Annotated in this window: 60 protein-coding genes, 1 tRNA gene and 1 other annotated feature; of the genes, 13 read left to right on the top strand and 48 right to left on the bottom strand. The window is 39.8% G+C overall.

Annotation, left to right across the window (positions count from 1 at the left end; all coding sequences use genetic code 11):
• Positions 1–98: 98 nt before the first annotated feature.
• The 6 genes from rpsU to QM450_RS08405 form a co-directional block, all read right to left on the bottom strand.
• Entirely contained in the window at positions 99–275 is a 177-nt protein-coding gene (rpsU, locus tag QM450_RS08430; protein WP_000048054.1) for a 30S ribosomal protein S21, read from the bottom strand.
• A gap of 129 nt (positions 276–404) precedes the next feature.
• Complete coding sequence (locus tag QM450_RS08425; protein ID WP_414320280.1) at positions 405–749, bottom strand: hypothetical protein; 345 nt, start codon at positions 747–749, stop codon at positions 405–407.
• A gap of 30 nt (positions 750–779) precedes the next feature.
• Complete coding sequence (locus QM450_RS08420) at positions 780–1,487, bottom strand: glucosamine-6-phosphate deaminase (RefSeq protein WP_414320279.1); 708 nt, start codon at positions 1,485–1,487, stop codon at positions 780–782.
• A gap of 511 nt (positions 1,488–1,998) precedes the next feature.
• Complete coding sequence (locus tag QM450_RS08415) at positions 1,999–2,634, bottom strand: SGNH/GDSL hydrolase family protein (protein ID WP_414320278.1); 636 nt, start codon at positions 2,632–2,634, stop codon at positions 1,999–2,001.
• A gap of 1 nt (position 2,635) precedes the next feature.
• The gene (locus tag QM450_RS08410) at positions 2,636–3,463 is read right to left on the bottom strand and encodes an HAD family hydrolase (RefSeq protein WP_414320277.1); all 828 of its coding nucleotides are present in this window, start codon (positions 3,461–3,463) and stop codon (positions 2,636–2,638) included.
• 21 nt (positions 3,464–3,484) lie between these two features.
• Positions 3,485–4,804 (bottom strand): CapA family protein, encoded by a 1,320-nt coding sequence (locus tag QM450_RS08405; RefSeq protein WP_414320276.1) that lies wholly within the window; start codon positions 4,802–4,804, stop codon positions 3,485–3,487.
• A gap of 160 nt (positions 4,805–4,964) precedes the next feature.
• Here QM450_RS08405 and def point away from each other — a divergent pair, with 160 nt between their 5' ends.
• Together def and rlmB are read left to right on the top strand one after the other, a co-directional pair.
• Positions 4,965–5,576, top strand: a complete 612-nt coding sequence (gene def / locus QM450_RS08400; RefSeq protein WP_414320275.1) for a peptide deformylase — start codon at positions 4,965–4,967, stop codon at positions 5,574–5,576.
• A gap of 44 nt (positions 5,577–5,620) precedes the next feature.
• Complete coding sequence (rlmB, locus tag QM450_RS08395) at positions 5,621–6,349, top strand: 23S rRNA (guanosine(2251)-2'-O)-methyltransferase RlmB (RefSeq protein ID WP_414320274.1); 729 nt, start codon at positions 5,621–5,623, stop codon at positions 6,347–6,349.
• Positions 6,350–6,381: 32 nt separating this feature from the next.
• Here the strand turns inward: rlmB and trxB are convergent, their stop codons facing one another.
• The 7 genes from trxB to QM450_RS08360 all read right to left on the bottom strand — a co-directional run bounded on the left by trxB (position 6,382) and on the right by QM450_RS08360 (position 10,735).
• Entirely contained in the window at positions 6,382–7,293 is a 912-nt protein-coding gene (gene trxB, locus QM450_RS08390; RefSeq protein WP_414318265.1) for a thioredoxin-disulfide reductase, read from the bottom strand.
• A gap of 65 nt (positions 7,294–7,358) precedes the next feature.
• Complete coding sequence (locus QM450_RS08385; protein WP_000960970.1) at positions 7,359–7,583, bottom strand: DUF4059 family protein; 225 nt, start codon at positions 7,581–7,583, stop codon at positions 7,359–7,361.
• Between the two features lie 79 nt (positions 7,584–7,662).
• Positions 7,663–8,406 carry an amino acid ABC transporter ATP-binding protein gene (locus tag QM450_RS08380; protein ID WP_414318264.1) on the bottom strand — a complete coding sequence of 248 codons (744 nt, stop codon included), beginning with the start codon at positions 8,404–8,406 and terminating at the stop codon, positions 7,663–7,665.
• On the bottom strand, positions 8,406–9,206 hold the full coding sequence (locus QM450_RS08375; protein ID WP_414320273.1) for an amino acid ABC transporter permease: 801 nt from the start codon (positions 9,204–9,206) through the stop codon (positions 8,406–8,408). The genes QM450_RS08380 and QM450_RS08375 overlap by 1 nt, the downstream gene beginning before the upstream one ends.
• 156 nt (positions 9,207–9,362) lie before the next feature.
• The gene (locus tag QM450_RS08370) at positions 9,363–9,719 is read right to left on the bottom strand and encodes a Spx/MgsR family RNA polymerase-binding regulatory protein (protein ID WP_414320272.1); all 357 of its coding nucleotides are present in this window, start codon (positions 9,717–9,719) and stop codon (positions 9,363–9,365) included.
• A 10-nt stretch (positions 9,720–9,729) separates the two neighbouring features.
• The gene (locus QM450_RS08365) at positions 9,730–10,242 is read right to left on the bottom strand and encodes a methylated-DNA--[protein]-cysteine S-methyltransferase (RefSeq protein ID WP_414320271.1); all 513 of its coding nucleotides are present in this window, start codon (positions 10,240–10,242) and stop codon (positions 9,730–9,732) included.
• A complete protein-coding gene (locus tag QM450_RS08360) occupies positions 10,235–10,735 on the bottom strand; it encodes an N-acetyltransferase family protein (protein WP_414320270.1) in 501 nt (166 codons plus the stop codon). The genes QM450_RS08365 and QM450_RS08360 overlap by 8 nt, the downstream gene beginning before the upstream one ends.
• 134 nt (positions 10,736–10,869) lie before the next feature.
• Here QM450_RS08360 and QM450_RS08355 point away from each other — a divergent pair, with 134 nt between their 5' ends.
• Complete coding sequence (locus QM450_RS08355) at positions 10,870–11,325, top strand: DUF1836 domain-containing protein (protein WP_414320269.1); 456 nt, start codon at positions 10,870–10,872, stop codon at positions 11,323–11,325.
• Entirely contained in the window at positions 11,315–11,962 is a 648-nt protein-coding gene (trhA, locus tag QM450_RS08350) for a PAQR family membrane homeostasis protein TrhA (protein WP_075231793.1), read from the top strand. Before QM450_RS08355 ends, trhA begins: the two co-directional genes overlap by 11 nt.
• 29 nt (positions 11,963–11,991) lie before the next feature.
• Here trhA and pdxT read toward each other — a convergent pair whose 3' ends face one another.
• From pdxT to QM450_RS08320, 6 genes are all read right to left on the bottom strand, one after another.
• A complete protein-coding gene (gene pdxT / locus QM450_RS08345) occupies positions 11,992–12,564 on the bottom strand; it encodes a pyridoxal 5'-phosphate synthase glutaminase subunit PdxT (RefSeq protein ID WP_414320268.1) in 573 nt (190 codons plus the stop codon).
• Positions 12,565–13,440: a pyridoxal 5'-phosphate synthase lyase subunit PdxS gene (gene pdxS, locus QM450_RS08340; RefSeq protein WP_414320267.1), complete on the bottom strand. Its 876-nt coding sequence runs from the start codon at positions 13,438–13,440 to the stop codon at positions 12,565–12,567.
• A gap of 135 nt (positions 13,441–13,575) precedes the next feature.
• Positions 13,576–14,208, bottom strand: coding sequence for a Pr6Pr family membrane protein (locus QM450_RS08335; RefSeq protein ID WP_414320266.1), 633 nt, complete (start codon positions 14,206–14,208; stop codon positions 13,576–13,578).
• Positions 14,209–14,211: 3 nt separating this feature from the next.
• Positions 14,212–14,550 carry a zinc ribbon domain-containing protein YjdM gene (locus QM450_RS08330; RefSeq protein ID WP_375554867.1) on the bottom strand — a complete coding sequence of 113 codons (339 nt, stop codon included), beginning with the start codon at positions 14,548–14,550 and terminating at the stop codon, positions 14,212–14,214.
• Positions 14,551–14,688: 138 nt separating this feature from the next.
• The gene (gene cmk / locus QM450_RS08325) at positions 14,689–15,360 is read right to left on the bottom strand and encodes a (d)CMP kinase (RefSeq protein WP_045762908.1); all 672 of its coding nucleotides are present in this window, start codon (positions 15,358–15,360) and stop codon (positions 14,689–14,691) included.
• Positions 15,361–15,368: 8 nt separating this feature from the next.
• Positions 15,369–15,857 carry an SAG1386/EF1546 family surface-associated protein gene (locus QM450_RS08320; RefSeq protein WP_414320265.1) on the bottom strand — a complete coding sequence of 163 codons (489 nt, stop codon included), beginning with the start codon at positions 15,855–15,857 and terminating at the stop codon, positions 15,369–15,371.
• Positions 15,858–15,902: 45 nt separating this feature from the next.
• On the opposite strand from QM450_RS08320, the gene QM450_RS08315 reads away from it, so the two are divergent.
• Positions 15,903–16,100, top strand: a complete 198-nt coding sequence (locus QM450_RS08315; protein WP_414318256.1) for a ferredoxin — start codon at positions 15,903–15,905, stop codon at positions 16,098–16,100.
• 102 nt (positions 16,101–16,202) lie between these two features.
• Here QM450_RS08315 and QM450_RS08310 read toward each other — a convergent pair whose 3' ends face one another.
• The 6 genes from QM450_RS08310 to QM450_RS08285 all read right to left on the bottom strand — a co-directional run bounded on the left by QM450_RS08310 (position 16,203) and on the right by QM450_RS08285 (position 23,273).
• Complete coding sequence (locus QM450_RS08310) at positions 16,203–17,135, bottom strand: glycosyltransferase family 2 protein (RefSeq protein ID WP_414320264.1); 933 nt, start codon at positions 17,133–17,135, stop codon at positions 16,203–16,205.
• Between the two features lies 1 nt (position 17,136).
• Positions 17,137–18,156 (bottom strand): UDP-glucose 4-epimerase GalE, encoded by a 1,020-nt coding sequence (galE, locus tag QM450_RS08305; RefSeq protein ID WP_414320263.1) that lies wholly within the window; start codon positions 18,154–18,156, stop codon positions 17,137–17,139.
• Positions 18,157–18,259: 103 nt separating this feature from the next.
• A complete protein-coding gene (locus tag QM450_RS08300; RefSeq protein WP_414320262.1) occupies positions 18,260–19,357 on the bottom strand; it encodes an NAD(P)/FAD-dependent oxidoreductase in 1,098 nt (365 codons plus the stop codon).
• A 16-nt stretch (positions 19,358–19,373) separates the two neighbouring features.
• On the bottom strand, positions 19,374–20,171 hold the full coding sequence (locus QM450_RS08295; protein ID WP_414320261.1) for a Nif3-like dinuclear metal center hexameric protein: 798 nt from the start codon (positions 20,169–20,171) through the stop codon (positions 19,374–19,376).
• Entirely contained in the window at positions 20,158–20,835 is a 678-nt protein-coding gene (locus tag QM450_RS08290; protein ID WP_414320260.1) for a tRNA (adenine(22)-N(1))-methyltransferase, read from the bottom strand. The genes QM450_RS08295 and QM450_RS08290 overlap by 14 nt, the downstream gene beginning before the upstream one ends.
• Positions 20,836–20,936: 101 nt before the next feature.
• Positions 20,937–23,273 (bottom strand): cation-translocating P-type ATPase, encoded by a 2,337-nt coding sequence (locus QM450_RS08285; RefSeq protein ID WP_414320259.1) that lies wholly within the window; start codon positions 23,271–23,273, stop codon positions 20,937–20,939.
• A gap of 132 nt (positions 23,274–23,405) precedes the next feature.
• Between QM450_RS08285 and QM450_RS08280 the strand changes: the two genes are divergently transcribed.
• Both QM450_RS08280 and QM450_RS08275 read left to right on the top strand, forming a co-directional pair.
• Positions 23,406–24,155 (top strand): lysophospholipid acyltransferase family protein, encoded by a 750-nt coding sequence (locus tag QM450_RS08280; protein ID WP_281334606.1) that lies wholly within the window; start codon positions 23,406–23,408, stop codon positions 24,153–24,155.
• 119 nt (positions 24,156–24,274) lie between these two features.
• Positions 24,275–24,347 (top strand) — tRNA-Thr (locus QM450_RS08275).
• 535 nt (positions 24,348–24,882) lie between these two features.
• Here QM450_RS08275 and pyk read toward each other — a convergent pair.
• The 16 genes from pyk to QM450_RS08195 form a co-directional block, all read right to left on the bottom strand.
• Complete coding sequence (gene pyk / locus QM450_RS08270; protein WP_414320258.1) at positions 24,883–26,388, bottom strand: pyruvate kinase; 1,506 nt, start codon at positions 26,386–26,388, stop codon at positions 24,883–24,885.
• Between the two features lie 65 nt (positions 26,389–26,453).
• Entirely contained in the window at positions 26,454–27,461 is a 1,008-nt protein-coding gene (gene pfkA, locus QM450_RS08265; RefSeq protein WP_414320257.1) for a 6-phosphofructokinase, read from the bottom strand.
• Positions 27,462–27,542: 81 nt separating this feature from the next.
• Positions 27,543–30,644: a DNA polymerase III subunit alpha gene (locus QM450_RS08260; RefSeq protein WP_414320256.1), complete on the bottom strand. Its 3,102-nt coding sequence runs from the start codon at positions 30,642–30,644 to the stop codon at positions 27,543–27,545.
• 116 nt (positions 30,645–30,760) lie between these two features.
• The gene (locus QM450_RS08255) at positions 30,761–31,471 is read right to left on the bottom strand and encodes a B3/4 domain-containing protein (protein WP_414320255.1); all 711 of its coding nucleotides are present in this window, start codon (positions 31,469–31,471) and stop codon (positions 30,761–30,763) included.
• 77 nt (positions 31,472–31,548) lie between these two features.
• Positions 31,549–31,935 carry a VOC family protein gene (locus QM450_RS08250; protein WP_414320254.1) on the bottom strand — a complete coding sequence of 129 codons (387 nt, stop codon included), beginning with the start codon at positions 31,933–31,935 and terminating at the stop codon, positions 31,549–31,551.
• A gap of 58 nt (positions 31,936–31,993) precedes the next feature.
• The gene (gene rplT / locus QM450_RS08245) at positions 31,994–32,353 is read right to left on the bottom strand and encodes a 50S ribosomal protein L20 (protein WP_373761011.1); all 360 of its coding nucleotides are present in this window, start codon (positions 32,351–32,353) and stop codon (positions 31,994–31,996) included.
• 50 nt (positions 32,354–32,403) lie between these two features.
• Positions 32,404–32,604 carry a 50S ribosomal protein L35 gene (rpmI, locus tag QM450_RS08240; protein WP_001125942.1) on the bottom strand — a complete coding sequence of 67 codons (201 nt, stop codon included), beginning with the start codon at positions 32,602–32,604 and terminating at the stop codon, positions 32,404–32,406.
• Between the two features lie 32 nt (positions 32,605–32,636).
• A complete protein-coding gene (infC, locus tag QM450_RS08235; RefSeq protein WP_000848177.1) occupies positions 32,637–33,167 on the bottom strand; it encodes a translation initiation factor IF-3 in 531 nt (176 codons plus the stop codon).
• A 15-nt stretch (positions 33,168–33,182) separates the two neighbouring features.
• Positions 33,183–33,313: a sequence feature (ribosomal protein L20 leader region), on the bottom strand.
• A gap of 85 nt (positions 33,314–33,398) precedes the next feature.
• Positions 33,399–34,790, bottom strand: a complete 1,392-nt coding sequence (gene pgdA / locus QM450_RS08230; protein WP_414320253.1) for a peptidoglycan-N-acetylglucosamine deacetylase PgdA — start codon at positions 34,788–34,790, stop codon at positions 33,399–33,401.
• A 145-nt stretch (positions 34,791–34,935) separates the two neighbouring features.
• Positions 34,936–35,505: a hypothetical protein gene (locus QM450_RS08225; RefSeq protein ID WP_414320252.1), complete on the bottom strand. Its 570-nt coding sequence runs from the start codon at positions 35,503–35,505 to the stop codon at positions 34,936–34,938.
• Between the two features lie 503 nt (positions 35,506–36,008).
• On the bottom strand, positions 36,009–37,736 hold the full coding sequence (gene ezrA / locus QM450_RS08220; protein WP_414320251.1) for a septation ring formation regulator EzrA: 1,728 nt from the start codon (positions 37,734–37,736) through the stop codon (positions 36,009–36,011).
• An 81-nt stretch (positions 37,737–37,817) separates the two neighbouring features.
• Complete coding sequence (gyrB, locus tag QM450_RS08215) at positions 37,818–39,764, bottom strand: DNA topoisomerase (ATP-hydrolyzing) subunit B (RefSeq protein ID WP_414320250.1); 1,947 nt, start codon at positions 39,762–39,764, stop codon at positions 37,818–37,820.
• 29 nt (positions 39,765–39,793) lie between these two features.
• A complete protein-coding gene (locus QM450_RS08210) occupies positions 39,794–40,357 on the bottom strand; it encodes an HAD family hydrolase (protein WP_414312897.1) in 564 nt (187 codons plus the stop codon).
• A 105-nt stretch (positions 40,358–40,462) separates the two neighbouring features.
• Complete coding sequence (locus QM450_RS08205; RefSeq protein WP_414320249.1) at positions 40,463–41,014, bottom strand: DJ-1 family glyoxalase III; 552 nt, start codon at positions 41,012–41,014, stop codon at positions 40,463–40,465.
• 10 nt (positions 41,015–41,024) lie between these two features.
• Positions 41,025–42,248, bottom strand: coding sequence for an FtsW/RodA/SpoVE family cell cycle protein (locus QM450_RS08200; RefSeq protein WP_414320248.1), 1,224 nt, complete (start codon positions 42,246–42,248; stop codon positions 41,025–41,027).
• A gap of 32 nt (positions 42,249–42,280) precedes the next feature.
• The gene (locus QM450_RS08195; protein WP_414320247.1) at positions 42,281–44,734 is read right to left on the bottom strand and encodes a bifunctional DnaQ family exonuclease/ATP-dependent helicase; all 2,454 of its coding nucleotides are present in this window, start codon (positions 44,732–44,734) and stop codon (positions 42,281–42,283) included.
• Between the two features lie 118 nt (positions 44,735–44,852).
• Between QM450_RS08195 and QM450_RS08190 the strand changes: the two genes are divergently transcribed.
• Complete coding sequence (locus QM450_RS08190; RefSeq protein WP_414320246.1) at positions 44,853–45,038, top strand: hypothetical protein; 186 nt, start codon at positions 44,853–44,855, stop codon at positions 45,036–45,038.
• A 23-nt stretch (positions 45,039–45,061) separates the two neighbouring features.
• Here the strand turns inward: QM450_RS08190 and QM450_RS08185 are convergent, their stop codons facing one another.
• From QM450_RS08185 to QM450_RS08165, 5 genes are all read right to left on the bottom strand, one after another.
• Positions 45,062–45,910 carry an NAD(P)H-hydrate dehydratase gene (locus QM450_RS08185; RefSeq protein WP_414320245.1) on the bottom strand — a complete coding sequence of 283 codons (849 nt, stop codon included), beginning with the start codon at positions 45,908–45,910 and terminating at the stop codon, positions 45,062–45,064.
• Positions 45,911–45,913: 3 nt separating this feature from the next.
• On the bottom strand, positions 45,914–46,738 hold the full coding sequence (locus tag QM450_RS08180; protein WP_414320244.1) for a phosphate ABC transporter ATPase: 825 nt from the start codon (positions 46,736–46,738) through the stop codon (positions 45,914–45,916).
• A 154-nt stretch (positions 46,739–46,892) separates the two neighbouring features.
• Positions 46,893–47,750, bottom strand: coding sequence for a bifunctional methylenetetrahydrofolate dehydrogenase/methenyltetrahydrofolate cyclohydrolase (locus tag QM450_RS08175; RefSeq protein ID WP_414320243.1), 858 nt, complete (start codon positions 47,748–47,750; stop codon positions 46,893–46,895).
• Positions 47,751–47,881: 131 nt separating this feature from the next.
• Positions 47,882–48,616 carry an amino acid ABC transporter ATP-binding protein gene (locus QM450_RS08170; protein ID WP_414320242.1) on the bottom strand — a complete coding sequence of 245 codons (735 nt, stop codon included), beginning with the start codon at positions 48,614–48,616 and terminating at the stop codon, positions 47,882–47,884.
• Complete coding sequence (locus QM450_RS08165; RefSeq protein ID WP_414320241.1) at positions 48,616–49,299, bottom strand: amino acid ABC transporter permease; 684 nt, start codon at positions 49,297–49,299, stop codon at positions 48,616–48,618. Before QM450_RS08165 ends, QM450_RS08170 begins: the two co-directional genes overlap by 1 nt.
• A gap of 196 nt (positions 49,300–49,495) precedes the next feature.
• Here QM450_RS08165 and QM450_RS08160 point away from each other — a divergent pair, with 196 nt between their 5' ends.
• From QM450_RS08160 to QM450_RS08145, 4 genes are all read left to right on the top strand, one after another.
• The gene (locus tag QM450_RS08160) at positions 49,496–49,726 is read left to right on the top strand and encodes a DUF1797 family protein (RefSeq protein WP_000443576.1); all 231 of its coding nucleotides are present in this window, start codon (positions 49,496–49,498) and stop codon (positions 49,724–49,726) included.
• 527 nt (positions 49,727–50,253) lie between these two features.
• Positions 50,254–52,506 (top strand): AAA family ATPase, encoded by a 2,253-nt coding sequence (locus QM450_RS08155; RefSeq protein WP_414320240.1) that lies wholly within the window; start codon positions 50,254–50,256, stop codon positions 52,504–52,506.
• An 88-nt stretch (positions 52,507–52,594) separates the two neighbouring features.
• Positions 52,595–53,044, top strand: coding sequence for an NUDIX hydrolase (locus tag QM450_RS08150; protein WP_414320239.1), 450 nt, complete (start codon positions 52,595–52,597; stop codon positions 53,042–53,044).
• Between the two features lie 63 nt (positions 53,045–53,107).
• Positions 53,108–53,407: a DUF1827 family protein gene (locus QM450_RS08145; protein ID WP_000767183.1), complete on the top strand. Its 300-nt coding sequence runs from the start codon at positions 53,108–53,110 to the stop codon at positions 53,405–53,407.
• A 64-nt stretch (positions 53,408–53,471) separates the two neighbouring features.
• On the opposite strand, the gene metK is transcribed toward QM450_RS08145, so the two are convergent.
• Entirely contained in the window at positions 53,472–54,662 is a 1,191-nt protein-coding gene (metK, locus tag QM450_RS08140) for a methionine adenosyltransferase (RefSeq protein ID WP_414320238.1), read from the bottom strand.
• Positions 54,663–54,900: 238 nt separating this feature from the next.
• Positions 54,901–55,599, bottom strand: a complete 699-nt coding sequence (locus QM450_RS08135) for a GntR family transcriptional regulator (protein ID WP_045762883.1) — start codon at positions 55,597–55,599, stop codon at positions 54,901–54,903.
• Between the two features lie 140 nt (positions 55,600–55,739).
• On the opposite strand from QM450_RS08135, the gene guaA reads away from it, so the two are divergent.
• On the top strand, positions 55,740–57,302 hold the full coding sequence (gene guaA / locus QM450_RS08130) for a glutamine-hydrolyzing GMP synthase (RefSeq protein WP_414320237.1): 1,563 nt from the start codon (positions 55,740–55,742) through the stop codon (positions 57,300–57,302).
• Positions 57,303–57,457 lie beyond the last annotated feature (155 nt).

The following is a 57,457-nucleotide window of genomic DNA, read 5'->3' as shown; positions in this document are numbered from 1 at the left end:
ATTATATCAAATTGTAGTAGGAAGTTTCAGAATTTTGCAGGATTTATAGGATTTATTTAAAGCAAAAAAGACTAGACAAGTCTAGCCTTTCTTATTAATTAGAATTTTTTACGTTTACGAGCTGCTTCTGACTTACGTTTACGTTTTACAGAAGGTTTTTCATAGAATTCACGTTTGCGTGTTTCTTGAAGAGTACCAGCTTTAGTAACTGCACGTTTGAAACGACGAAGAGCATCGTCAAGAGATTCATTCTTACGCACTACTGTTTTAGACATTTTTTTCACTCCCTTCAAGTTCAAGATCTATTCTATTTTACACGGAATGAAGAAAATTGTCAAGAAAAAAATGAAATTCTCCCAAATCATTCCATTTAAAATTTACAAGATTTTACCATTATGTCTAGCCTAGCTCTTCACTTCTAAAGTTTGTTCTAAACGAACACTTAATTTTTTAATTTCTAACCCCATGTGGTCTAGGTACTCCCAATAATCTGACGGTAGATCAAAAATGGTATATAAGTCCTTGCTGCCAACGTGATCAACAAGATGTTTCAGTATTTGCTCTCGAATAAAATATAAATCCTTTACTTGACCTAAACTAATAGTTTCTAACTTTGCTAAATACTGACATAAAGCAGAAAGTGATGAACAGTCAAATTTGTCTTCTTCATGTAAAAAATACAAAAAATTTTGATTTTCAACCCTTATCATATTTGAAATATATTCAGACCAAAAAACCACCCAATCCATAGGATCGAATGGTCTTTAATGATTAAAATCTTATTTTTTTAACAAGCTGAGTGCTGCTGCATCTGCGATAATGGTCACATCTGGATGGTTTTGCAGGCTACTTGCCGGTAGACTTTCTGTCACAGGGCCTTCAACAGTCCCAGCGATAGCTTCTGCTTTTGATTCACCATAAGCAAAGAGAAGGATAGACTTAGCATCCAAAATGTTCTTAATCCCCATTGAAATAGCTTGTGTTGGAACATCTTCAATCTTATCAAAGAAACGTGCGTTAGCTTCGATAGTAGACTGGTCAAGCTCTACAAGATGTGTTTGGCTATCAAATGGAGTCCCTGGCTCGTTAAATCCAATGTGTCCATTACGACCAATTCCCAAGATTTGTAGGTCAACTGGATGGTCAGCCAAAATTTGATTGTAGCGTTCTACTTCTTCTTCAGCATGGTCTTTATCGCCACGTGGCAAGAAGCTTTCTTTAAATGGTTTTTGATTGAAAAGATTTTCTTGCATGAAGTAACGGTATGATTGAGGATTGTCTCCATCAAGACCTACGTACTCATCCAAGTTCACACTTGTAAGATTTGAAAAATCAAGATCGCTCTCAACGATTCGTTGGTAAAACTCCAGAGGGCTACTTCCTGTTGCAAGTCCCAATGTTTGTGCACCGTTTTCCAATTTTTCTTTTAAGATATCAAAAGCAACTTTTCCACCTTCAATTGGATTTTCTACTTGAATAACTTTCATAATTTTGTCCTCCATATTCTTTATTTTATTATATGGTATAGACCAATTTTTGTCAAGTGAAAACGATTTATTTTTGTTGAAAATATGACAGTAGCCTCAAAATAACTACTGTCTTGTCTCATTTGATTCTTAAAACCTTGATAGACTTGACAAATAGTAGGAAAGAGCCAAAAAAAGCTCGATAATATTTGTAATAGGCAAAATCCTATAGATATTATGGAGCTTTTTATTGTATCGAATTGTCAAATGAAGAGCAGATAGTAGATTGCATACAGAATAGTGCACTGTGACTTCTAAAACATTGCTAGAAATTGATTTGACTTCCTTAATCAATTTATCCAGATTTTAATACTTTCAAGGTCTATTATTTAGTATATCTTCCGACAGGTGAATGGTATCATCAACTAACATGAGATCGCTAGTATTGAGAGAATTTTTTTAATAATATTAACAACATATTTATTTTACCAAAAATATTAATCATAAAAAATCTTGTTCATCTATACTAAACCTAGAAAATATATTTTTTTAAAGTATTTGATAAAGCTTGATAACCAGCGACACTGAGGTGAAGACCATCCGTTGTATAGTCTGCCTTGAGTTGCCCTTCCTGATCGAGTAAGTTCTCAAAAACAGGCACAAATTCAACCTGCATATAGGCAGAGGCAAGGTCTTGATAGGCTTGGTTCCAGGCATTGATTTTCTCATTGGTACGAATATAAACTGTCTGTTTGTATTCTTCCCCTTGATGAACTGGCAGAATAGAAACTAGCTTTATCTGTGACAGTGGATAGTCGCGAGAAATGGTTTGAATCACACTTTCAAGATTGTTTAGCGCTTCATTTATTGGAACATCTTTTCCAATGTCATTTGTCCCAATCAAAAGCACAATTTGATCCACTGCATCGCCATAGAGATGAGCATCAAGATTTTCTCGTAAAAGTCCCGTCTGGTAGCCTCGAATCCCTCGGTTCACAATGGTCTTTGTTGTCCCTAGCAATTCCTGCAAGGGATAATACTCAATAATAGAATCACCAATAAAAATGATATTAGGTTCAATTACAGAAATCCGATTGAGTTCACGATACTTGGTTTGGATTTTCTCTTGCTCTTTTAAGAGCCAGTTTTCTAATAGTTGTACTGCCAAGTTATTCTCCTTCTTCTAGCCAATTTTCTAAAACTTGGTAAACACCCGCCTGACTGTTGGCTGGGGCTACTTTTGTCGCAACTTCCTTAACAGACTCCTCAGCATTTTCCATGGCGTAAGAAATTCCTGCCAACTCTAACATTTCGATGTCATTTTCACTATCACCAAAGGCCATGATTTGGTCAGGTTTTAAGTTCCAACGTTTGAGCAATTCTTCTAGGCCCCACGCCTTATGAATGCCATCCTGTAAGATATCAATACAGCCATATCCACTAGAAACAGCTCGCACATGACCGTCAAACAAGTCATTGATTTCTTGTAAAACAGAATTTAATCGTTCTTCTCCAACAACCATACTCATCTTGAGAACACCACCAAAGAGACTGGAGTCAAATTCATCAACAAAGTGCATTCGTTGATAGAATTTCTCTATCATCTCCGGAGTCATAAATTTATCAAGTTCTGTAAAAACAGTGCCTTCCTTGACAAATCCACCATTCATACCTGTTACAACAAACTGATCCTGGCACTCTCTACCTTTAAAATGGCCCAAAGCCCTATCAACCATAGTATCATCCCAAGTCTGAGCTTGAATCAATTGATCATTTTCGAATATACGAGCACCATTAGCAACCACGAGAACTACTCTCTCTGCTAAATGCTCCAATAATTGTCGCATACGATGAACTTCATTTCCCGTTGCAATGACAAAACGAACGCCACGTTGATCTAGCTGATCTAGAATTTTCTCTAGACGAGGTAGGTCCAGTTGTCCTTGAGGATCCAACAAAGTACCATCCATATCTGTCGCTATTATCTTAATTTCCATCTTGCTCCTCTTTTAATGTCACTACCACTTCAAACCTACATGCTCGTTCATTTCTTTATAGGCTGTATCAATCCGTTCCTTGGTATCTTCATCTAACTGACTACGGTATTTCCCGCCCTCTATAAAATCTTCTAAAATGTAGGTCTGGTACAGATAGAGCGGATAGCCTTCAGGAGAATAAGTTCCTTTTGGTGTTCTATTAACCCAGCTAGGATGAGCTTGAGCTGTCTCAATCGTAGTCTTACCTGCTTTTTTCTTAATAGTCACATCCATTAGAACACCACGTTCTGTCCATTTTGCATTTTCCTCATCCTGCATGGTTTCAATACGCTGATTTGAGATAAAATTCCCCATAGAATAGATAATGAGTTTCTTATCCCCATCTTTCTCAACCGTTTCAGCAGGCTCAACTACGTGAGGATGGCCACCAAAGATAATATCTGCTCCCCAATCAATCATCTTGTGGTAGAGAATCTTTTGTTCTTCAGTTGGTTCCAATTGGTACTCAATTCCCATCTGAGGCATGATGACCGTAATATCCGCCTCCTTCTCTGCTCGTTCAATTTCAGCCTTCATCTTGTCTTCATTTAGGTCAGAAAGATGATTATCATAGTCTTCTTTTGAAATGTATTCTTCAATACCGTTAAATCCATAAGAATAGGCTAAAAGGGCAATTTTAATTCCATTGACTTCCTTGATAACTATCGGTGCTTTCTCTCGTGGTTCATGGGTATAAACACCAATTGGTGTCATTCCAGCTTTTTCGATAGCATCTGCAGTTGAAAAAACTCCCTCAATCTGAGAATCCAAGATATGATTATGAGCCAAGTCTAATACCTGATAACCAGCATCCTTTATAGCATCCATGACTTCACCAGGTGCATTAAACAAGGGGTAACCTGCGAGATAATGGTCTTTATTTACAGTTCCTTCAAAATCACCGATGACTAAGTCAGCTTGCTTGAGCCATGGTTTTACATAGTCAAAATTTTCATGAAAATCATAACTTCCGTCATCTTTTAAAGCTGTACGATAAATAGGAATATGATAGAGGAGATCCCCATTTGCCATAATGCGCGCACTTGTTTCCTGTTCCGACTCTGCATTCTTCTCCTGAGAATTTAACTTTTTCTGCACAGCACTTGGATCACTACTGCTTAAAGAAACCCCTCGAGTTCCTTCCACTAATAAAGTAAGCATCATCGAGACAGCTACCGAAGCTAACAAGACCACAATAAAAGTGCGATTATCCCACTGCTTATAGTTCCTGAAAAATCGAACAGAATGTCTAATAGCATGTAGAACAGGACCTTTTTTTCTTTTTCTACTACGTTGTTCCATATTTTTTCTCCTTGCTTTTTGATGCAAGTCTCCTTACCTTATTATACCACAGACAAATAGGTATTTCCTTTCATTATATTATTTTTTAGCAACTTCTGTGACTTTCTTTCTCATCTGTTTTGTGTTATCATGTAATTGTAATGGAAAGAAAGGAAAGAATATGTCTGCTATAGAACGAATTACCAAAGCTGCTCATTTAATCGATATGAAAGATATTATCCGCGAAGGGAACCCTACTCTTCGTGCCGTTGCTGAGGAGGTCTCTTTCCCTTTGAGTGATCAAGATATCATTCTCGGAGAAAAAATGATGCAATTTTTGAAACACTCGCAAGATCCTGTTATGGCTGAAAAATTAGGTCTACGTGGAGGTGTTGGGCTTGCTGCACCACAGCTGGATATCTCAAAACGCATCATCGCCGTACTGGTACCGAATATCACTGAGGAAGGGGAAACTCCACAAGAAGCCTATGACTTACAAGCTATAATGTACAATCCTAAAATCGTCTCACATTCAGTCCAAGATGCTGCCCTAGGCGAAGGGGAAGGTTGCTTGTCTGTTGACCGTGCTGTTCCAGGTTATGTTATCCGCCACGCTCGAGTAACTGTCGACTATTTTGATAAGGATGGAGAAAAGCACCGCATCAAACTTAAGGGCTATAACTCTATTGTAGTTCAACACGAAATTGACCACTTAAATGGCATTATGTTCTACGATCGCATCAATGAAAAAGACCCATTTGAAGTTAAAGATGGTTTGCTCATTCTTGAATAAAGAAAATCCCGTTGCAAGACGGGATTTTGTGTTATAATGAAGATATGAAAACAAACGATATTGTCTATGGCGTTCATGCCGTCACAGAAGCTCTTTTAGCAAATACTGGAAACAAACTCTACCTTCAGGAAGATTTACGAGGAAAGAATGTGGACAAAGTTAAGGAATTGGCTACTGAAAAGAAAGTATCCATTTCTTGGACTTCCAAAAAATCACTTTCTGAGATGACTGAAGGAGCTGTTCACCAAGGTTTTGTCTTGCGCGTTTCTGAATTTGCCTACACTGAACTTGAGCAGATTATTGCTAAAACACGCCAGGAAGAAAACCCACTACTACTAATCCTTGATGGTTTAACGGACCCACATAATCTCGGTTCTATCTTGAGAACAGCGGATGCAACCAATGTTTCAGGTGTCATCATTCCCAAGCACCGAGCTGTCGGTGTTACTCCTGTCGTAGCAAAAACAGCAACAGGTGCAATTGAGCACGTTCCTATAGCTCGCGTGACCAATCTCAGCCAAACCTTGGACAAACTCAAGGATGAAGGCTTCTGGACATTCGGTACTGATATGAATGGAACTCCTTGCAACAAATGGAATACCAAAGGAAAGATTGCTCTCATCATCGGAAATGAAGGCAAAGGTATTTCAAGCAACATCAAGAAACAAGTAGACGAGATGATCACCATTCCTATGAATGGTCACGTACAGAGCCTCAATGCCAGTGTTGCTGCTGCTATTCTCATGTACGAAGTCTTTCGAAATCGATTATAAAAAAGTTTCCAATCGTTTGATTGGAAACTTTTTTAATTATGTTCAATGATATATTTATAGGCTTCTTGACCTGCAATAGCACCATCTCCAACTGCAGTTGTAACCTGGCGAAGGTCTTTCTGACGAACATCCCCAACTGCAAAGACACCAGCAACACTTGTCTTCATGTGGTCATCAGTCACAATCCAACCCGCCTGGTCTCGAATCTGCAACTCTTGGACGAAGTCACTAACAGGGTCCAATCCAACATAGATGAAGACACCTCCAAAGGCTTGTTCTGTCACTTGTCCTGTTTTCACATTTTCAATGACAACCGACTCAACACGGTTTTCACCCTTGATTTCTTTGACAACAGAATCCCAAATGAAATTGATTTTTTCATTGGCAAAAGCTCTATCTTGCAAGACTTTTTGAGCACGAAGCTCATCACGACGGTGAATGATAGTTACAGATTTTGCAAACCGTGTTAAGAAGATTGCTTCTTCAACTGCTGAGTCACCTCCACCTACAACCAACAAATCTTGGTCGCGGAAAAAGGCTCCATCACAAACCGCACAGTAAGAAACACCACGGCTATTGAGTTCTTCTTCACCTGGAACTCCCAAGAGACGGTGTTTGGAACCAGTCGCTACGATAACTGTGCGAGTTTCATAAACTTGGTCGTCTGTTACGACTTTTTTGAATTCGCCATGATCCTCAACATTTTCAACGAAGCCATAGAGATGCTCAACACCCAGATTTTCAAGAGGTTCAAACATCTTTTCTGCTAATTCTGGGCCACTGATATTGGCATAGCCTGGATAGTTTTCAATGTCAGAAGTATTATTCATCTGACCTCCTGGAAGGCCTCCTTCAATCAAAGCCACTTTCAGATTACTGCGTGCTGCATACAAGGCTGCAGTCATCCCAGCAGGGCCTGCACCGATAATAATCGTATCGTACATTCTCTTTCCTTCTTTCTTGTTGTAACTGTTTTTATTCTAACGGATTAAATCCCATTTTACAACTATTAAGCCTTGAGAACCAACAAGATGCTCATGGTTGCAAAAGACAATACTGGAATGGTCAAAACTCCAATCATAATCATATCGTAGAGATGGGCTTGACGTGCTTTAGCAGTTTTATCAACCCCCGACAGAGCTCTAAGTCCAATCCAGAGTCCCAAAATAATCAAGACCAGTAGAATTGTCAACACTAAACTCTCTAAATACAAAGCAAATAGCTGAACTAGCATGCTCTCTCTCATTTCTATTAATTTTAAAGAGCAAACCCAGTTAGCCTAGCCAACTGAGTCTTTCTTATCTTCTATTATATCAAATATAGGTCCGTTTGTAACTAGCAAAGAATTCTTTTGTTCGTTCTTCTTTAGGATGATTGATAATCTCATCTGGTGTTCCAGACTCAATAATCTTTCCTTTATCCAAGAACAAAACCTTATCAGCTACTTGAGAAACAAAGGACATATCGTGACTGACCAAAATCATAGTTTGACCTGATTTGGCAGCATTAGCAATAGATCGTTCTACCTCACCAACCAATTCTGGATCAAGGGCTGAAGTAGGTTCATCCAAGAGCAAGATTGCTGGCTTCATGGCTAAAGCACGCGCCAAAGCTACCCGTTGTTTTTGTCCACCTGATAAGTGGCGAGGATAGTGCTGTTGACGATCTGAAAGACCAACCTTAGCCAGCTCTTCTTTGGCAATCTTAGTTGCTTCTTCGTCGGAAAGTTTTTTAACAACTACCAAACCTTCCTTGACATTGTCTAGGGCTGTTCTACGTTCAAATAAGTTGAACTGTTGGAATACCATAGACAACTTGCGACGAAGAGTCAAGATTTCATCTTGAGTAATTTGAGAAAAGTCGACTTTAAAGCCATCAATCTGAATGCTTCCACTATCAGGTGTTTCCAGATAATTTAGGCTACGAAGAAAGGTTGACTTCCCCGCTCCTGATGAACCAATCAAAGCCACTACTTCCCCTTTTTGAATATCTAAATTCAGATGATCCAAGACGGTTTGACCTGAAAAGGATTTGCTTAAATTTGAGATTTTAATCATTAGCGAAGGTCTCCTTTCACATCTGTTTTCGCATTATCTGGTGCTTTGATGGCCATTTTTCTCTCAATAAAGCGACCAAGATTTTCAATAGCGATATTTACCACCCAGTATACAAGAGCAACTGAGATGAAACGTTCGAAGTAACGGTAGTCGGCACCACCCAAAATCTGAGCTTGGGCAAAGACTTCTACAACACCAGCACTAAAGGCTAGGGAAGTACCCTTAGTCAAACCGATTAGGGAGTTAATCAAGGTTGGAGTCGCTACTACCGCTGCATTTGGAATAATCACACGACGGTAAACTTGTGCACGTGTCATTCCAAGACTACGAGCGGCTTCAATCTCTCCAGGATTGACAGAAAGAATAGCGGCACGGATAGTTTCACTAGCGTAAGCTGCTTCGTTAAAAGCAAAAGCTACAATTGCAAAAGCTGCAGCCGGAATCGCATTGATATTAAAAGCAGTTCCCCATTGTTGATTCAACGCTTTTAATGCCAGAGGAATTCCATAGTAAGTCAACATCAACTGCACTAGGATTGGTGTCCCTTTTAAGAAACTAACAAAGAATGCTTGTAATGGATAAAGAATTCTAACGCGATTAATTTTTACAATAGCAAAAACCAAGGCCAAGATGATACCAAAAAAAGCACCAAATACTGTCAACATCAATGTTGTTGGCAATTGTTGTACAATTCTTGGAATCCCATCAAAGACAGAACGAAAACTAAACAGTTTGCCGTCTGGAATATACTGCATCAAGCTTTGATACCAATCTGATGCTAAAAGTGTTGTAACATTCATAGAAACATCCTCTCCTGATAATGAATCATTCTATCATACTTCTGCCTAGATTTAAAATATTTGCTACGTGCAGAAGAGACTTTGTCTACCTACTAGTTTATCATACTTTAAAAGTGTGAGGTTATATATTTTACCTATCAAGGAGATAGAAAAAAACTATTTCAAATCTAAGTTGTCGTAGGTTTTACGATAGCCAATTTGTTTAACAACACCATTCTCCACTAATATTGGACGTTTTAATAACATACCATCACTGGCCAAGAGTTTGGCTGCTTCTTTATTGGATAAAGTCCCAACCTTATCTTTTAAGCCCAGTTCACGGTATTTAATTCCACTTGTATTGAAAAATTGCTTCAACTCAAATCCAGAAGTTTCAAGCCAGTTCAGAATGATCATTTCACTTGGAGTTTCTTCTACAATATGAACATCTTTATATTCTAGTCCAAGTTGTTCTAACTCTTTTTTGGCTTTTTTACAAGTTGTACATTTTGGGTATTCGATAAATTCTAACATTTTTTTCTTTCTATTCCTTATTCTCTTGAAATGCTGCACCTTCATGCTTTAAGAGCCAAGCCTTCTTGTCAATTCCTGAAGCATAGCCTGTTAGACGATTACCAGCACCTAGTACGCGATGACAAGGTACTAGGATTGACCAAGGATTACGTCCTACTGCTCCTCCGATTGCCTGAGCCGAAGCTATCTGCAAATCCTTAGCTATTTGTCCATAAGTAACAGTCTGACCAAAAGGAATTTCCCGTAGATAAGACCAAACTTTCTTTTCAAATTCACTTCCAATCGGAGCCAGAGGAAGCTCAGACAGGTCTTGGACTTGTCCTGAAAAATAACTATCCAGATAAGAAGCAATTGGGTTCAAAACTGGATGGCTTGGAACCTCAAAGATACACCCAGCTTCCATACCTCTCTCAAAATGTTTCTGACCTTGAAACCAAATGCCTAGCAAGTAGTGGTCATCAGCAACAAGCGAGAGCTCTCCTATGGGAGAGACATACAGCATCTTTGCATACTTCTTAGACATTTGATTTTAATTTTTGATAGGCCAAACGTTCCCCGTCTACTGGAACTTTACCGACCTGTTTAAAGCCAAGTTTTTCAAAGATATGCTGCATGGCCTTGTTTTTAGCATGTGTATCTGAACGAAAATCCAGGTAATCAAAGCCTTCAATCAAGCCTTCCAAGAAGGTCTGGGCAACACCTTGTCCTTGCACATCACTAGCGACAGCAATACGGTGAAAAACTAGATACTCTGACTCTCTTCCTTCCCAGCTTCCATCATAAATGGCTTCATAGGTTTTTTCTGGACTCTTGGTTACTGCTGCATAAGCTAAGAGCTCTCCTTCTTCCAGGGCTACATAAGCCTGACCTGAGATAATATCTTCGATAATCGTATCAGTATTTGGATAACCATTTTGCCACTGAGTGCTACCAGCTTCCGCCAAGCATTTTTTAGCTTCCTCAATCACTTGCATAATTGCATCTACTTCGTTTGGAAAGGCTAAACGAATTTCCATCTTATCTCCTCTTTTCTGACTAGTTTCTCTCATCATAGCATAATTTAAGGCTTTCTACAAGCAGTTAAAACTTGACTTTTTATTTCTATTATTTTATAATCTAGTTATCAAAACTAGATAAACAGGAGTTGGAAATGAAATCTACTTTTTCCTACCCAGAATGGGACGAAATTCCAAACATTGATCTCTATTTGGATCAGGTCCTTCTTTATGTGAATAAAGTTTGTTCCCCTATTTCTCTTGCTAAAGAGAAAGGTTTAACTGCATCAATGGTGAACAACTATGTCAAACACGGCTATATCAGCAAACCTGAAAAGAAAAAATACCAACGCAAACAAATCGCCCGATTGATTGCTATCACAACGCTCAAGTCTGTTTTTTCAATCCAGGAAATTGCTCAAACCCTTAATACCCTACAGACAGAGACTAACTCAGAAGAACTTTACAATGCTTTTGTAGACTACATGAACGAAGACCTAGACCCAGCTAATCCTATTATCCGAGCAAGCTGCCAAACGGTCAAGCTCTATCATCAAACACTTGCACTGGTCTATAAAGAAACCGAAGAGGAGGAAACAAATGAATACTAGTTTCAAACTTAGCAAACGCCTTAGTTTTGGAGAAGAAATAGCAAACAGTGTCACCCATGCTGTAGGGGCACTTATCATGCTGATTTTGCTCCCTATCTCATCGACTTATAGTTATGAAGCTCATGGATTTTTATCATCGATTGGGGTGTCGATTTTCGTTATTAGCCTCTTTCTCATGTTTCTTTCATCGACCATTTATCATTCTATGGCTTATGGTTCGACTCATAAGTATGTCTTACGCATCATCGACCATTCCATGATTTATGTTGCGATTGCAGGTTCTTATACTCCTGTCGTTTTGACCTTAATGAATAACTGGTTTGGTTATCTGATTATTGCCATCCAGTGGGGAACAACTATTTTTGGTATTCTTTATAAAATCTTTGCCAAAAAAGTCAATGAAAAATTTAGTCTGTTGCTCTACCTCATCATGGGTTGGTTAGTTGTGGCTATCCTACCAGCAATCATCAGTCAAACAAATCCAATCTTTTGGACTCTTATGGTATCAGGTGGTCTTTGCTATACAGTTGGTGCTGGATTTTACGCTAAGAAGAAACCATACTTCCACATGATCTGGCATCTCTTCATCCTAGCAGCTTCTGCTCTCCAATACATTGCCATTGTTTATTACATGTAAAAATAGGCCGGGAAAATCCCGACCTATTTTTATTTGCACATGTTGATAAAGTATTGATGCAAGCGAAGATCATTTGTCAATTCAGGATGAAAGGAAGTCACTAGCATATTATTTTCTTGAGCTGCAACGATTTGATAATTCACTACTGCCAGAACATCAACACCCTTACCAACTTCACTAATAATAGGTCCACGGATAAAGGTCATGGGAATTTTGCCAACACCCTTACATTCTGCTTCGGTATAAAAGCTTCCTAGCTGACGTCCATAGGCATTGCGCTCAACTATTATATCCATAGTCGCTAGATGACTTTCCTCTTGAGAAGTGATTTGTCTCGCTAGCAAGATCAAACCTGCACAAGTTCCAAAGACTGGTAAACCATTGAGAATAGCCTCTCTTAGAGGGAGTAGCATGTTCTGGTCACGTAGGAGTTTTCCCATAGCTGTCGACTCACCGCCAGGTAAAATCAATCCTGACAGATTACTCTGATGCTGCAGAAAATCTTCTAGGTTTCTCAGTTCAATACTTTCTACTCCTAGTTTGGCAAGGACTTTCTCGTGCTCTACAAAGGCGCCTTGCAAGGCCAATATTCCAATTTTCATCTATTTTCCTCGCTCAGCCATGAGAATTTGGATTTCATTCTCATTGATACCTACCATGGCTTCTCCTAAATCTTCTGAGATTTGAGCCAGAATTTGAGAATTCTGATAATTGGTAACAGCCTTGACAATTGCTGCCGCACGTTTGACAGGATCACCTGACTTGAAAATTCCTGAGCCAACAAAGACGCCTTCTGCACCTAGCTGCATCATAAGAGCAGCATCTGCTGGTGTTGCAACTCCTCCAGCTGCAAAGTTGACAACTGGTAATTTCCCATGTTCGTGGACGTATTGAACTAATTCTACTGGAACTTGGAGTTCTTTTGCTGCGACATAGAGTTCATCTTCACGGAGATTTTGAATGCGACGAATTTCTTGATTCATCATGCGCATATGGCGGACTGCCTGAACGATATCTCCTGTTCCAGGTTCCCCTTTTGTTCGAATCATTGAAGCTCCTTCAGCGATACGACGCAAGGCTTCTCCTAGGTCTTTTGCACCGCAAACAAAAGGAACTTGGAATTCTTTCTTATCCACATGGAAACGATCGTCAGCTGGAGATAGCACCTCACTCTCATCGATATAGTCAATCTCGATGGCTTCTAAAATCTGTGCTTCAACAAAATGCCCAATCCTGACCTTGGCCATCACTGGAATGCTGACTGCTTCTTGGATTTCCTTGATCATCTTTGGATCACTCATGCGGGAAACGCCACCAGCTGCACGAATATCAGCTGGAATCCGCTCCAAGGCCATAACCGCTGCTGCACCTGCAGCCTCAGCAATTCTTGCCTGTTCAGGGTTTTGAACATCCATGATGACGCCACCTTTAAGCATCTGTGCCAAATTCTTATTTAATTCATAACGATTTTCAGTCATTTTCTCTTCCTCAATAGTTGTATTGGTAGCTACAGTTTTATTGTAAGGTAGAAATGACTCAAGAACAAGATAAAAAAAATTGATTTGTCTGGGTACAATTATTCAAACATAAAAAAGTACCCACAGAGGGTACTTTTATTTCTTAGATTTTTTAATGTTTTTAACAAGATAAAACAGATATCCTGAAACCATGTAGGCAACAAAGATAATGGCTGCCCATCTAAAGACAAATCCCCAACCATATTTATTGGCATTCAAGAAGAAATAAGGGAAGGGACTATCCTTAGCGTTAGGAACGTCCATCTTTAGAACAAAGCCGTTTAAGATTGCAAATCCCATATAGAGCAGTGGTAAAACTGTCCATACAATAGGATCAAACCACTTATATTGACGACTCTTATCAAAAATGATGGTATCAACTAGAAACCAGAGGGGTACGATATAATGGCAAAGGAAGTTTTCCAAACGGTAAAAATCTTTTGTCAAGGGAGCCAACATGAAATGATAGATGACACAGGTAATCATGATACTCATGGTGATACCACCCTTGAGCCGCAAAAGACTTGAACTTTGCCAATGGTCACCCTCACGTCGCATCTTCCATAAAAGATAACCCGTAAAAATCATCACCAAGAGGTTGGAAAGCACTGTATAGTAGAGCAACATCCCGAAACCGCCGTGCTTGGTAATTTCCAGATAAACGCCTGTAAATGCGGCTAAAAACATGAAAGCCCGACTGAAAAAAATTATTTTATTCCAAGCAGTCATGATTTAGATCTTTTTAACAAATTCTGATTTTAATTTCATAGCACCAAATCCATCAATCTTACAATCGATGTTGTGGTCACCTTCAACAATACGGATATTTTTAACACGTGTCCCTTGCTTAAGGTCTTTTGGAGCACCTTTTACCTTAAGGTCTTTGATCAAGGTTACTGTATCACCGTCAGCCAATTTATTTCCATTAGCGTCGATAGCAACAATGCCTTCTTCAACCTCAGCTTGCTCAGCAGGATTCCATTCATAAGCACACTCTGGGCAGACTAGCAAGGCTCCGTCTTCATAGACATATTCTGAATTACATTTTGGGCAATTTGGTAGATTGTTCATCTTATCTCCTTCTATTTTCATGATGGTTTGAATGTCAAATTTTCGTTAACAAAGACTATTATACCTTAAAATTAAAAATTTGACAAATTGCTAAAAAACCGACTCACCACTATCGTGGTCAATCGGTTAAAATTTCGATTAAAAATGTTTAACTGCTTCAGATTTAATTTTTTCGACAACTTCTAAAATACTTAGCCCTGTTGTGTCCAAATAGATTGCATCATCAGCCTGTTTAAGAGGAGAAGTTTCACGATGACTATCCTTATAATCACGCGCAGCAATCTCTTCTTTCAAAGTTTCCAAATCTGTTTCGATTCCCTTTGAAAGATTTTCCTTATAACGTCTTTCCGCACGTTCATCCACTGAAGCAACAAGAAAAATCTTCAATTCAGCCTTAGGCAAGACCACTGTACCAATATCTCGACCATCCATAACGATGCCACCTTGTTGGGCAATTTCTTGTTGAAGGGCTACCAATTTTTCACGAATAGCTGGAATGGCTGCAAAAGCAGATACAGCATTGGTTACTTCATTTTCACGGATTGGATTTGTCACATCAACATCTCCAACAAAAACAAGCTGTTCTCCTGTTTCAGCACGACCAAAGCTAATTGGATATTGTTCCAATAATTCAAGAAGTCGAGAAGACTCTTCTGGGCTTACCTGATTGTTTAAAGCGATGTAAGTCGCAGCACGATACATGGCACCTGTATCCAAGTAGGTATATCCAAAATCCTTAGCGATAATCTTAGCTACTGTACTCTTACCACTTGAAGCTGGACCATCAATAGCGATCTGAATTGTTTTCATCGTCACTCCTATCTTGTCTTAAGGACATCACCAGGATTTGCAAACCAAGTTCCTGAAGACATATGACCAGGGTTCAAGGCTTCAAGCTGAGCAATAGAAATGCCTGCTCTAGCTGCAATAGCTGCCTCACCTTCACCTGCAAGGACAGTAATGGTTCCCTCAGAATTTGTATGTTCCTCTGAACTACTTGAAGAAGTTGATCCTGCTTCAGAACTTGATGCTTCAACTGAACTACTTGATGACGTTGAAGAAACTTCCTCTACCTTAGGCGCAGAAGAATCATGAAAATCTTTCAAGGCTGCTGTACGATCACTTCCACCAGATGACAGGTAGATTAAAACAGCAATCATACCGACAACGATAACAAAGAAAATACAAGCCAAAATGGTTAGAATACGGTTGGCTACCACTCCTGTTCCCTTATTTCCTCTGCTTCTGCGTTCCGAACGACTTTCCTCGATGTCGTAAATATCTTCTTGCCATGGTTCCTTTTCCATACCTTACTCCTTGTTTTTTTTCTAATTTCTTATTACAATATAAATATGAAAATCACACTTATACCTGAACGATGCATTGCCTGTGGGCTATGCCAAACCTATTCTGATTTATTTGATTACCATGATAATGGTATTGTGCGTTTCTATGATGATCCTAATCTACTAGAGAGAGACATCCCAGCTAGTGAAGAGCTACTGGAAGCTGTGAAACAGTGTCCTACTCGCGCGCTCATCAAATATTAATTTGTCATCAGTGGTGTTTTGATGTTCAAATCCCACTTCCTCTAGTTTAGCATATTTTTCCAGAAAATTATAGTCTTTTGAAGGACTTATTTTTAGCAAATCTTATCTTGACTCACTCTGTTCTTTTATCAGATAGAGGGGTCTTTTTTTCGTTTCCATATAAATTTTACTGATATATTTTCCGAGAATCCCAATCGTCAATAATTGGACACCACCAAGAAATAGAATGACAGCCATCAGAGAGGTCCAACCAGAAGTTGGATTGCCCAGTACGAGAGTACGGACAACTACAAACAATGTCATCACCAAAGCCAGAAAACACGACGAAATACCAGCAACAAAAGCTAATATCAAAGGAAAATCTGAAAAATTCACAATCCCTTCAATAGAGTAGAAAAAGAGTTGTCTAAAACTCCAACTTGTCTTACCTGCCTGCCTTTCAACATTAGGGTATTCTAGATAGTGAGTACGGAAACCAACCCAGGCAAAGAGTCCTTTGGAAAAGCGATTGTATTCTGTCAATTCTAACACTGCATCCACAACTGATCTTCTCATCATCCGAAAATCACGGACACCCGATGGAAGGGCTACTGGGCTAATTTTTTGCATAAAACAATAAAAAAGATCGGCGCAGAAACTACGTAAAAAGGGCTCACCCTCTCGACTAGTTCTCCGAGTTCCCACACAGTCCAAATCCGGATTCTGATCTAGTAGTTCTTTCATCTCAAGCAAGAGTCTTGGGGGATCCTGAAGGTCTGCATCCATAACCACCACCAAATCTCCTGTTGCTTGTTGTAAACCTGCATATATGGCCGCTTCCTTCCCAAAATTTCGCGAGAAAGAGATATAATGTACTGCAGGATTTTTCTCTCGATAAACCTTTAAAACATCCAAAGTCTTATCAGTCGAACCATCATCTACAAAAATGTATTCGATTTCTGTTCCCAAATCTGGGATCAGGGCTTCAAGAGTTTGATAAAAAAGAGGAAGTACTTCCTCTTCGTTTAAACATGGGACTATGATTGAAATCATCATCTTAGTCTTCAAATCCGTTTGGATGTTGACTTTGCCAACGCCATGCGTCTTCACACATTTCTGTAATACCAAGTTCTGCTTCCCAACCGAGCTCTGCCTTTGCTCTTGCTGGGTCAGAATAGCAAGCTGCAATATCACCTGGGCGACGTTCAACGATACGGTAAGGAATTGGACGTCCGACTGCTTTTTCCATATTTTGGATAATTTCAAGAACAGAATAGCCTTTCCCTGTACCAAGGTTGTAAATGTTTAGTCCTGAACCTTTTTGAAGTTTCTTAAGGGCCGCAACATGTCCTTTTGCTAGGTCAACAACGTGGATATAGTCACGAACACCTGTTCCGTCTTCAGTATCGTAGTCGTCTCCAAAGACCTGAACTTGTTCCAACTTGCCAACTGCGACTTGTGTTACATATGGCAAGAGGTTATTTGGAATACCGTTTGGATTTTCACCCAAATCACCACTCTTATGTGCACCAATTGGGTTGAAATAACGAAGTAACACAACGTTCCATTCTGAATCAGCTTTATGGATATCTGTCAAGATTTCTTCAAGCATCAACTTAGTACGACCATAAGGGTTAGTAGCTGAAAGAGGGAAATCTTCGAGGATTGGAACTGTATGCGGATCTCCATAAACAGTTGCTGAAGAGCTGAAGATGATATTCTTACAGTTAGTCTCTTCCATAACTTTCAAGAGACTGACAGTTCCAGCAATATTGTTATCATAGTAGGCAAGTGGGATACGTGTAGATTCCCCTACAGCCTTCAAACCAGCAAAATGGATAACGCCTGTTGGTTCTTCATGTTTGAAAATATCACGAAGTGTATCTGTATCACGAATATCAGCTTCGTAAAAAGGAATTTCTACCCCAGTGATTCTTTCGACTACTTCAAGACTTTTACGGCTACTGTTTACCAAATTATCCACGACAACTACTTGGTGTCCAGCTTGGACCAGTTCGATGACGGTGTGAGTTCCGATAAAACCAGCTCCACCTGTTACCAGAATTTTTTCTTGCATTTCATTTCCTCAATTCTTGGATTATTTTTTTCATTTTACCATTTTTGATAGGGAAAGTCATTTACTTTCCTAAGACTATCGTAAAAACTAGGTAAAAGTTTTACTATTGTTTCTTTTTAATGTATCTTTCAGTCGGATAATCTGCTGGATTTAATACTCCACTTCTCCCTTGAATCATTTGAGCTAGATGATAACCGATAATAGGACCAGTCGTTAAGCCTGAAGAACCTAGACCACTTGCTGTATAAACTCCTGACAAGTTTGGAATCTGTCCGAAAAATGGAGAGAAATCACTTGTATAGGCTCGAATACCCACACGTTCACCAGATGAAATTGCATCCTTTAAACTCGGATAAAATGAACTCGCTGCCTCAGCCATTTGTTGGAGCAAATTTTTATCGACTGTAAGATCAAATCCCATGTCATTTTCGTGGGTAGCGCCTAAGGACAATTTCCCACCTGCAAAAGGAATCAAATCCCACTCCCCTTCTGGCATAACCACAGGGTAATCTTCCATGTCTTGGGCAAGCTGATAATCTCGGAGTTGTCCTTTTTGAGGACGGACATCCACAGCATAACCCAAGGGTTCTAACATGTCCCCCAACCAAGCTCCCATCGCCAAAATAACCTGATCAAACACCTCTTCGCCAATCTGGTAACCTGATGCTAAAGGTGTCAGAGTTACTTTTTCTTTGACCAGCTTGACCTGACTGGCTTCCAGCAAACGAGTCACTAAGAGTTGACCATCTACTCTCGCTCCACCAGAAGCATAGAGCAAGCGATCAAATCCCTGCAAGCCAGGGAATAATTTATTAGCTGATCCCGGATCCAGAATGGCTAATTGCCCTATCAAGGGAGATTCTTCTCTACGCTGGAGGGCTAATTCATAGAGTTCTTCCAACTTAGTTTCATCCTTTTTCAGGAGAAAGACTCCTGAGCGCTGGTAAAAGTCGATCTCCTGACCTGACTTCTCTAAATCAGCTAATAAATCCACATAAAAGTCAGCCCCCAAGCGCGCCATTTTGTACCAGGCCTTATTGCGGCGTTTGGAAAACCAAGGACTGATAATTCCTGCTGCGGCCTTGGTAGCCTGACCTTGTCCATGGTCAAAGACAGTTACTTCTAGGTCACTTTCTTTCGAGAGGTAGTAGGCAGCTGTTGCTCCCACAATTCCTGCTCCGATAATAGCAACTTTTTTCATTGTTTTCACTTTCTAACTAGATATGGTGGAAAGGATTGGTCGATGCTTGACTAGGTACAATATCGATTGTCCAGCCTTTTTCCTCTTTCCATTGAGTAAGGAGTGCTGCTATTTTTTCCACAAACAGCACTTCGATATAGTGTCCTGGATCCAGTGCCAACAAGCCATCAGACAACATATCCTGCGCAGTGTGGTAGTAAATGTCACCAGTGATATAGACATCAGCTCCCTTAGCTAAAGCATCCTTATAGAAAGACTGCCCGCTACCACCACAGATGGCCACTCTTGAAATAGACTTCTGCAAATCACTCTCTTGATAATGCACCAATCGAAGACTATCTAAACCAAAGACTTGCTTGACATGTTGGGCGAAATCCCCAAAATTCTGAGGCTGAACATTCCCAATACGTCCAATTCCACGTTCAGGACCTGTCTCCTGTAGATAAGTCGTCTCCTCAATGCCTAGCATCTGACAGAACCAGTCATTGAGACCATTTTCAACGATGTCAATATTGGTATGGCTGACATAAACTGCGATGTTATGCTTGATCAGGTCGATATAAATCTGATTTTGCGGACGGTTGGCAACCAAGTCCTTGATAGGACGGAAAATCGGCGCATGCTTGACAATAATCAAATCCACACCCTTTTCAATGGCTTCAGCCACCGTTTCTTCACGAATATCCAGAGCAACCATGACACTTTGGATATCCTTGTCCAAAGTGCCAATTTGTAGGCCACGACTGTCTCCCTCCATGGAAAATTCCTGAGGGCAAAAGGCTTCATATGCGTTAATTACTTCACTTGCTAACATGGAGAACCTCCTTGATGGCTTGAATCTTATCTACAAGAACTTGACGTTCCTCCAAATTTTTTTCTGGGATTTGGTTAAGGGCAAACTCAAGCTTAGCAGCTTCTTTTTGCCACTTTTGGACAAAGACTGGACTGATCTCTTTGGACAAGAAAGGTCCAAAGCGAACATCACTGGCTGATAGCTTCATTTGTCCTGCTTCCACCACCAAAATCTCGTAAAACTTGCCAGCTTCTTCTAGGATGTTTTCTGCTACAATCTGAAAATTATTATCTTGTAACCAAATACGCAAGTCGTCTTCACGATTATTGGGCTGGAGAATCAACCGTTCTACATTGGCTAACTTGTCCAAGCCTTCTTCTAATATCGTAGCAATCAAGCGACCACCCATTCCAGCAATAGTGATAACAGAAACTTGCTCAGCCTCTTCGAAAGCAGCCAAACCATTGGCTAAACGAACCTGAATTTTCTCAGTCAAACCATGACTTTCAACATTTGTAACTGCAGATTGATAGGGCCCCTCTACAACTTCACCCGCGATGGCAGCTTCAATATGCCCTTTTTCAACTAATTCAATAGGTAAATAGGCATGGTCGCTACCGACGTCCAGCAAAACAGCTCCTTGGGGAACAAAAGAAGCTACTGTTTCTAATCTCTTTGAAATCATCTTCTCTCACTTTCAAAAACTCTATTTCCCTTTATTATACCATATTTTAGCTAGCAATCCTGCACCTAAAAAAGACAGCAATCATAGATTGCAGCCTTTCTTTATCTTTTAACTTGATAACGACTTGTCAGGATGAAAATCACAATAAAGACGAGCATCATAATGCCATAGACAGGTAGTGTTTGACCTGTAAGTGTTGAAATTTCAAGCAATTTTTGGATTCTTGGGAATAGAGCTGTTCCAAGGAAGCCACCAACTGACCAAATAATCAAGAGAACACGCCACAGACTAAATGGCAAGCAAGCTCTAACTACAGACATGAAACCAATCGATGCCAATAGATAATACAGAAGTGTCGAAATTTCAATGGCTGTCCAGCCTTGACTTGTTCCAAAAATTTTAATAAAGAGAACACTAAAGACTACCATCAAGGCACTTGGTAAAGCTCGAAGCATGGATTTTCTGAGGAAGTTTTGTTCCACAGGTTTGATATTTCGTTCAAAGGTTAATACAAACGGTGGGAATCCTTCCACAAACTGGTCAATCATAGTTATCTGAATCGGAATGAATGGGAAAATCAAAATCCATTCAGTACGTCCCAACAAAGCACTAGCAATACAGATAACTGCTAGCAAGAAGGAATAGATTGTCTTAATCAAGAAAATCGGAGCAATGTGGGCAATGTTATTGACCACACGACGACCTTCGAAGAGAATCTCAGGAACATCATTGAAATCTGAATTCAAGAGGACCAGATTTGCAATCTGACGAGTTGCTGGGTCTCCTTCAGCCATAACAATGGAACAGTCTGCCTCACGGAGAGCTAGGATATCATTGACACCATCCCCTGTCATTGCTGTAGTATGTCCTGCTTTTTTCAGAGTTTGGATAATCAGTTTCTTTTGATGAGGAGAGACACGTCCGAAAATCGCTGTCTCCCCAGCCATGGCAACCAACTCTTCATCAGTAATTTTCGAGCAATCTACGTAGCTGTGGTAGTCTGCAAAACCAGCTTTTTGAGCAATACTTGAAACGGTAACTGGATTATCACCAGAAATAATTTTCAAGCCCACTTCCTGAGAACGAAGATAGTCTAACGTTTCAGCAGCCCCTTCTCGGATTGGGTCTAGAATCTCAAGCAAAGCCAAGGCTTGCATATCCGATGGTTTCTGTGGCTTGTGGTGATCAAGTCTTTCTTGACTGAGGGCCAGAACCAAGACACGAGATCCTCGTTCAAGAGCTTCTCTAGCCTCAGGAACTTCAGCATCCAACAACATCTCCGGTGCGCCTAGAAAAACAGTTCCAAGACCTTCCAACTCCATTGCTCCCCATTTACGATCGCTTGAAAATGGAAGATTAGAAATCATCGGATAAGTTACTTGACCTTGAAAATGTTGACGAATAGCTTGTGCTGTTGGGTTCTTATCCTCACTGTTTGCCATATAGCTAGTTAGTATGTCAGCAATAGCATTTTGATCATAAACTTGAGTAAGAGAAAGAACAGTCTCAACCTGCATCTTACCTTGGGTGATGGTACCTGTCTTATCCAAGCAAAGCATATCCACACGCGCCAAGGTCTCAACAGAGTACATCTCCTGCACCAAGACCTTCTTCAAACCAAGCTTGATAACAGCGGTTAGAAGAGAGGTAATGGTTAAGAGGGCAATCCCCTTAGGCAACATTCCCAAAAGAGCTGTAGAGGAATTCACTACAGAAGACTTCAGTGGTAAACCTTTCAAGACCAAAGCTTCAAGCAAGAGGGCAATTCCAAATGGAATGATAATTTTTCCAGTAAAGCCTGCTAGCTGGTCTAGCGATTTCATGATACGAGAATTGATTGGTTTAACTGTCTTAGCTTCAAGCATGAGTTTAGCTGCATAGTTATCTGCTCCTACATGATGAACCTGAGCGAGGACAGAACCACTGGCAAGAAAGCTACCTGACAACATTAAGTCTTCTACTTCTTTTTGCACCAAGTCGCTCTCGCCCGTTAACATGGCTTCATTGACTTCTGCAAAGCCTTCTAATACAATCGCATCACTTGGAATTTGATCCCCTGCAGACAAGCGAATCACATCATCCAAAACAAGCTCTTCAGGGTCTAAAGCAATCTCTTGTCCATCACGAATAGTCGTAATCTTTTCTTTATTCAAGAGATTGAGTTTATCAACCATATGCTTGGCACGTAGCTCGGTTACAATTCCTGAAAAAGCATTAAAACAGATAACCGCAAAGAAAACCAGGTTGCTCCAGGCTTGAACAAAAGCGAGCGCTAATGCAATAGCAAAGTTTAAAGCATTGAAGAGAGTAAAGACATTTCGTTTTACAATCTGCCAAGTACTGGTACTAGCTGATACTTTGAAATCATTGACCTGTCCCTGTTTCTGACGTTCTTTAACTTCTGATTGGCTTAAGCCCAAAATTTTATTTTTATCCATAATCTCTATCATATCATTTTTTTTTGAATAATTCTAATTTCATATGAAGAGCAATTCCGCCTAAACAAAAAAACATTTGCTTGTCCTAGTATGATAAGGTATAATAAAAGAAAGAAAATTGAAGGAGATACCATGTTTTATACTTATCTTCGTGGGCTAGTTATGTTGATTCTCTGGTCTATCAACGGTAATGCTCATTATCATAATACGGATAAAATTCCGAGTCAAGATGAAAATTATATTCTAGTTGCGCCCCATCGTACCTGGTGGGATCCAGTTTATATGGCCTTTGCGACCAAACCGAAACAGTTTGTTTTTATGGCTAAAAAGGAACTTTTCTCTAATCGAATCTTTGGCTGGTGGATTCGCATGTGCGGTGCCTTTCCAATCGATCGTGAAAATCCTAGCGCTTCGGCTATCAAATACCCTATCAATGTTCTTAAAAAGAGCGACCGCTCTCTCATCATGTTCCCAAGTGGCAGTCGTCATTCCAACGATGTTAAAGGTGGTGTTGCTCTCATCGCTAAAATGGCAAAAGTACGTATCATGCCAGTTACCTACACTGGTCCAATGACCTTAAAAGGGCTCATTAGTCGTGAACGTGTCGACATGAACTTTGGAAATCCTATTGATATTTCTGACATCAAAAAAATGAATGATGAAGGTATTGAGATGGTTGCAGACCGCATCCAATCTGAATTCCAACGTTTAGATGAGGAAACGAAACAATGGCACAATGATAAGAAACCAAATCCACTTTGGTGGTTTATCCGTATCCCTGCCCTTATTCTAGCTATTATCGTAGCTGTTATCACCATCATTTTTAGCTTTATCGCAAGCTTTATCTGGAATCCAGACAAAATAAAAGAAAAATTAGGCTAAAGGAAACAGTGGCTTAGGAGCTATCTCCTTAAGCCTTTTTTTGAGCGGAAATCCGATTATTTTTTAAAGAAAATAACGTATTGACAAAGATTTGAAACTATAGTATACTTTTTAAGTAAGCTGATTTAGCTCAGTAGGCAGAGCGCATCCATGGTAAGGATGAGGTCGCCGGTTCGATCCCGGCAATTAGCATTGTTGATCAGTTCCTTAATAGGGAGCTGATTTTTTCTTGACATTTTATGGACCTTATAGTAGAATAGACAATGCGATGAGTCGATATGTAGCGAGAGCTACTATTGAGCATAGGAGGTCATAACGCAGGAGCGAACCTTGAGAAATTGTGTGAACCGATTTCTCACATGGAGATGCCTCTCAGGCTTTCTGGTTTTACCAGAGAGCTTTTTTTTATTTTGCTGAGTCCTACTAGGTTGCATCTTTTGTCTTTTCCTTCCGACAATAAACATCTATAACTTCACTCAGTTATATGCTTATAGGCCTTTTATTGTAACAACTTTTCTTTAAAAACAATCCTTGCTAAGATTAGCCATTAAGATACTAAAGTGACCAATGAAAGCTCCACTCACATCACTAAAAACATGGAGAATGCCGTTTTAGATGTTTTAGATTCAATATCATCAAATAGGAAAAAAAGCTTTGCCCCTCTGATACAAAAAAGACCTATCATACAAGCGATGAAGCTTGATATGATAGGCTTTTTAATATTAGATTAACGTACAGTACGGATACGCATTGTGTTTGTACGAACAGCTTCACCAAGTGGTACACCTGCAACGATAACGATATCGTCACCAGATTGTACAAGACCTGCTTCAACTGCTTTACGTTCTGCAATTTCGAACATGTCATCAGTTGATGATGGAGTTTCTGTCAACATTGGGATAACACCCCAGTTCAACATCAATCCACGTTCTGTCAATTCGTCAAATGTCAATGCCAAGATATCAGCATTTGGACGGTATTTAGAAATCAAACGTGCTGTGTGGCCAGTCTTAGTAAGAGTTACAACCAATTTGATGTCCATTGAGTTTGTAGCGTCTTTAACTGCTGAAGCCATAACTTCTGTCTTAGAGTTACGTTCAAATGAATCTGAGTTCAAACGTCCGTATTCGTTAAGAAGAGTTTGAGCGTTCTTATCGATAGTTGCCATTGTACGAACAGACTCAAGTGGGTATTTACCATTTGCTGACTCACCTGAAAGCATTGTAGCATCAGTTCCGTCGATAACAGCGTTGAATACGTCTGATACTTCTGAACGAGTTGCACGTGGTTTTTCAGTCATTGTTTCAAGCATGTTTGTTGCTGTGATAACAACTTTACCAGCAGCATTCACTTTAGTGATGATCATTTTTTGGTAAACTGGAACCATTTCAAATGGTACTTCGATACCCATGTCACCACGAGCGATCATGATACCGTCAGCAGCTTCAATGATTTCGTCCAAGTTATCGATACCTTGTTGGTTTTCGATTTTAGCGAACAATTGAACGTGACCGTTACCAGTTTCTTCACAGATTGCACGAACTTCATTCACGTCTTTTGCAGTACGTACGAATGAGATCGCGATGAAGTTGATACCTTGTTCCAAACCGAAGCGGATATCAGCGTTATCACGTTCAGCGAGAGCTGGGAAAGGAATTTTAGTGTTAGGGATGTTTACACCTTTTTGTTTAGCGATAACACCGTCGTTTTCAACTTCAACGACAAATTCACGACTTGCATCGTCTTTTTCTACAACACGAAGACCAAGTTTACCATCGTCAACCAATACTTGGCGACCAACTTCAACGTCATCATAGATGTCAAGAGCTCCAGCAACGTTCAAAGCAATCACTTCACGAGTTGATTTGATACCTTGTTTAGTTGCAACACGGATTTTTTCACCAGTTTTGTATGAGTACTCTTTAGCTTCACCTTCAAACAATTCAGTACGGATTTCTGGTCCTTTAGTGTCAAGAAGGAAACCAACTTTTTTACCTGCAAGTTTTTCTGCAAGTTTAACAGTTGCCATACGGTCACCTTGTTCTTGGTGGTCACCGTGTGAGAAGTTGAAACGGAAAGTGTTAGCTCCTGCTTCAATCAATTGAGCAATGTTTTTAGCTGAAGCTTCAACGTCAAGTTTTTCACCCCAGTACCCGTCATCACCAAATTTTTTACCACCGCGGATTTCTACCGCAGGACCCAAAGTTGCAACGATTTTTACACGTTTGTTCATGATTTTGTGACTCCTTTATATAATTCGACCTTTTATGGTCATTTTACCAGTTTAGTTAAAGTTGATTATGACAAGCTCTTGTTCAAAGCAGAAAGTTCAAGGTCAGCTTTATGAGGATTGTTAATAACAATCTTACCATCAGCTGTTAGGCTAAACAAAGCTCCTTCTTCTGCAGTTCCAAGAATTGGATTTTCAACCATTTTCTCGTTACGGATACCAACAGCGACACCACCGATTCCTTGTTTAAGAAGTTTAACAGCGTGTGCTCCCATACGTGACGCCAATACACGGTCACGAGCAGTTGGAGATCCACCACGTTGGATATGACCAAGTTCAGTTACACGAAGGTCGCTTGTATCTCCAGCTTCTTTTAGTTTTTGACCAAATTCAGCCGCTGACATAACACCTTCTGCCAAAACGATAATGTTGTGTTTCTTACCGTGTTCATATCCAGCTTTGATACTTGCTACGATGTCTTCCATCTTGAAGCCTTCTTCAGGGATGATGATTTCGTCAGCACCAGTTGCGATACCTGCCCAAAGAGCGATATCTCCAGCATTACGTCCCATAACTTCAACTACGAAAGTACGACGGTGACTTGATGAGGTATCACGAATCTTATCGATGGCATCCATTGCAGTTGTAACTGCAGTATCAAATCCGATTGTAAAATCAGTACCTACGATATCGTTATCGATTGTTCCTGGAAGTCCGATAGCAGGGAATCCATGCTCAGTCAAGCGCATAGCTCCGTGATAAGAACCGTCACCACCGATAACTACGACACCTTCGATACCGTGTTTTTTCAACTGCTCAATCCCTTTAAGTTGACCTTCGAGTTTTGCAAACTCAGGATAACGAGCAGAGTGAAGGAAAGTACCACCACGTGAAATGATGTCTCCCACTGAAGCAGCATCAAGTGGATAAATTTCGCCGGCAACCATACCTGCGTATCCATCATAGATACCAAAAACTTCCATTCCTTCTGAGATTGCTTGACGAACTACTGCACGGATGGCAGCATTCATACCAGGGGCGTCTCCACCACTAGTCAAAACAGCAATACGTTTCATTTGGTTTTGCTCCTTTTTCTTTTAACATTCTAACTGATTATACCATAATTAAAGTTAAAATTCTTTTATTTTCATTGATTTTTAACGATAAATCGTTTTCATAGTTATTTGACTTAAAGATTCCTGTAAACTAACATCTTTTGCAACAAAATAACCCGGCAAAAGGACATTTTTTTGTTCATTTTCGTAGCGAATGATAACAGGAATTTGTCCCTTATATTGTTCTAAAATATGATAAATTTCAGAATCATGTTCATGATCAGCAGCCTGAATCCAAAATCGTTCACTCACTGCTTCTTTTAGATTATTTAATACTAACTGAAGGCGACCGTCTCTTGCCTGCACTTTTCCATTAAGGTAGTAAAATCTTCCTTCATGTAAGAGATTTTTAAATTGGCGGTACTGGTCAGAAAAAACAGTAACTTCCAAATTTGATTTGCTATCACTAACTTTTAAAAAGGCCATATTTTCACCTTTTTTAGTTCTGATTACTCGGATAGACTGTATCTCAACGAGTACTGTAGCTGTCTGTCCTTCAGATAGTTCAGACAAACTCACAATTGGATAGAGGGGATTCTTTGCTAAAATCAGTAAGGGATGCGGACTGATACCGACTCCAAGCCACTCCTGTTCCTTACGAAACTTTTCGACTTGCGTAAAATCCTCACTCTCAAGCCAATTGTAGCTATTATCTGCAAATAAACTACCCAATTCTTCCACAAAAATAAATAAAGTAGGTAAGTTGGATAAGATTTTTTGGCGATTTTTTTCAAAACTATCAAATAAACCAATCTCGACTAGGGGAGTTAAAAGACTCAACTTCTGATAATTTTTAGGCAAGCGAGTGACAAAATCTTCGACACTACTAAAAGGACGATTCTCTAAAATCCAATAGGCAAAATCTCGAGGCATCCCCTTGATACTCTTAAGTCCCAAGTAGATAGTCTTGTCTGTCAATTTATCCAGATACGGAATTGTATTGATAGAGAGTGGTGTCAGTTCAAAGTCCATTTCAAGGGCATCAAGAATATAATCTCCACTGGCATAGTTGAGCATGACTTGATAAAAGATTTCTGGGTAATGTGTTTTAAAGTAAGCAAGCTGGAAGGCTAAAGCCGCATAAGCATAAGCATGCGATCGGTTGAAACCATAACCAGCAAATTTTTCCATGACAGCAAAAACCTGCTGAGCCTGCTCTGCTCCGTGGCCTTTTTCAAGGGCACCTTGAATGAAGCTCTCTTGCATTTGATGCATTTCCGCAGCATTCTTTTTCCCCATAGCCCGACGTAAAATATCGGCCTTTCCAAGACTAAAGCCAGCGTAGCGTTGGGCTACTTGCATAACCTGCTCTTGATAGAGCATGATACCATAGGAAGGAGCTAAAATATCTTCTAACACAGGATCAAGAACTGTCACCTTTTCTTTGCCATGTTTTCTAGCAACAAAGTTATCGATATAGTCGCTTGCTCCAGGTCTGTTAAGAGAAGTCGTTGCCACTACTTCTTCAAAGCTTTCAGGCTTCACGCGCTTTAATAAGCGAATAGCACCAGGTTGCTCAAACTGAAAGATTCCCTTGGTCTTCCCAACTGCAAAAAGAGCCAAAGTTCCCCTATCCTCAAGGTCAATATCCTCAATCCTTAGCTGAATTCCTTGAGTTTCAAATAAGAGCTCCTGCATTTTTTGAGCGAAAGTTAGGTTTCGAAGACCCAAGAAATCAATCTTGAGCAAGCCATTTCCTTCAACTCCATGAGCATCATACTGGGTAATGAGCATATCCTCACCATACTTGAGAGGAATATAGTCCGTTAGATTTTTGTCACTAATCACGACACCCGCAGCGTGGATGGAAGTTTGACGAGGATAGCCTTCTATATTTTTAGCAATTTCAAAAGCCTTTTGGTACTCAATCTTACCTTGAATCAGTTGTCTAAATCCTAGATTCCCTTCATAGGCGCTTGTCAAGGTATCTTTAAATCCAATTTTTTTGGTTATGGATGTCAACTCATACTCGGGAACACCATACCGTTTAAAAACATCTCTGATGGCCTGTTTAGCACCAAAGGTTGAGTAGGTGACAATCTGAGCAGCGTGAATACTACCATAACGGTCACGAACATAGCGAATAAACTCTGGACGATAGATATCGGGAATATCAATATCGATATCGGGCATGGTATAACGTTCACGATTTAAAAAGCGCTCAAAGATGAGATTCTTAGCCACAGGGTCAATACCAGTGATATCTAGAGCATAGGCCACCAGACTTCCAACTGCGGAGCCGCGTCCCATTCCCATATAATATCCCTGAGAACGACCAAAACGTAAGAGATCCCAGACAACCAAGAAATAGTCATCGAATCCCATGTCATGAATCACAGATAGTTCTTCTTCCAAGCGAACCTGATAAACTGAATCTAGTAAGCCTTTCTGTTCCAAACCCTTAATAGCTCTTTCGCGCAACTCTTCAACAGCAGGACGCTCTGGATTGAAGCGTGGAAGCTTGAGACTACTATCAATCTCATAAGTAGTTGCTCCAATCAGTTCAGATAGATTTTCTAAGGCTTGCGGAAACTTTTCTTGAAATACTTGCTCTAAACGGTCAGCAGGTAAAAACAAGCCTTGTTGCGCTTGAACATCCACCTCTCGCAAGGTCACATTTTCCTTAATCGCCTTGAGCATTTGAAGCGTTTCTAAATCCTCAGGTTCGAAAGAATTAACACGATAAAGAGGGAGAATTGGTCGAGAAAAATTCGACTGAACTGTATCTGGATAAACTCCGATATAATAGTCATGCCCTAAGTCCAAGGAATCAATTGAAGAATAATAGGGAACAATAACACAAACATCTTCTAGATAGGGAGAAAAATCAGTCCATTCCTTTTTACCTGTCATTTTTAGAGTCGAAAGCTTCATGAGATTTCGATAACCATGATTTGACAAGGCTAAAAATCGGAGGTTGACGAGTTCCTCCTTATGATGAACTGTCATCTCAAGACCTAATAAGGGCTGGATCCCTTGCTTTTGGCACTCTTTGATAAAATAATAAGCTCCATAGAGATTGTCAACATCCATGATTCCAAGTGCTGAGTAGCCGTAAGCTTTCCCTTGGTCAACATACTTCTGAATGGAAATCATACTCTCCATGAAACTATAAACCGTTTTTGTATCAAGTTGTGCAATCACTCGCTATCACCTCCCTTTTTCTTCTTATATTATACCATTTTAGAAAATAGAAAAACAATTTCTTTCTTCCCTTGTAGAAAAAGAACCACAGCTGAATTAACTGTGATTCTCACTTATCATTCTATTTCCAAGATAGGATTTGTAGCTGTCAAGTGACTGATCTTGCCACTAACACCGAAATATTCCTCAATTTTAGTATGTAATTCTAGCATTGCTTCCCGAGCTCTTGATGCCTGTTCTTCATTGATAGCTTCAATGACTAAAACAGCATCTTTGGTTTCTTCTGTTAACATGGTTCTTTGGGCTTCACGCCAGTTTAAACACCGACAAACCGCACCTTGTTCATCAAAATAAATCATTTCATCAGCTAAGGCAGGAGCATCACTTTCAGTCCCTAGTGGAAAGAAGGATTCATTCCCTTGAGCTCTTCCAAGACATAAGTCACCAACAATCTTAGCTAAATCCTCTCCCTCACAAGGAACTGCGTAAGAAAGTGAGACGCTATTATAGATATCTACCAAAGGATTTATTGGATTAAATTCTCTTCCTTGACTTACACGCTTTAATAAAGCTTCAATAGAAGAACGAGCACCTTTTTTGGTTTTGAATTTAGTGAATGCCTGACGCCATTCTTGAATCACTTCATTCTGAGTGAAATTTTCATCTGGTATAAAAGTCCGAGCTTTTTTGGTTCCTTCATCTAGTAAAGCTTTAAAATATGGATCCTCATTCTCATCAATAGTATTGTTGAGACCTTTTACCAACAATACAGAGATTTGAGCATCTGGAAATAGTTGCCAAAAATCATCTTTTACATGAACTTTCATGACCTTGCCTCCATTCTTTTTCTTTCATTCTACCACAAATTCAAAAAAAGAGTAGCATACAAGCTACTCGATAGGAACTATAATGAATTTTCACGAATCACTTCTACCTTGTATCCATCTGGATCTTTGATAAAGTAATAGTTTGGTTGAGTCCCTGGAAGTCCATTAGGTGCTGTCACTTCATAGCCTTTGTCACTATGTTCTTTGTGAAGAGCCTCAAGGTCAGGTGTGCTTAGGGCGATATGGGCAAACCCATCTCCAACCACATAAGGACCGTGATCGTAGTTATAAGTCAACTCCAACTCATAATCGTCACCTTCAAGTCCTAAATAGACAATCGTGAAGGCATGGTCTGGAAAATCTCTGCGACGCAATTTTTTAAAACCAAAAGCATCTTGATAAAATGCAATTGATTTTTCAAGATTTTCTACGCGTAAGCAAGTGTGTAGCATTTTTGAAGTCATATTTTTCTCCTTTATTTTTAAAAAGACTGGGACAATCCTGTTCCAGTCTTATCTGTTATTATTTACCAAGTTTTACTTTAGCTGCATCTGCAAGAGCTGTGAAAGCTGCTGCATCGTTAACAGCCAAGTCAGCAAGCATTTTACGGTTAACTTCGATCTCAGCCAATTTCAAACCATGCATCAATTGTGAGTATGAAAGTCCGTTCAAACGAGCTGCCGCATTGATACGTGTGATCCACAATTTACGGAAGTCACGTTTCTTTTGACGACGGTCACGGTATGCATAGTAGTAAGAGTTCATTACTTGTTCTTTTGCAGTACGGAACAAGATGTGTTTAGCTCCATAGTAACCTTTTGCTAATTTAAGAATACGTTTACGACGTTTGCGTGATACAACGCCACCTTTAACACGTGCCATTTATATTTCCTCCAAATATTTCCTAGAATAGTTTACTTACTGTCGGGCTATTATTTCAAGCGAGTAAGCATTGCTTTGATACGTTTGAAATCTCCTGAATGCACCATAGATGCTTTACGAAGATGACGACGTTGTTTTTTAGTTTTTCCGTGGAAACGGTGAGATGTGTAAGCACGGAAACGTTTAAGTCCACCAGAACCTGTACGTTTGAAACGTTTAGCTGATGCGCGGTGTGTTTTTTGTTTTGGCATGATTTTTTCTCCTTTATTTAACTTTCTGACAATTATTTTTTGTCAGTTGCTGGCGCCAATTGCATGAACATTTGGCGTCCATCCATCTTAGCACGTTGTTCGATGATTGCAATATCTTGAGTTGCTTCAGCGAACTCGGCTAAAACTTTTGCACCAATCTCTTTATGGGTGATCATACGCCCCTTAAAGCGAATGGATACCTTCACTTTGTTTCCTTTTTCAAGGAACTTGCGAGCATTGCGAAGTTTAGTTTCGAAGTCACCCTTGTCGATAACTGGGCTCAAACGAACTTCTTTCACGGTCACAACGCTTTGTTTCTTGCGTTGCTCTTTTTGTTTCTTCTGGTACTCAAATTTGAACTTGCCGTAGTCCATAATTTTTGCAACAGGAGGTTTAGCTTGAGGTTGAATGAGAACCAAGTCCACATTAGCTTCGTCCGCAAGTGCTTGCGCTTCGCTTAGTGGTTTGATACCCAATTGCTCACCTTCAAGACCGATTAAGCGAACTTCGCGTACACGAATTTCATCATTGATGAATAAGTCTTGCTTTGCTATGGTTTTCACCTCTTTTTTTAATTTAGAGAAAAACAAGAGCGGACTTGCTAACGCAAACCCGCACTACATGATTGTATTTCATTTCTGAAATTTGATCCGTAGGGGCCAGACAACGTTAGTCGCAAGGCGAGAAGTTCTCACTTCTGCTTTTCTCAACTTTTATATGATATCAAGTTTTCCCCTACTTGTCAAGATTAAAACTATCTTTTTTTAATTTTTTCTATTTTTCCGACTTGCAATCTATTGATTACGAGAATAGTAAATCTCATGTGGCTTCAAACGAGTGTTGAGTAGATCTGATACAGTCACAAAACTATATCCTTGTCCCTGTAGATACTCAATTACTTTTGGTAGTGAATTAACAGATGTTTGATGGATATCATGCATCAAAATGATAGATCCATTGCTTGCCTGACGCTGAATTTCTGTCAAAATCGCTGCTTCATTTTTACTCTTCCAATCCAAACTATCCACATCCCACATGATAAAGCTTAAATCAAGGCTATTGCGAATATCATCTGAGATTGCACCGTATGGTGGACGCATCAATTTAGAGCTTTTGCCAAGAACTTTTGTAATAGCTTCTTCTGTATCTGTGAGCTGTTTCTTGGCATCTTCCAATGACAGTTTTGTTAAAATTGGATGATTCCAGCTATGGTTTCCAACTTCATGACCTTCAGACTGCATACGTTTAAGAATCGACTCATTACCTGAAATATTTTTTCCTTGTACAAAGAAGGTTGCTTTGATCTTGTACTTGGCTAGAATATCTAAAGCTTGTGGAGTTGTCTTTCCATCTGGTCCATCATCAAAGGTAAGAGCTACTACTTTTTTATTTTTCTCAGCCTGAGCCTTCTTATAAAGTTCTGCATCCTTTTCAGTTAGATAGGACGATTGGACAACATCAAAGAAGTCTGAAATAGGCAAAGCTATTTCTTCTACATTATTGGTTGCTTTAACTGGATATAACACCAATTGACTATCTTTGTAAGCAAACTTCCAAGATGATAAATCGCTAGCTGAAAAATCGGCTATTACTTGATCTACAAGTGTTTGCTCGATCTTTTTATCAAGGAGTGTTGACTTGATATCCTCAAGAAACTTCTCTTTAGCTTTGCTAGCATCTGTAAAGAGCTGATCTAATGTAAACAGGGTTCCATCTTCCTTAAGATAAAGCTGATCTAATGAGGTATTTTCTAATTCCACAACAGTAGAATCACTCAGGTCATAGGCCTGTTTTTTTACAAGATGGCTCTCCACACCTTTGATGGAAGAAGAATCTTTTTCAGAGTAGTAAAAAATCAAATGTTCTTTACCTTCTACTTTATCCGTAATATCTTTTACAATGATATCCTGAACAGAGGTAATGACCTTGTCCCCCGTCATAGGATAGTAGGTGATGATTTCTGCCTGCCCCTTACGAAAATGCTCTTTCTGACTTCCTTGTGAATAGGAATCATCTTTTTCTTTTTTCAGTGCTTCAATTTTTTGCTCAAAAGCTTGCTTGGTCAAGACTTTATAAGCAATACCTGCACCTAATGTTAGGATTGTGAAGAATAGAAGCCCCACAATAATCCATAAATTTCTTTTCTTCTTGTCATTTGTTTTACAATTTGTTCTTTTTTTAGTCATAGTTTTATCATATCAAATCAGGCCTATAATTTCAATGATAAATAGGAAAATGTCCATTTTTTAAGAAAAGAAAGGTAAAAGAAAAGGCCTAGACTTCTCTAGGACTTTCTTTTGATTTACAAAACATATATATCTGTGTTTATTATTACCACCCAAGATAACCATTTACCCTATCAAGGCCTTCACCACCAAACCCATTAGCCTTATCCCATTCTGATACCGATTTATTATGCGCTTTCATATCATCTCTTGTGATTTCAGTATAACTATTTGATGATGACGCAGGCGTATAGGTTGATGCTGCTGGTTCTTCATATGCAGGTTCAGAATAAGTTGAAGTTGGCTCTTCATACGTTGATATATTGGTATCAGATGTATATGATGACGTAGATGGTTCGTAGACAGGTCCACTAGTTTGCTTGTCTTCTGTAGTAGAAGTTGATGATGAAGCTGATGTACTAGTAGAAGAAGCCTTCTCAGTTTCAGAAGATTGGCTAGTTTTTTCTTGAGAGCTAGTAGATGTATCCTTGCTTACATCCTTTGTTTTTTGTGATGATGCATCCTTAGTTTTCGATTCATTCACAATGGTAGCTTCTTTATTGTCAGATGCTCCTAAAAAGGAAAACACTACAAGTATCAGAAGTATAAGAGCACCAATAAGACCATAGGTCATTTTCTTGTGCTTGTTGATTATTTTTTGTAGTTTTGTATACATGGTTCACCTCATAGGTTTAGTCATTAGTTTTAATATATCAAAGAATCTTGAATTCGTCAACCATGCCAAATATTTTTGAAAGGTGCGTGAATTTTTGATCTTATTGTATATCGAATATAGAATAGTACACTGTCGCTTCTAAAACATTACTAAAAATTATTTTGACTTTACTAATCTCTCTGTTTATATTTTATTTCATACTCTTCGAAAATCAAATTCAAACCACGTCAGCGTCGCCTTACCGTACTCAAGTACAGCTTGCGGCTAGCTTCCTAGTTTGCTCTTTGATTTTCATTGAGTATCAATCCACTATACTATACATCGTAACTTCTAAAACATTGCTAGAAATTGTTTTGATTTCCCTAGACAATTTGTTCAGATTTTATTTCATTACATTGCACTTTGATATCTATGTTTTTTACTCACATAAAAACACCCCAAAAGTTAGATTTTTGGCTCTAACTTTCAGGGTGCAATTCAGATTTCTATATAACTTATTTTGTTTAGAAACGAATGATTTCTCTTGTTTTTTCATATGAGGAAACAAAGCGGTTTGTTACACCTGGCTCAGCAACTTCCAAAGCTTGGGAAATCTTTTCGAAAGATGCTTGATAATCAAAGGCATTTTCAAAGATTTCTAAAGATTCATGGAAGGCTTGTTGAATCCCTTCATCAAATGATCTGTAGCGGTTAGAATATTGAAGCAATTGCTCTGTCAAGGTTGCATATTGCACAATACTGTAAGTTTCTGTTTCCAAAACTTCCATATCATGTGATGCAATTTCTAGGATACGATTAACAGACTCAATGTTGACTTGCGACTGTTCTAACTCTGCCATCAAGTCTTCGGTACTGTGGCTAGCTGCAAAGAACAATTTCAAGAAGCTCTGTGGTATTCCTGGAAGATTTCTCTTTTCCATGTAGCGCTTGATTGTGTGGAGACGATTTACATAAACATTTGCCTTTTGACGAGCATTAACATCATCTTTTTCAATCTGTACTAAACGTTCGCTCACTGAAACTTGATCATCTTCAATTTCTTTTAATGTAGCTTGAACATTTTCTAAACGTTCTTCCAATACAGAGTAAGCTTCTGAATATTCCTCTTGTTCTGAAGTCAAATCGCTAACTGTAACTTCTAGGGAATCCAAATCCACTTGAAGACGACGGACGTGATTTACATCACTCTCAGACATCAAGTAAGTTTTGCTCAAACGCTCGATATCTTTCACTAAGACTTGATTATTGTCTTTTAAGTGGTCAAGATAGGTTGGAAGTGTTGACAACAAGTTTTCAACAACCTTTTGAGAAGCAATCTCTCGTGTGAAAATACTATAGAGAGCATTGATTTCTTCTTGAATCTGATTATTTTCATATTCAGCATTGTCCAATTCCAATTTTTTAATATTTTCTTGGTTATTTTTCAAAGCTTCATACAATAACTGTAAACGTGATTCAATGTCAGTTTCTACAAAGTGATAGTTGGCATCAAGCAACTTACGATAGCCAGCCTCTAGATCTTCAAGTTGATCAGGGAGTTCTGTCGTTAGTTTAGTAACAATTGCTGGAATTCTCTCTACGATATGCGTCAAAGCGAGGATATGATTTTCAGCATTATCCAGAATTCCTGCTGCTTCAACTGGATCTCCTGAAGAGTTTAGCGTCACAAATTGAGAAAATTCTGATTGGATGTTCTCCAATTGTTTTTCAATTTCAGGAAGTGCTTGACCATATTTCTCAGAGTCTTCTGCGACTGTTTTCTGCAGGCTTTCAAATAAATCTAAAGCATGCAAGACACGACCACTATTTTTTGATTCTTGTTTTTCTAGATCTGCCAAAGCATTTCGAATGGAAGCAATATCTTCTTCGATAAGGGTAATCTGGCTTTCAATTTGATCAATTTTGTGTTGAGCTTTCAAGAAGCGAAATGAATTATTGTACCCTTCTGCTTCAAACAGATTATTCTCAATATCCGCAAATGAGTTGAGGGATAGGTCTACCCATTTTTGATTCCACTCTCTAAATGCAATCTGACTTTGACCAATCAGATGCATATTCTTAACAGCTTCTACTTCATCGTTAACTGGAAGGTTATACAACTCTTCCTTTCTTCCTTCTAGTACTGCGAGCCTCTTTTCATTTCGTTTGCGTAACAAAATCGCTACAACATAAGCAATGATCAGAAGAGTCGCGATTACAATCATAATAATAATCAACAGATTATCAGACATATCAAACTCCTTTTTATACTTGAAACAATTGTAATGATTATATCATATTTTTCAAACCATGGGAACTATTTCCAAATTTTTTTAAACGTCAAGCGTACTGTAAACAGCATTTTCTTCAATAAATTCTCGACGTGGTTCTACACGGTCACCCATGAGCATATCAAAGATTTTATCTGCTTCTGCAGCATCATCAACTGATACACGCGCCATGAGACGATGTTCTGGGTTCATAGTTGTTTCCCAAAGTTGATGGTCATCCATTTCTCCAAGACCTTTATAACGCTGAATAGTTGGTTTTGAACGTCCTTCACTATAGCGAGCCAAGGCTTCCTGTAAACGGATTTCTTGATCTGCTCCAGGTTGGATGTATTCTTTAATTTCACTGCCGACCTTAACACCGTAAATTGGTGGTTGAGCGATATAAACATAACCTGCTTCTAAAACGGGTTTCATATAACGATAAATCAAGGTTAACAAGAGGGTACGGATGTGAGCTCCATCGACATCGGCATCCGTCATGATAACGAGTTTTTGGTAACGTGCCTTGCTGACATCGAACTCAGCCCCAAAGCCTGTTCCCATAGCTGTGAAAAGGCTACGGATTTCTTCATTGGCAAGGATTTTATCCATGCTGGCCTTTTCAACGTTGAGGATTTTACCGCGAATTGGTAAAATCGCTTGGAATTCACGGTCACGACCAGACTTTGCAGAACCTCCCGCTGAATCTCCTTCGACGATGAAAAGTTCAGTTTCAGCTGGATTGTTTGAGGAACAGTCTGCTAATTTCCCTGGAAGGTTTGAAATCTCTAAACCTGACTTCTTACGAGTAACTTCACGCGCACGCTTGGCTGCTACACGCGCCTTAGCTGCCAAAATCCCTTTTTCAACAATCCGCTTAGCAATCTGTGGATTTTCCATTAGGAAGTCTGAAAATGCTTCACTAAAGAGGCGATTAGTAATCTTGACAACTTCACTATTTCCAAGTTTAGTTTTCGTTTGTCCTTCAAACTGAGGATTTGGATGTTTCACAGAGATAACGGCAGTCAATCCTTCACGGACATCCTCACCCGTTAGATTATCTTCATTGTCTTTGAGGAGTTTGTTTTTACGAGCGTAGTCATTGATGACACGAGTTAGGGCTGTACGGAAACCTTGTTCATGTGTTCCACCCTCATGTGTATGAATGTTATTGGCAAAACTCATGACATTTTCATGGTAGCCAGTTGTGTACTGCATGGCTACTTCAACTGTGATGTCATCCATTTCTCCATCAGTGTAGATTGGATTTTCAAAAATGACATCCTTGTTTTCATTGATAAACTCAACGTAACTCGCAATCCCACCTTCGTAATGGTAGTGTTTTGTTTGTTCAAGTCCCTCACGTTTGTCAGTGATGGAGATTTGAAGGCCACGGTTCAAAAAGGCTAGCTCCTGAATCCGCTTGTTTAATTTATCAAAATCAAAAGTTGTTGTTTCTGTAAAAATCTCTGGATCTGGCGTGAAGTGTACTGTTGTACCTGTTTTATCTGTATCTCCAATCACCTCAAGGTCAGCAACAACATGTCCACGATGGTATTCTTGGTAATGAATCTTTCCGTTTTTATGAACACGAACATCCAACTGAGTTGAGAGGGCATTTACAACCGATGAACCTACACCGTGGAGTCCACCAGAAACCTTGTATCCGCCACCGCCAAATTTACCTCCAGCGTGAAGAACGGTAAAGACAGTTTCAACGGCAGGACGGCCTGTCTTTTCTTGAATATCAACAGGGATACCACGTCCATCATCAACAACCGTGATAGAGTCATCTGGCTCAATAAAGACCTGAATATGACTAGCAAATCCCGCCAAGGCCTCATCGATAGAGTTATCAACGATTTCCCAGACTAGGTGGTGAAGACCTTCTTTTGAAGTCGATCCGATATACATTCCAGGACGCATACGAACGGCTTCCAGACCTTCCAAAACTTGAATCTGACTGGCATCATAATCCTGTGCCTGTTGGTTTTTGATTTCTTCTGTCATTTTTTCCCTTTTTCTTTTTTTCCTTTTTCTTACATGTCTAATACTTGTCTCAATGTCACGATATTTTTAAAGAGATGCGTCGCTAAGCCTGCTGCTTGTCCAGCTTCAATGTCTATAGGTCGATCACCAATAACGATACCAGAACTAATCTTATACTTATCTCGCAAATAGATCATAGACTCTGGATTTGGTTTTCTCTTGAAACCAGAACTAGCTGTTACTACTTCTGTAAAATAGCCAGCAATACCTGTCTTTTCAAGAATATCCAAAACTTGGTCATTGCGATGCGAAACTAAAAAGTTCCGTCCTCCCTGGTCTGAGATTTCCTCCAATAAAGCAGGTACTCCCTCAAACAAGGCAGGATGCTCAAGCTCTCGCGCTTCATTTTCCTTGTATTTTTCTAAAAAATGCTCTATTGTTGGGGCAAATTGGTCAATCGCAAAAGCGGTTGACACTTTTAAGGCATTGTAAACTTTATCATGTTCTTCTTCGATTCCAAATTGAGCTAATGTTTCCACAAAAGCCGCGGTCGAAGTCTCATAATTATCAAGTAAAGTTCCACCTAAATCCCAGATGTAATCGTGATATTTCATACCCTTCATTATAGCATTTTTTTATCAAAAAAGCGACGATTTCCTTCTATTTTAACAGTAAAAAACGAGAAGAATCCCCTAATTGATAGATTCCTCTCGTTTTAGTTAATCTATTCCAAACACATCACGATAGAGCATGGCTTCTCTCAAAGCATTTGCATCTCCACCAAGTTGTTCTACTAGGTTATAAGCAAAGTCAAGGGCAGTTGCTGGACCGCGACTGGTAGTCAACTGACCATCGACAACTACTGTTTCCTTGCGATAGTGACCATCAGTAATTTGCTCTTGGACACCATCATAGCAGGTGAACTCTTTGTCCTTGAGGAGACCGGCTCTATTCAGTACAATTGGTGCTGCACAAATGGCTGCTACTTTTTTACCAACTTGCTCAAATTTTTGAAGTTCAGCAATCAATTGCTCATTATCACGCAAGTGAGCTGAACCTGGCATACCTCCTGGTAAGACAATCATGTCGTACTCAGATAAATCACCATCAAACACACGATCTGCTTGTACTTGGATGTCATGTGATCCCGTCACTCGGGCTTCAAAACCAACCATATGACAAGCAATATTGGCACGACGTAATACGTCCACAACTGTTAGGGCTTCGATTTCTTCAAAGCCATCTGCTAAGATAACTGCTACTTTAGCCATGATTTACTCCTTATTTAACTTTTTTCAATACAACTTTCTTCCGTTTAAATCTTGTTTTACCGCTCTTTTCTTCGGCTAGATGCGTTTGATAACTCATCGATAGAAGCAAACCAACACCAATCAGATTACTGATAATGGCTGATCCCCCTTGGGAAATGAATGGCAGAGGAATCCCTGTCAAAGGAAGGAGACCTGTCACTGCACCGATATTTTCAAAGATATGGAACAAGAGCATCATAATAAATCCAGTTGAAATGTAGGTATAAAATTGATTATTAGACTTCAGAGTGATTTTTAACATTCGATAGATAAGTAGGAGATAAAGTGTAATTACAAGGACAGAACCAATAAAACCAAAATCTTCTGCAATGACAGTAAAAATCATATCACTCTCACGAACGGGAATAAGGAGATTAGATACATTAAATCCTTGACCAAATAATCCTCCACTTCCGATGGCGATTTGCCCTTGGGCCTGTTGATAGGTGGTCGTTTGTGCATAATCAAAGGGATTGAGCCAAGCAAGGATGCGGTTGATCTGATAGGTTGGCATCCCGATCTGATGCATGAAAGCACGCCCATCTTTTGTGATGAAAATTGCCAAAAATCCTGCAATTCCTGATACAACTGTCGCAAAAATTGGAATGATAATTTTCCATGATACCCCAGAAAGCAAGACGAGTCCAGCAAAGATTGCGACAAAGACCAAGGCCGTTCCTAAGTCACTCTGCAGGGCCAGTAAACCTAAGACTGGTAGCGTGAAGATAATCATCCACAGTATCAAGAGGAAATCTAAAGGAATAGTTCGTTCACTTTCCTTGTGTTTCTGTGTGAATTGAACAATGACCCGAGCCAAGATCAGAATATAGGAAATTTTCATAAATTCAGAAGGCTGGAAAAGTGTCACTCCACCAATTGATACCCAGTTTTTCGCACCAGTTGCAGCTACTAAACTCGGGTTGTAGAAGACCAAAGGCAAGACCATGAGGACTAGACCTAGGGCGTAAAGATAGGGAGTCGCCTGCCATAAAAATTTTGTATTAAAGAACATGACTACAAAGCTGATAACAATTCCCAATACGATCCAAGCTAGTTGCTGACCGAGAATAGGCCAGATATTATGTGGATAGTCATGACTGACAGCAATGTAAATAGCTACCACTCCAATCACCAGCAAACAGAATACTGGTAGAATCAAACTATAATCGACTCGAGAGTCGAGAGAACGTTTCATAAAGGTCTCCTTCATTCTTTCAGATGTTTATTTCAATGTTTGTGTAAAAATTCTTGAACTTTTGAGAATACTTGCTCTTTGCCAACTTCTCTCACTCGACTAGTCTGTGACAAGGCCTTGCCAATCTGCTTTCCATATCGCTTGCTTGTCATTCGACTATCCAAGATAAGGACAGAGGAGCGTTGTCCAAGACGGCGCATGGTTCTACCTATCGCTTGTTTGAGGCGAATAATAGCCATTGGCAGTTGATAGTCGTAGAAAGGATTTTTCCCTTCAAGACGCAGTTCCTGATTCATTTTTTTCGTAAAGGGATCTTCTGGATTTTGGAAGGGCAAGCGTGTCACCACTTCAATCACTCGAGGGTGAGTCGCAAAATCAACTCCCTCCCAAAAACTTCCTGTCCCTAGCAAGAGTTGAGAGTCTCCTCTTTCAAACCGTTTCTTGAGTTGAGAAGGATCTCCGTTTTTATATTGGGCTAAATGAGAAAGAGATAAAGAATCTGATACCTGCAACAAAAGGTCTTTTGAAGTGAATAAAACAAGCATGGGTTCTTCAAGATAAGACAAATCTTCCAGCACTTCTACAAGAGCATGAGCATAGTCTTCTTGAGAGGTTTCAGTCACCAATGGAAAATCCTTGACGACCAAAATTTCTTGATTTTCTTGAAAATTCTCATCCAGTCTGTCAAAGGCCGCATGCGAGAATCCCATTAGTTCTGGTAAAGTTACTCTGCTACTAATTTCCAAAGTTGCAGAGACAGCTAAGAGTTGACAACTCTCTGGAAAGATTTCCGAAAAGAGCAGACGTTGATTGCGACTGGAAGAAATGACAACCTTCTTGCTAGACAAGTCTGAGGCTGATAGCCAAAATTCTCCATCAGTGCAGAAAAATCGCTGACAATCCTGAAAACCTTGAACTACTAGCTCAGAAAAATCCTGTTGGAGTTGTGCCATTGTTGTCGCAGGGCACATTCTTCGTTTGCCTGATAGGAACTGGTCCATCAAATGACAAAGCTCAAAGCGAATACTCTCCATCAAGCGTCTCTGAAGCGTCCCTTCTTCTCGAACTAGAGCTTGATCTAGCTGGTCTATTATGTCATTTAAAACGAAACTCTTTTGTAAAAGACTTTCCAAAGTTAATAAGATCTTCTGGGCCTCATCCAAAATCAAGAGACGGCCCTCTAGTAGACTGGGATCATCTTCAAGTCGGGTAACGAGATAAGCATGATTTGTCACAAGTAGCTGGCAAGAGCGAGCTTTTTTCTGCCCCCGTCTCCAAAAATCCTCTAACCAAAAGAGAGAAGCTTTGGGAAGATTACCATCATGCACCAAGTTTGGTAAAAACTGCTGGTAGCGATAAAGCTGTCCAATCTCATCCAAATCTCCAGTTTCCGTTTCAGTTAACCAAACCAGGAGTTGCATTTTAAATCGAGTGTACAAACGATTGGATTCTTCTTCCTCTAGCGCTGCATGAAAGGCATCTAGTTTTAGATAATTCTGTGGTCCTTTAAGATTATGAATCGAAAGGTGAAAGACCTCTTCCAATCTACGAGCCTCTTCTTGCATCACTTGATTTTGTAGAACTTTAGTAGGAACACTGAGAAGGATTCCTTTTTCGTTTTCTAGTGATAAAGCGGGTAACAAATAGCCGTAGGTTTTCCCAATTCCAGTCTGAGCTTGCACAAAAGCAATTTTCTCATTCTGTAGAAAATCTTGAACTTTTTGAGAAAAGCTAGCTTGTGGAGCTCTATCTTCCAAATCCAACAAGGCAATATTGGTTTGGAAATCTTTAGATAGTTTACGTGGAGAAAGGGCTGGTTTTTCTTTTCTTAAAAATAAACCTTGCACTTCTACCAGGTCATGTTCAACTAGGATGGACTGCTTCTGATAAACTTCTTCAATAACTAGATAAGACTCATATAATAAACCATCTGACAAACTTAACAAGCGCTCCAATAAGCCTTTTGGCAGTTGAAACATTTTTTGTCGCATACAGAGAAAGAGTTCTGCTGTTGCTTGGGCATCTGATAGGGCAGTATGGGCTTTTTCTAGTGAAATACCCAACTCTTGACAGAGAATCCCCAGATTATACTTTTCAAGCTGAGGATAAAACACCTGAGTCAACTCGACTGTATCGATACGGGGAGTGCGCAATTCATAGCCCTCAAAAAAGAGAAATTCTGCCAACAAATTAGCATCGAACTGGACATTGTGTGCAACAAAAACACCGTCCTTGACCAAGTCAAAAATTTTTCCAGCCACCTGAGAAAACTCTGGTGCCTCTGCCAGTCGCTGATCGGTCAAACCCGTTAATTCTTTGATATGAGAATCCAAAGGTTCGTGGGGATTGACATCCGTGGCATATTGGTCAACAATCTCGCCATTTTCAATGACCACGATTCCTACTTGGATAATTTTTGCCTTGCTTCCGGTACTGGTCGCCTCTAAATCCACGACAACGTACCGATCATTTCTAAAATTCATCATTAAAAATTATATCAAAATTTGCACCATTTGACACCCCTGAACTTTATTGGAAGGGTCAAGTTTCTTGCAAGTTTTTTCAAAAAATGATTGAATAGAAGTGTAGAAAAGGAGGGACATCATGAACCCATTAGATTTGTTTAACCAAGTAAAAGAGCTAATCGAGAAAAAAGATTTGGCTGCCGCAAAAACCTTTGTCGAAGAAAATAAGGTCCAACTCGGTGAGTATCTTAACCAAGCACAAGCTTTGGTTTCAGGTTCAGAAGGACTTGACGGACTTGTAAATAAGGTCAAAGGCCTCTTCTAATAGTCAAAAGGCACCTGAAAACCTCAGGTGTCTTTTTGTATTTTCTTCATAAAGGCTGGGATATGTTGACTGATCGTGGTTGGCAGAACTACAAAATTGTCCTCAGCCAGTTCTTGGGCAATTGCTGAATGTAAATAGGTTGCTACCGTCACTCTTTCGTAAAGACTAACTTGAGGAAATTGCCCTGTAAAACCAGCGATCATCCCCGCCAGAGTATCACCCATTCCCCCAGTTGCCTGATAGGGGCCACCGACACTCAGCTGATAACAATCAACTTGTCCAGCTTGCCAGATTCGAGTAGCTGGACCTTTTTGAACCAAAATCGTTCCTGAAGGAAATCTCTTCAAAGCCTCTCTTGTTTCCTCAGCTCCTTGAGAAGTCAATTCTAAGCCTGACAAGACTTGCCATTCCCTTTGATGAGGAGTTAAAACAAGCTGAGCTTTAGGAAATTTCATTCCCGTCTTAGCAAAAATGGATAAGGCTCCGCCATCCAGTATGAGAGTCTGGTCTTGATTTAAATGATGAAAGACTGTTTGGAGAAGCTGTTCTCCACGCTCATCATCCACTAACCCAGGTCCAACCAAGACAATACTAGCCTTCTGCAACTGTTGCTCAAGCAATTGCTTATCGTCAAGAGCAAAAGCCATAGCCTCAGGCAAATGGCTATGTAGCGCTGGAATATTCTCTTTATCCGTAGCTACTGTAACCAATCCTGCGCCACTTCTAACAGCCCCTAAGGCAGCCATAATAATGGCTCCCCCATAAGGATACATTCCCCCAATCAAGAGAAGACGCCCGTAGTCTCCCTTATGACTAGAACGAGGACGCTCAATGATAACTTTTTTCAGTAGAGCTTGATCAATCTTTTTCATACACTACTCCTTCAACTTATCCTTACCATGTAGTACTTGATTAACCTTAGTATTCCAAGCCTGTAACCCTTCTCCTTCATAGTCTAGGTAAGTCACTCTATCTTGTAATTGACTAGAAATCAAACCTTCAAAACAAGCCTTATCTTTTGACGGGATGATACACAAATGAAGTAAGGTATCCAAATCTAAACTATCTCTTACCTTCGCAACATGATAGCCATCAAACATATAACCTGGCGCTTGAATTAATTCTTCATACAGAAAATGAAAACTAACGCCAGGAATGAACTTTTCTTGCAATTCCTCTTCAGAAGGTGCCCGTCCTAACAAACGCTCCATAGCGAGTCGGTAACCCGAAGTCGTATTAGACCATCCGAACATGATATAGTCAAAATAGTCTGCTGGATCAGAAGCTGCATTACGACTATCTGTAACTAGCTCAGCCCCACTTTTACCAAATACTTTTACCGCCGACATGAGTTTCCCAGTCTGAAAAATAGCCTGAGCCACCTCAACTGTACAAGTATGACTACAATAATTTGAAGTAACCAACTTCCTCTGGATATCATAGGTAGAAGCTACAAGGCGATGACTTGGTCTGTAGGGAGGAAAAAAGCTATGCTCTTGCAAGTAATCATGAATTTGTATATTTAATTCATGATTCTCACATTCCACAATGGTCTGACGATGATGGTCCTGTTCGTAAGCAATAAACTTTGCTAGCTTCTCCAATTCCCATTCTTTAATCTGAGGATAGTTTTCAAGAGCAAATTGATACATCCCATCCCACTGGAGACTAAAATCTGCATTACAAACTTTTACAATCATCTAATCACCTCTACTTCATTATACTACAAAGTAGATAGAAAGAAGCTTCAATTGACAGAACCGTCCTTACAATAGATAAAAAAGGTAGAAATATTGCTATTCAACCTTTTGGTTTAACTGCTACTCTGATGATTCATTTTAGCAACCTATAAACCTAGTTTTTATCCAAGCTACGCAATGCCGCCTGATAAGTTTGCTCCATCAGCATGGTAATGGTCATAGGTCCAACCCCACCAGGTACAGGTGTGATATGGCTAGCGATTGGTGCAACAGCATCATAGTCAACATCTCCACAGAGCTTGCCGTTTTCATCACGGTTCATCCCCACATCAATGACAACTGCTCCAGGCTTGACAAAGTCAGTAGTCACAAACTTGGCACGACCAATTGCTACGACAAGAATATCCGCCTTAGAAGCTACCTTGGCCAGATTGTGTGTTCGTGAGTGGGTCAAGGTTACAGTTGCATTTTTTGCCAATAAAAGCTGAGCCATTGGCTTACCGACAATATTAGAACGACCAATGACAACTGCATTTTTACCTTCTAAGTCAATCCCATACTCATGAAACATTTCCATAATACCAGCAGGAGTTGAAGGAATCATAACTGGGTGACCAGACCAAAGGCGTCCCATGTTGAGCGGATGAAAACCATCCACATCCTTTTCTGGATCAATGGCTAGTAGAACAGCCTCTTCATCGATGTGTTTTGGTAAAGGCAATTGAACCAAAATCCCATGCCAAGCTGGATCTTGATTGTATTTGGCAATCAAATCCAACAATTCCTCTTGGGTAATTGTTTCAGGAACTCGCACAACTTCACTCTGGAATCCTGCTGCAATAGCTGAACGTTCCTTGTTACGAACGTAAACTTGGCTGGCAGGATTGTCCCCAACCAAAATAACAACCAAACCAGGAACCAATCCTGTTTCTTCTTTCAATCTCGCAGTCTTTTCTGCCAACTGCCCTTGTAACTTGGCTGCTAGAGCCTTTCCATCGATAATCTGTGTCATGTATTTTCTCTTTTCTAACAAATATCCTCTATTATAACAAAAAAACGCTCGACCTTCTAACACTTCTTACCTAAGATACCCTATAGTCTGAGACTATAAGAAAAAGCCCACTTGGAGCTTCTCATGATATTTTACAAAACCTTACTCAAGAAATCCTTGGTTCTTTGTTCCTGTGTTTGTTCAAAGACTTGCTCTGGCGTTCCGTCTTCGACAACAACTCCATCCGCCATAAAGATAACACGGTCTGCTACCTCACGCGCAAAGCCCATTTCATGCGTCACAATCACCATGGTCATCCCTGACTTGGCAAGGTCTTGCATAACAGCTAGAACTTCTCCAACCATTTCTGGGTCTAGGGCAGAAGTCGGCTCATCAAAGAGTAGTACATCTGGTTCCATGGCAAGACCACGCGCGATAGCAATACGTTGTTGCTGACCTCCGGACAAGCTTTGTGGATAGGCATCTGCCTTATCTGGTAAACCAACCTTTTCCAAGAGCTCATGCGCTCTCTTCTCAGCAACTTCCTTACTTTCCCCTTTGGTCTTGATAGGAGAAAGCGTGATGTTATCCTTCACTGTCATATTGGGGAAGAGATTGAACTGTTGGAAAACCATTCCCATCTTTTCACGCATGGCAAAGAGGTCGTTTTTCTTATCTGTAATGTCTACTCCTTCAAAGATAACCTTTCCTTTTGTCGCTTCTTCGAGGAGATTCATAGAGCGAAGGAGGGTTGACTTACCGCTACCAGACGGTCCGATAATCACCACAACTTCCCCTTTTTTGATTTCAAGATCAATTCCTTTTAAAACTTCATTCTTCCCAAAGTTTTTATGAAGGTTTTCAATTTTTATAAGCGTTTCAGTCATTATTTTTTCTCTCCTTGTCCCATACGATTTTCAAAAGCTTTCAAGGCTAGTGTCAAAATAGAGGTCATAATCAAGTAGTAAAAGGCTGCAAATAAGAGTGGAGTTAAAGGCAAGTAGGTGGTTGTCGACACCGTAGTAGCTCCATTCCACAATTCCATGACACCGATTGCTGACAAGAGTGAACTATCCTTGATAATGGTAATAAACTCATTCCCCAAGGCTGGCAAGATATTCTTGATAGCCTGTGGCAAGATGACATAGCGCATGGCATTTTTAGGACGAATCCCTAGAGAGTAAGCCGCCTCTAATTGACCTTTAGGTACTGCATTGATACCAGCACGAACTGTTTCTGATACATAGGCACCACTATTCATAGAGATAATGATAATCCCTGGAATCAAACGTGAAAAATCAACTCCCAAAACTCCAATCTGAATTGTCGGAGCATTGATATGCATAAGAGCAAAGGCGATCATGATTTGTACCATCATAGGCGTTCCACGGAAAATCCAGATATAAAGATTGGCAATCCATGCTAGAGGTTTGATTTTTGAACGTTGAGCAAAAGCCAAGACTACCCCTAAAATTGTCCCCAAAAAGACAACTAAAACAGAGATCAAGACTGTTACAAGAGCACCATAGTTAAAATATGGCAGATATTTAGGTAAAAAAGAAAAATTCATAAATCCACTACTTTCTAATTTCTAACTTAAAACTTGTATGAGTATAACATGTTTTGAATAAAAATTCAATATTTTTCCTTTTATTTTCAATAAAATTTCAAAGAAAACAGAAATAGCGAGAAATCTTAGTTTTTTCTAGTCAAGTAGATACTCTTTATGGTAAAATAGTAACGATAAGAAATGGAGGAGAATCAAAATGGAATCACATTTGGTTAGAATCATCAACCGCCTAGAAGCAATGACAAAAGATGGTGGTAACTTAAAACGTAACTTTGAGCGCGAGGGAGTTGTTGTAGCTGAAGTTGCTTTTAACCATGATGAAGAAAATGGCCCAATCTTTACACTTCGTGATGTTGAAGCTCGTGAAACATATACTTTTGACAGCATCGACTTGATTGCGATGGAAATTTACGAACTTCTATACTAATAATAGATATACAGAGGTTGGGACAAAAGATCCCGACCTCACTTTTTATTAGCAATCAAACTTTGACGCGGTAGCTGATTGGACTTTTTGTTCGTCTTTTAGACTCCCAAAACTCCTAATCATCTTCGCGGGGCTGGGACTACGAAATCGAGACTTTGTCTATCGATTTCTGTCCCACCCAACGAGAATCCTTTTTGTATGACAAATAGGATTTTTTTCTTATACTCAAGACTTAACTATATTTAAGCGAACTCAATGAAAATTCAAAAATCAGCTAGAAGTAGCTCTTAATTTTACTTTTAAATTAGAAAAAAACTGATGCGCGATCCGTAAAGAGACTAACTCAAGTGATGCTGACCTAGTTTATAAGATTTCAAAAACATTAGCACTCTATTACCAAAAGTGCTAATACCTAATCTTTTTACTTGAATTGCCCAATAATCATGATATAATTAAATTATATACTTGTTTGACTATTTTTGACCTTTTAGATTTAGTCAAGACTAAGAAAGAAATGAGGTGGCGGTATGCTCTGTCAAAACTGTAAAATCAATGACTCAACGATTCATCTTTATACCAATCTCAATGGACAACAAAAGCAAATCGACCTTTGTCAAAATTGCTACAAAATTATCAAAACAGATCCTAACAATAGCTTGTTCAAGGGCATTACAGATTTAAACAACCGTGATTTTGATCCCTTTGGAGACTTCTTTAACGATCTCAACAACTTTAGACCTTCTTCTGATAACAACAATATCCCCCCAACTCAGTCAGGGGGTGGATACGGTGGAAATGGTGGCTATGGTGCCCAAAATCGTGGTCCTGCCCAAACCCCACCGCCAATCCAGGAAAAAGGACTCTTGGATGAATATGGTATCAATGTCACTGAGATTGCCCGTCGTGGAAATATTGACCCTGTAATTGGCCGTGACGAAGAGATTATCCGTGTCATTGAAATCCTCAACCGCAGAACAAAAAACAACCCTGTCCTCATCGGTGAGCCCGGTGTTGGTAAGACAGCTGTTGTCGAAGGTTTAGCTCAGAAAATTGTTGACGGTGATGTTCCCCATAAGCTTCAAGGGAAAGAAGTCATTCGCTTAGATGTCGTTAGTCTAGTTCAAGGTACAGGTATCCGTGGTCAGTTTGAAGAACGCATGCAAAAACTCATGGAAGAAATTCGTGAGCGCGAGGATGTTATTCTCTTCATTGACGAAATTCACGAAATCGTCGGTGCTGGTTCTGCTGGAGAAGGGAATATGGATGCAGGAAATATTCTAAAACCAGCTCTTGCACGTGGCGAACTCCAACTGGTTGGTGCTACTACCCTCAATGAATATCGCATCATCGAAAAAGATGCTGCCCTTGAACGTCGTATGCAACCGGTCAAGGTTGATGAACCAACTGTTGAAGAAACCATCATTATCCTGAAAGGTATCCAAAAGAAATACGAAGATTTCCATCATGTTCACTATACTGATGGGGCTATCGAAGCGGCCGCTACCCTTTCTAACCGCTACATCCAAGATCGTTTCTTGCCAGACAAGGCCATTGACCTCCTAGATGAAGCTGGTTCAAAAATGAACTTAACCTTGAATTTTGTAGATCCTAAGGTCATCGACCAACGCTTAATCGAAGCAGAAAATCTCAAGGCACAAGCAACCCGCGATGAAGATTTTGAAAAAGCAGCCTACTTCCGTGACCAGATTGCCAAATACAAGGAAATGCAAAAAACAAAGGTAACGGATCAGGATACCCCAATCATCAGTGAAAAGACAATCGAACACATCATCGAACAAAAAACTAATATTCCAGTTGGTGATTTGAAAGAAAAAGAACAATCTCAACTGATCAACCTAGCAGATGACCTCAAGGCTCATGTTATTGGACAAGATGATGCAGTTGATAAGATCGCCAAGGCTATCCGTCGTAACCGTGTTGGACTCGGTACTCCAAACCGTCCAATCGGTAGCTTCCTTTTTGTTGGTCCTACCGGTGTCGGTAAAACAGAACTTTCTAAACAGCTGGCCATCGAACTCTTTGGTTCTGCTGACAGCATGATTCGCTTTGACATGAGTGAATACATGGAAAAACACAGCGTGGCTAAACTCGTTGGTGCCCCTCCAGGATACGTAGGCTATGATGAAGCAGGTCAATTGACTGAAAAAGTTCGTCGTAACCCCTACTCACTGATCCTCTTGGATGAAGTTGAAAAAGCCCATCCAGATGTTATGCATATGTTCCTTCAAGTCTTGGATGATGGTCGTTTAACGGATGGTCAAGGTCGTACTGTTAGCTTTAAAGACGCCATCATTATCATGACCTCAAATGCAGGTACAGGTAAGGCAGAAGCTAGTGTTGGATTTGGTGCTGCTAGAGAAGGCCGTACCAACTCAGTCCTTGGAGAATTAGGCAACTTCTTTAGTCCAGAATTTATGAACCGTTTTGATGGCATTATCGAATTCAAGGCCCTCAGCAAGGAAAATCTCCTTCAAATCGTTGATCTCATGTTAGATGATGTCAATAAACGACTCTCAAGCAATAACATCCATTTGGATGTAACAGATAAGGTTAAAGAAAAACTTGTAGACCTTGGTTATGATCCAAAAATGGGAGCTCGTCCGCTACGTCGTACCATTCAAGACTATATCGAAGATGCAATCACGGACTACTACCTTGAAAATCCAAGCGAGAAAAACCTCAAAGCTGTCATGACTAGCAATGGTAAAATCATGATTAAATCAAAAAATAAATTGGAAACAGTTGACTCAAATGACTAATTCCACATACTAAAAGAATGTTCTTACTTGACAGTAAGAGCATTCTTTAATATGATAGAAAGAAAGCGCACACATAAAGGAGAAATTTATGACAAATCCAACCTTTGGAGAAAAAAAAGAGGGTGTAACCTACAAAACTAGATATGGTGTTTATGCAGTCATCCCTGACTCAGCACATGAAAAGATTATCCTCGTTCAAGCTCCAAATGGTGCATGGTTCTTGCCTGGTGGCGAGATTGAAGCAGGTGAAGATCATTTTGAAGCTCTCAAACGAGAACTGATTGAAGAATTAGGTTTTACAGCTGAGATTGGTACTTATTATGGACAAGCAGATGAGTATTTCTATTCCAGCCATCGTGATACTTACTACTACAATCCAGCCTATCTCTACGAAGCTACTTCTTATCAAGAAATCCAAAAACCTTTGGAGGACTTCAATCATATAGCTTGGTTCCCAATCGATGAAGCCATTGCTAACTTAAAGCGTGGCAGTCATAAATGGGCAATTAAAGCTTGGAAAAAACAGCATCAAGTTTAAATTAACTTTTCCAATTTTTCCAAAAAGTGCTATAATAGAAATAGAAACACAGGAGGAAAGCCTATGAAGCTCATCAACACTACTAATTCTCACTCAAACCTTGTTAAAAGCCAACTGGAGAGTACCGACGCTACACTCGTAGAAGTCTACTCTGCAGGCAACACTGATGTTATCTTTACTCAGGCACCGCTTCATTATGAAATCCTCATTTCCAATAAACATCGTGCTATCCGCGAACAAGAAATAGAAAAAATCCAAGAATTTTTCTTGAATCGCAAGATCGAAAAGCAAAATATCGATGAAGCTAATATCAAGACCCTCTACTCTGAAAAATTGATTGAAATCTCAATCCCAACAAAATAAAAACCAGTTCAACAACTGGTTTTTATATGCAAAAAGATTGGTAGTTTTACCAATCTTTTTTGTATTATTTCACTGCTTCTTTCAAGGCGTCAACCTTATCCAAGCGTTCCCATGGAAGATCGATATCTGTACGTCCCATGTGTCCATAAGCCGCTGTTTGACGGTAGATTGGATGTTTGAGATCCAGCATTTGGATGATTCCTGCTGGACGAAGGTCAAAGATTTGACGCGCTGCTTTTTCAAGCTTGCTTTCAGCTACTGTTCCAGTACCGAAGGTATCAATACGAACAGATACAGGTTGAGCTACACCAATGGCATAAGCTAATTGAACTTCTGCTTTCTTAGCGAGACCTGCAGCAACGATGTTTTTGGCAATGTAGCGAGCTGCATAAGAAGCTGAACGGTCAACCTTAGTCGCATCCTTACCAGAGAAGGCACCACCACCGTGGCGTGAGTAACCACCATAAGTATCCACGATGATCTTACGACCAGTCAAACCTGAGTCTCCTTGAGGTCCTCCGATAACGAAACGACCTGTTGGATTGATGAAGAATTTAGTTTCATCGTCAAGATAAGAAGCTGGAATCACTTCCTTGATAACCTTGTTAATCACATCTTCATGAATTTGTTCATTGCTAACTTCTGGATCGTGTTGAGTTGAAATAACGACTGTATCCACGCGTACTGGCTGGTCATTTTCATCATATTCAACAGTAACTTGAGATTTAGCATCTGGACGAAGATAGCTAATTTCACCAGACTTACGAAGCTCTGCCAAACGACGAACCAACTTGTGACTGAGTGAGATTGGCAATGGCATGAGTTCTTCAGTTTCATTAACCGCAAAACCAAACATGAGACCTTGGTCTCCAGCTCCAATCAAATCAAGTGGATCTTGATCCGCATTTCCACGAACTTCCAAGGCTTCATTAACACCTTGGGCGATATCAGGAGATTGCTCTACCAATGATGGATGAACTCCTACTGTTTCAGCTGAGAATCCATACTCAGTGTTGGTATAGCCAATCTCTGCAATCGTATCACGTACCACACGGTTAATATCTACATAGGCATTGGTTGAAATTTCACCAAAAACATGAACTGAACCAGTATAAACAGCTGTTTCAGCAGCAATGTGGGCTTCTGGATCTTGCTCTAAAATAGCATCCAAAATAGCATCTGAAATTTGGTCTGCAATCTTATCTGGATGCCCCTCAGATACAGATTCAGACGTGAATAATTTACGTTCTGACATAAAAATGTCCCCCCTTAAAAAATATTCGTTATAGAGTTACAAAGTACTGGTAGAGAATCGATAAACGACGTTCTCTACCACCTTATCGGGACCATATAACCTAACTATTATAACACGAATCTTTAAAAAATACTCGTATGATTACTATTTTTCTTAATCGGAAACTGTTTTCTAATCTTAGCCAAATAAAAACTCTTAAAGTGGATAGGATTTCCAACTTCAAGAGATTTCTTAAAAACTAATTATTTTCTAGATAAAACTCAAAACGTTCTCCAACGTATTGGCTCTTTACATACTCAAAAGCTGTACCATCATCAAAGTAAGAAACCTGAGTCAATCCTAAAATAGCATGACCTTTTTCTACTTCTAGATAATGAGCAATTTTTTCCTTGGCTAAGCGAGCATAAATAGTCTGGTGAGATTTCCCAATCCGATAACCATGTTTCTGTAAGGTTTGAAAGAAGTGCTTGGTTACTTCTTCTTTCTTGAAATTTTTGATAAATTTCTCAGGAATAGAAGCCACCTCGTAGACTACCGGAACTTGATCTGCATAACGAACACGTTCCATCCGAATAATATTTTCAGTGGCCTTGATCCCTAATTTTTCAACTTCTTGCTCATTCGGAATAGTCCGACGATAGGAAATCAGATGACTCGATGGTGTTTTCCCCTGAGCCTTCACAATTTCCGTAAAACTAGTCGTTCCACGCATTTTTTCCTGAACACGAGTACTAGAAACAAAGGTCCCGCTCCCCACACGACGCTCCAAAACTCCTTCCTCGACCAAAAGGGAGATGGCTTGACGCAGTGTCATACGGCTAACCTCAAATTCCTCAGCTAAGTCTCGCTCACTTGGAAGTCTTTCTCCAATTTTCCAATTTCCCTCATCAATACCTTTTTTGATTTGGTCGTGAATTTTCATATAAGCTGGTAACATGCTTGCTCACTTCTTTTCTTTATTTTTTCCATTGTACCCTATCTCATGGGGAAAAGTCAAACTGCACTTGTTTGGTTGGTAATTCTGGGGCATTTATGATAGAATATTCAAGAAGATATTTCTTTTAAGAAAGGGAAAAGATGACCAACATTTCAACTGATTTGCAAGATGTCGAAAAGATCATCGTACTGGACTATGGTAGCCAGTATAACCAACTTATCTCACGTCGTATCCGTGAGATTGGTGTCTTTTCAGAACTAAAAAGTCACAAGATTTCGGCTGACGAAGTCCGCGCTATCAATCCTATCGGGATTGTACTTTCAGGTGGTCCAAACTCTGTTTATGAAAAAGGCTCATTTGATATTGATCCAGAGATTTTTGAACTTGGAATTCCAATTTTAGGAATCTGCTACGGTATGCAGCTATTGACTCACAAGCTTGGTGGTAAAGTTGTCCCTGCAGGTGATGCTGGTAACCGTGAGTATGGACAATCCACTCTTACTCACACTGAGTCTGCTCTTTTTGCGGGTACTCCAGATGAGCAACTTGTCTTGATGAGCCACGGGGATGCTGTTACTGAAATTCCAGCTGACTTTATCCGTACTGGTACATCAGCTGACTGTCCATACGCATCTATTGAAAATCCAGATAAGAAAATCTACGGTATCCAATTCCACCCAGAAGTTCGTCATTCAGTTCACGGTTATGATATCCTTCGTAACTTCGCTTTGAATATCTGTGGTGCCAAAGGCGATTGGACTATGGATAACTTCATCGAGATGCAAATCAAACAAATCCGTGAAAAAGTTGGAGACAAACGTGTTCTCCTCGGACTTTCTGGTGGTGTTGACTCTTCTGTTGTTGGGGTTCTTCTCCAAAAAGCCATCGGAGATCAACTAATCTGTATCTTTGTAGACCACGGTCTTCTTCGTAAAGGGGAAGCTGACCAAGTTATGGATATGCTTGGTGGTAAATTTGGTTTGAATATCGTTAAAGCAGACGCTGCCAAACGTTTCTTGGATAAACTTGCTGGTGTGTCTGATCCAGAGCAAAAACGTAAAATCATCGGTAACGAGTTTGTCTATGTCTTTGATGATGAAGCAAGCAAACTTAAAGATGTGAAATTCCTTGCTCAAGGAACACTCTATACAGACGTTATCGAGTCAGGTACGGATACTGCTCAAACTATTAAATCTCACCACAACGTTGGTGGACTTCCAGAAGACATGCAGTTTGAACTCATCGAACCACTCAACACTCTTTACAAGGATGAAGTTCGTGCTCTTGGTACTGAACTTGGTATGCCAGACCACATCGTATGGCGCCAACCATTCCCAGGTCCAGGTCTTGCTATTCGTGTCATGGGCGAAATCACTGAAGAAAAACTAGAAACTGTTCGTGAATCAGACGCTATCCTTCGTGAAGAAATCGCTAAAGCTGGTCTTGACCGCGATATCTGGCAATACTTCACTGTTAACACTGGCGTTCGTTCCGTAGGTGTTATGGGAGATGGCCGTACTTACGACTATACTATCGCTATCCGTGCTATCACTTCTATCGATGGAATGACAGCAGACTTCGCTAAGATTCCTTGGGAAGTTCTCCAAAAAATCTCAGTTCGTATCGTAAACGAAGTTGACCACGTTAACCGTATCGTCTATGATATCACAAGTAAACCACCTGCAACTGTTGAGTGGGAGTAGAGTTAACAAACTTAAAAAAGCCTAGAAATGAACTGCACCCCAAAAGTTAGACAGAAAAAAACTAACTTTTGGGGTATTTTTATTATGAAATTAACTTATGATGATAAAGTTCAGATCTATGAACTTAGAAAGCAAGGTCAAAGCTTCAAGGAGCT

Origin of the sequence: Streptococcus infantis, assembly GCF_047464615.1 — a bacterium.
GTDB classification, from domain to species: Bacteria; Bacillota; Bacilli; order Lactobacillales; family Streptococcaceae; genus Streptococcus; species Streptococcus infantis_Y.
This window is presented reverse-complemented; position numbering and strand designations above follow the sequence as displayed.

Excerpts from the sequence above, each read along its gene's own strand:
- QM450_RS08200 (WP_414320248.1), bottom strand. The coding sequence starts at position 42,248 with ATGAAACGTTCTCTCGACTCTCGAGTCGATTATAGTTTGATTCTACCA.
- QM450_RS08310 (WP_414320264.1), bottom strand. The coding sequence starts at position 17,135 with ATGATGATTTCAATCATAGTCCCATGTTTAAACGAAGAGGAAGTACTT.
- QM450_RS08320 (WP_414320265.1), bottom strand. The coding sequence starts at position 15,857 with ATGGAAAAGGAACCATGGCAAGAAGATATTTACGACATCGAGGAAAGT.
- QM450_RS08425 (WP_414320280.1), bottom strand. The coding sequence starts at position 749 with ATGGATTGGGTGGTTTTTTGGTCTGAATATATTTCAAATATGATAAGG.
- metK (WP_414320238.1), bottom strand. The coding sequence starts at position 54,662 with ATGTCAGAACGTAAATTATTCACGTCTGAATCTGTATCTGAGGGGCAT.
- QM450_RS08335 (WP_414320266.1), bottom strand. The coding sequence starts at position 14,208 with ATGACTGCTTGGAATAAAATAATTTTTTTCAGTCGGGCTTTCATGTTT.
- QM450_RS08375 (WP_414320273.1), bottom strand. The coding sequence starts at position 9,206 with ATGAATGTTACAACACTTTTAGCATCAGATTGGTATCAAAGCTTGATG.
- rpmI (WP_001125942.1), bottom strand. The coding sequence starts at position 32,604 with ATGCCAAAACAAAAAACACACCGCGCATCAGCTAAACGTTTCAAACGT.
- QM450_RS08280 (WP_281334606.1), top strand. The coding sequence starts at position 23,406 with ATGTTTTATACTTATCTTCGTGGGCTAGTTATGTTGATTCTCTGGTCT.
- def (WP_414320275.1), top strand. The coding sequence starts at position 4,965 with ATGTCTGCTATAGAACGAATTACCAAAGCTGCTCATTTAATCGATATG.
- QM450_RS08380 (WP_414318264.1), bottom strand. The coding sequence starts at position 8,406 with ATGATTAAAATCTCAAATTTAAGCAAATCCTTTTCAGGTCAAACCGTC.
- guaA (WP_414320237.1), top strand. The coding sequence starts at position 55,740 with ATGACCAACATTTCAACTGATTTGCAAGATGTCGAAAAGATCATCGTA.
- pdxT (WP_414320268.1), bottom strand. The coding sequence starts at position 12,564 with ATGAAAATTGGAATATTGGCCTTGCAAGGCGCCTTTGTAGAGCACGAG.
- pdxS (WP_414320267.1), bottom strand. The coding sequence starts at position 13,440 with ATGACTGAAAATCGTTATGAATTAAATAAGAATTTGGCACAGATGCTT.
- galE (WP_414320263.1), bottom strand. The coding sequence starts at position 18,156 with ATGCAAGAAAAAATTCTGGTAACAGGTGGAGCTGGTTTTATCGGAACT.
- QM450_RS08365 (WP_414320271.1), bottom strand. The coding sequence starts at position 10,242 with ATGTCTAAGAAGTATGCAAAGATGCTGTATGTCTCTCCCATAGGAGAG.
- pfkA (WP_414320257.1), bottom strand. The coding sequence starts at position 27,461 with ATGAAACGTATTGCTGTTTTGACTAGTGGTGGAGACGCCCCTGGTATG.
- QM450_RS08195 (WP_414320247.1), bottom strand. The coding sequence starts at position 44,734 with ATGATGAATTTTAGAAATGATCGGTACGTTGTCGTGGATTTAGAGGCG.
- QM450_RS08250 (WP_414320254.1), bottom strand. The coding sequence starts at position 31,935 with ATGACTTCAAAAATGCTACACACTTGCTTACGCGTAGAAAATCTTGAA.
- QM450_RS08225 (WP_414320252.1), bottom strand. The coding sequence starts at position 35,505 with ATGTATACAAAACTACAAAAAATAATCAACAAGCACAAGAAAATGACC.
- QM450_RS08185 (WP_414320245.1), bottom strand. The coding sequence starts at position 45,910 with ATGAAAAAGATTGATCAAGCTCTACTGAAAAAAGTTATCATTGAGCGT.
- QM450_RS08255 (WP_414320255.1), bottom strand. The coding sequence starts at position 31,471 with ATGAAAGTTCATGTAAAAGATGATTTTTGGCAACTATTTCCAGATGCT.
- QM450_RS08160 (WP_000443576.1), top strand. The coding sequence starts at position 49,496 with ATGGAATCACATTTGGTTAGAATCATCAACCGCCTAGAAGCAATGACA.
- ezrA (WP_414320251.1), bottom strand. The coding sequence starts at position 37,736 with ATGTCTGATAATCTGTTGATTATTATTATGATTGTAATCGCGACTCTT.
- QM450_RS08290 (WP_414320260.1), bottom strand. The coding sequence starts at position 20,835 with ATGATTTCAAAGAGATTAGAAACAGTAGCTTCTTTTGTTCCCCAAGGA.
- QM450_RS08370 (WP_414320272.1), bottom strand. The coding sequence starts at position 9,719 with ATGTTAGAATTTATCGAATACCCAAAATGTACAACTTGTAAAAAAGCC.
- QM450_RS08285 (WP_414320259.1), bottom strand. The coding sequence starts at position 23,273 with ATGGATAAAAATAAAATTTTGGGCTTAAGCCAATCAGAAGTTAAAGAA.
- trxB (WP_414318265.1), bottom strand. The coding sequence starts at position 7,293 with ATGTACGATACGATTATTATCGGTGCAGGCCCTGCTGGGATGACTGCA.
- QM450_RS08175 (WP_414320243.1), bottom strand. The coding sequence starts at position 47,750 with ATGACACAGATTATCGATGGAAAGGCTCTAGCAGCCAAGTTACAAGGG.
- rpsU (WP_000048054.1), bottom strand. The coding sequence starts at position 275 with ATGTCTAAAACAGTAGTGCGTAAGAATGAATCTCTTGACGATGCTCTT.
- QM450_RS08205 (WP_414320249.1), bottom strand. The coding sequence starts at position 41,014 with ATGGCTAAAGTAGCAGTTATCTTAGCAGATGGCTTTGAAGAAATCGAA.
- QM450_RS08155 (WP_414320240.1), top strand. The coding sequence starts at position 50,254 with ATGCTCTGTCAAAACTGTAAAATCAATGACTCAACGATTCATCTTTAT.
- QM450_RS08150 (WP_414320239.1), top strand. The coding sequence starts at position 52,595 with ATGACAAATCCAACCTTTGGAGAAAAAAAAGAGGGTGTAACCTACAAA.
- QM450_RS08405 (WP_414320276.1), bottom strand. The coding sequence starts at position 4,804 with ATGGAACAACGTAGTAGAAAAAGAAAAAAAGGTCCTGTTCTACATGCT.
- QM450_RS08355 (WP_414320269.1), top strand. The coding sequence starts at position 10,870 with ATGAAATCTACTTTTTCCTACCCAGAATGGGACGAAATTCCAAACATT.
- QM450_RS08180 (WP_414320244.1), bottom strand. The coding sequence starts at position 46,738 with ATGATTGTAAAAGTTTGTAATGCAGATTTTAGTCTCCAGTGGGATGGG.
- QM450_RS08170 (WP_414320242.1), bottom strand. The coding sequence starts at position 48,616 with ATGACTGAAACGCTTATAAAAATTGAAAACCTTCATAAAAACTTTGGG.
- pyk (WP_414320258.1), bottom strand. The coding sequence starts at position 26,388 with ATGAACAAACGTGTAAAAATCGTTGCAACTTTGGGTCCTGCGGTAGAA.
- QM450_RS08135 (WP_045762883.1), bottom strand. The coding sequence starts at position 55,599 with ATGTTACCAGCTTATATGAAAATTCACGACCAAATCAAAAAAGGTATT.
- QM450_RS08295 (WP_414320261.1), bottom strand. The coding sequence starts at position 20,171 with ATGTTAGCAAGTGAAGTAATTAACGCATATGAAGCCTTTTGCCCTCAG.
- QM450_RS08300 (WP_414320262.1), bottom strand. The coding sequence starts at position 19,357 with ATGAAAAAAGTTGCTATTATCGGAGCAGGAATTGTGGGAGCAACAGCT.
- QM450_RS08420 (WP_414320279.1), bottom strand. The coding sequence starts at position 1,487 with ATGAAAGTTATTCAAGTAGAAAATCCAATTGAAGGTGGAAAAGTTGCT.
- rplT (WP_373761011.1), bottom strand. The coding sequence starts at position 32,353 with ATGGCACGTGTTAAAGGTGGCGTTGTATCACGCAAACGTCGTAAACGT.
- QM450_RS08315 (WP_414318256.1), top strand. The coding sequence starts at position 15,903 with ATGAAAATCACACTTATACCTGAACGATGCATTGCCTGTGGGCTATGC.
- gyrB (WP_414320250.1), bottom strand. The coding sequence starts at position 39,764 with ATGACAGAAGAAATCAAAAACCAACAGGCACAGGATTATGATGCCAGT.
- cmk (WP_045762908.1), bottom strand. The coding sequence starts at position 15,360 with ATGAAAACAATTCAGATCGCTATTGATGGTCCAGCTTCAAGTGGTAAG.
- QM450_RS08165 (WP_414320241.1), bottom strand. The coding sequence starts at position 49,299 with ATGAATTTTTCTTTTTTACCTAAATATCTGCCATATTTTAACTATGGT.
- trhA (WP_075231793.1), top strand. The coding sequence starts at position 11,315 with ATGAATACTAGTTTCAAACTTAGCAAACGCCTTAGTTTTGGAGAAGAA.
- QM450_RS08145 (WP_000767183.1), top strand. The coding sequence starts at position 53,108 with ATGAAGCTCATCAACACTACTAATTCTCACTCAAACCTTGTTAAAAGC.
- pgdA (WP_414320253.1), bottom strand. The coding sequence starts at position 34,790 with ATGACTAAAAAAAGAACAAATTGTAAAACAAATGACAAGAAGAAAAGA.
- rlmB (WP_414320274.1), top strand. The coding sequence starts at position 5,621 with ATGAAAACAAACGATATTGTCTATGGCGTTCATGCCGTCACAGAAGCT.
- QM450_RS08210 (WP_414312897.1), bottom strand. The coding sequence starts at position 40,357 with ATGAAATATCACGATTACATCTGGGATTTAGGTGGAACTTTACTTGAT.
- QM450_RS08330 (WP_375554867.1), bottom strand. The coding sequence starts at position 14,550 with ATGAACAATCTACCAAATTGCCCAAAATGTAATTCAGAATATGTCTAT.
- QM450_RS08360 (WP_414320270.1), bottom strand. The coding sequence starts at position 10,735 with ATGGAAATTCGTTTAGCCTTTCCAAACGAAGTAGATGCAATTATGCAA.
- QM450_RS08385 (WP_000960970.1), bottom strand. The coding sequence starts at position 7,583 with ATGCTAGTTCAGCTATTTGCTTTGTATTTAGAGAGTTTAGTGTTGACA.
- QM450_RS08190 (WP_414320246.1), top strand. The coding sequence starts at position 44,853 with ATGAACCCATTAGATTTGTTTAACCAAGTAAAAGAGCTAATCGAGAAA.
- QM450_RS08410 (WP_414320277.1), bottom strand. The coding sequence starts at position 3,463 with ATGGAAATTAAGATAATAGCGACAGATATGGATGGTACTTTGTTGGAT.